The 57,671-nt window shown below is 47.4% G+C and carries 50 protein-coding genes, 1 pseudogene and 1 riboswitch (1 of these 52 running past the window's edge); of the genes and pseudogenes, 35 read left to right on the top strand and 16 right to left on the bottom strand.

Annotated features, from left to right (window positions below):
* Positions 1 to 122, bottom strand: the 5' end (the start) of a protein-coding gene (mqnB, locus tag AC3WS5_RS10505) for a futalosine hydrolase (RefSeq protein WP_492467327.1). Its footprint begins 520 nt before the window's first position; 122 of the gene's 642 nt are visible here — the first part of the coding sequence; the start codon lies at positions 120 to 122; the stop codon falls past the left edge of the window.
* Between the two features lie 66 nt (positions 123 to 188).
* On the opposite strand from mqnB, the gene AC3WS5_RS10510 reads away from it, so the two are divergent.
* From AC3WS5_RS10510 to AC3WS5_RS10585, 16 genes and pseudogenes are all read left to right on the top strand, one after another.
* The gene (locus tag AC3WS5_RS10510; protein WP_492467328.1) at positions 189 to 599 is read left to right on the top strand and encodes a 6-pyruvoyl trahydropterin synthase family protein; all 411 of its coding nucleotides are present in this window, start codon (positions 189 to 191) and stop codon (positions 597 to 599) included.
* A gap of 30 nt (positions 600 to 629) precedes the next feature.
* Entirely contained in the window at positions 630 to 1,226 is a 597-nt protein-coding gene (folE, locus tag AC3WS5_RS10515) for a GTP cyclohydrolase I FolE (RefSeq protein ID WP_492467329.1), read from the top strand.
* Between the two features lie 175 nt (positions 1,227 to 1,401).
* On the top strand, positions 1,402 to 2,292 hold the full coding sequence (gene fabD, locus AC3WS5_RS10520) for an ACP S-malonyltransferase (RefSeq protein WP_492467330.1): 891 nt from the start codon (positions 1,402 to 1,404) through the stop codon (positions 2,290 to 2,292).
* Between the two features lie 140 nt (positions 2,293 to 2,432).
* Positions 2,433 to 2,783, top strand: coding sequence for an NADH-quinone oxidoreductase subunit A (locus AC3WS5_RS10525; protein WP_492467331.1), 351 nt, complete (start codon positions 2,433 to 2,435; stop codon positions 2,781 to 2,783).
* A 126-nt stretch (positions 2,784 to 2,909) separates the two neighbouring features.
* On the top strand, positions 2,910 to 3,461 hold the full coding sequence (locus tag AC3WS5_RS10530) for an NADH-quinone oxidoreductase subunit B (protein WP_492467332.1): 552 nt from the start codon (positions 2,910 to 2,912) through the stop codon (positions 3,459 to 3,461).
* A 109-nt stretch (positions 3,462 to 3,570) separates the two neighbouring features.
* Complete coding sequence (locus tag AC3WS5_RS10535) at positions 3,571 to 4,029, top strand: NADH-quinone oxidoreductase subunit C (RefSeq protein ID WP_492467333.1); 459 nt, start codon at positions 3,571 to 3,573, stop codon at positions 4,027 to 4,029.
* An 8-nt stretch (positions 4,030 to 4,037) separates the two neighbouring features.
* Entirely contained in the window at positions 4,038 to 5,165 is a 1,128-nt protein-coding gene (locus tag AC3WS5_RS10540; RefSeq protein WP_492467334.1) for an NADH-quinone oxidoreductase subunit D, read from the top strand.
* A gap of 131 nt (positions 5,166 to 5,296) precedes the next feature.
* Entirely contained in the window at positions 5,297 to 6,373 is a 1,077-nt protein-coding gene (gene nuoH / locus AC3WS5_RS10545) for an NADH-quinone oxidoreductase subunit NuoH (RefSeq protein WP_492467335.1), read from the top strand.
* Positions 6,374 to 6,476: 103 nt separating this feature from the next.
* Positions 6,477 to 6,953: a 4Fe-4S binding protein gene (locus AC3WS5_RS10550; protein ID WP_492467336.1), complete on the top strand. Its 477-nt coding sequence runs from the start codon at positions 6,477 to 6,479 to the stop codon at positions 6,951 to 6,953.
* 163 nt (positions 6,954 to 7,116) lie between these two features.
* Positions 7,117 to 7,644, top strand: a complete 528-nt coding sequence (locus AC3WS5_RS10555; protein WP_492467337.1) for an NADH-quinone oxidoreductase subunit J family protein — start codon at positions 7,117 to 7,119, stop codon at positions 7,642 to 7,644.
* 11 nt (positions 7,645 to 7,655) lie between these two features.
* Positions 7,656 to 7,964: an NADH-quinone oxidoreductase subunit NuoK gene (nuoK, locus tag AC3WS5_RS10560; protein ID WP_492467338.1), complete on the top strand. Its 309-nt coding sequence runs from the start codon at positions 7,656 to 7,658 to the stop codon at positions 7,962 to 7,964.
* Positions 7,965 to 8,014: 50 nt separating this feature from the next.
* On the top strand, positions 8,015 to 9,961 hold the full coding sequence (nuoL, locus tag AC3WS5_RS10565; protein ID WP_492467339.1) for an NADH-quinone oxidoreductase subunit L: 1,947 nt from the start codon (positions 8,015 to 8,017) through the stop codon (positions 9,959 to 9,961).
* A 131-nt stretch (positions 9,962 to 10,092) separates the two neighbouring features.
* Positions 10,093 to 11,481 (top strand): annotated as a pseudogene (locus AC3WS5_RS10570) (complex I subunit 4 family protein); the annotation flags it as partial.
* A 125-nt stretch (positions 11,482 to 11,606) separates the two neighbouring features.
* Positions 11,607 to 13,001 carry an NADH-quinone oxidoreductase subunit N gene (locus AC3WS5_RS10575; RefSeq protein WP_492467340.1) on the top strand — a complete coding sequence of 465 codons (1,395 nt, stop codon included), beginning with the start codon at positions 11,607 to 11,609 and terminating at the stop codon, positions 12,999 to 13,001.
* Positions 13,002 to 13,060: 59 nt separating this feature from the next.
* On the top strand, positions 13,061 to 13,498 hold the full coding sequence (locus AC3WS5_RS10580; protein WP_492467341.1) for a hypothetical protein: 438 nt from the start codon (positions 13,061 to 13,063) through the stop codon (positions 13,496 to 13,498).
* Positions 13,499 to 13,844: 346 nt separating this feature from the next.
* Positions 13,845 to 14,012: a hypothetical protein gene (locus AC3WS5_RS10585; protein ID WP_492467342.1), complete on the top strand. Its 168-nt coding sequence runs from the start codon at positions 13,845 to 13,847 to the stop codon at positions 14,010 to 14,012.
* A gap of 263 nt (positions 14,013 to 14,275) precedes the next feature.
* On the opposite strand, the gene nifJ is transcribed toward AC3WS5_RS10585, so the two are convergent.
* The 4 genes from nifJ to AC3WS5_RS10605 all read right to left on the bottom strand — a co-directional run bounded on the left by nifJ (position 14,276) and on the right by AC3WS5_RS10605 (position 19,267).
* Positions 14,276 to 17,833, bottom strand: a complete 3,558-nt coding sequence (gene nifJ / locus AC3WS5_RS10590) for a pyruvate:ferredoxin (flavodoxin) oxidoreductase (protein WP_492467343.1) — start codon at positions 17,831 to 17,833, stop codon at positions 14,276 to 14,278.
* Positions 17,834 to 17,993: 160 nt separating this feature from the next.
* On the bottom strand, positions 17,994 to 18,632 hold the full coding sequence (locus tag AC3WS5_RS10595; RefSeq protein WP_492467344.1) for a SprT-like domain-containing protein: 639 nt from the start codon (positions 18,630 to 18,632) through the stop codon (positions 17,994 to 17,996).
* Positions 18,625 to 19,044, bottom strand: a complete 420-nt coding sequence (locus tag AC3WS5_RS10600) for a hypothetical protein (protein WP_492467345.1) — start codon at positions 19,042 to 19,044, stop codon at positions 18,625 to 18,627. Before AC3WS5_RS10600 ends, AC3WS5_RS10595 begins: the two co-directional genes overlap by 8 nt.
* Positions 19,031 to 19,267, bottom strand: coding sequence for an AtpZ/AtpI family protein (locus tag AC3WS5_RS10605; RefSeq protein WP_492467346.1), 237 nt, complete (start codon positions 19,265 to 19,267; stop codon positions 19,031 to 19,033). Before AC3WS5_RS10605 ends, AC3WS5_RS10600 begins: the two co-directional genes overlap by 14 nt.
* A 157-nt stretch (positions 19,268 to 19,424) precedes the next feature.
* Between AC3WS5_RS10605 and AC3WS5_RS10610 the strand changes: the two genes are divergently transcribed.
* A complete protein-coding gene (locus AC3WS5_RS10610) occupies positions 19,425 to 21,881 on the top strand; it encodes a transglycosylase domain-containing protein (RefSeq protein WP_492467347.1) in 2,457 nt (818 codons plus the stop codon).
* Between the two features lie 25 nt (positions 21,882 to 21,906).
* Positions 21,907 to 22,602: an SAM-dependent methyltransferase gene (locus AC3WS5_RS10615; RefSeq protein ID WP_492467348.1), complete on the top strand. Its 696-nt coding sequence runs from the start codon at positions 21,907 to 21,909 to the stop codon at positions 22,600 to 22,602.
* Here the strand turns inward: AC3WS5_RS10615 and AC3WS5_RS10620 are convergent.
* The gene (locus tag AC3WS5_RS10620) at positions 22,591 to 23,034 is read right to left on the bottom strand and encodes a hypothetical protein (protein WP_492467349.1); all 444 of its coding nucleotides are present in this window, start codon (positions 23,032 to 23,034) and stop codon (positions 22,591 to 22,593) included. The two genes, AC3WS5_RS10615 and AC3WS5_RS10620, sit on opposite strands and share 12 nt — an antisense overlap.
* A 305-nt stretch (positions 23,035 to 23,339) precedes the next feature.
* Here AC3WS5_RS10620 and AC3WS5_RS10625 point away from each other — a divergent pair, with 305 nt between their 5' ends.
* The 3 genes from AC3WS5_RS10625 (at position 23,340) to argC (ending at position 26,493) form a co-directional block, all read left to right on the top strand.
* On the top strand, positions 23,340 to 24,050 hold the full coding sequence (locus AC3WS5_RS10625) for a GNAT family N-acetyltransferase (RefSeq protein WP_492467350.1): 711 nt from the start codon (positions 23,340 to 23,342) through the stop codon (positions 24,048 to 24,050).
* 18 nt (positions 24,051 to 24,068) lie between these two features.
* The gene (gene argG, locus AC3WS5_RS10630) at positions 24,069 to 25,277 is read left to right on the top strand and encodes an argininosuccinate synthase (protein ID WP_492467351.1); all 1,209 of its coding nucleotides are present in this window, start codon (positions 24,069 to 24,071) and stop codon (positions 25,275 to 25,277) included.
* Between the two features lie 232 nt (positions 25,278 to 25,509).
* Positions 25,510 to 26,493 (top strand): N-acetyl-gamma-glutamyl-phosphate reductase, encoded by a 984-nt coding sequence (gene argC / locus AC3WS5_RS10635; RefSeq protein ID WP_492467352.1) that lies wholly within the window; start codon positions 25,510 to 25,512, stop codon positions 26,491 to 26,493.
* Between the two features lie 80 nt (positions 26,494 to 26,573).
* Here argC and aqpZ read toward each other — a convergent pair whose 3' ends face one another.
* Complete coding sequence (gene aqpZ, locus AC3WS5_RS10640) at positions 26,574 to 27,293, bottom strand: aquaporin Z (protein ID WP_492467353.1); 720 nt, start codon at positions 27,291 to 27,293, stop codon at positions 26,574 to 26,576.
* 287 nt (positions 27,294 to 27,580) lie between these two features.
* Here aqpZ and AC3WS5_RS10645 point away from each other — a divergent pair, with 287 nt between their 5' ends.
* The 5 genes from AC3WS5_RS10645 to AC3WS5_RS10665 all read left to right on the top strand — a co-directional run bounded on the left by AC3WS5_RS10645 (position 27,581) and on the right by AC3WS5_RS10665 (position 34,361).
* Positions 27,581 to 28,312 (top strand): porin family protein, encoded by a 732-nt coding sequence (locus AC3WS5_RS10645; RefSeq protein ID WP_492467354.1) that lies wholly within the window; start codon positions 27,581 to 27,583, stop codon positions 28,310 to 28,312.
* Positions 28,313 to 28,395: 83 nt separating this feature from the next.
* Positions 28,396 to 28,503: riboswitch (SAM riboswitch) on the top strand.
* Between the two features lie 358 nt (positions 28,504 to 28,861).
* Positions 28,862 to 30,172, top strand: a complete 1,311-nt coding sequence (locus AC3WS5_RS10650) for an O-acetylhomoserine aminocarboxypropyltransferase/cysteine synthase family protein (protein ID WP_492467355.1) — start codon at positions 28,862 to 28,864, stop codon at positions 30,170 to 30,172.
* Between the two features lie 63 nt (positions 30,173 to 30,235).
* Positions 30,236 to 31,282, top strand: coding sequence for a homoserine O-acetyltransferase family protein (locus AC3WS5_RS10655; RefSeq protein ID WP_492467356.1), 1,047 nt, complete (start codon positions 30,236 to 30,238; stop codon positions 31,280 to 31,282).
* A 58-nt stretch (positions 31,283 to 31,340) separates the two neighbouring features.
* A complete protein-coding gene (locus AC3WS5_RS10660; RefSeq protein ID WP_492467357.1) occupies positions 31,341 to 32,597 on the top strand; it encodes a homoserine dehydrogenase in 1,257 nt (418 codons plus the stop codon).
* A 51-nt stretch (positions 32,598 to 32,648) separates the two neighbouring features.
* Complete coding sequence (locus AC3WS5_RS10665; protein WP_492467358.1) at positions 32,649 to 34,361, top strand: ArnT family glycosyltransferase; 1,713 nt, start codon at positions 32,649 to 32,651, stop codon at positions 34,359 to 34,361.
* Between the two features lie 17 nt (positions 34,362 to 34,378).
* Here AC3WS5_RS10665 and AC3WS5_RS10670 read toward each other — a convergent pair whose 3' ends face one another.
* Entirely contained in the window at positions 34,379 to 36,349 is a 1,971-nt protein-coding gene (locus tag AC3WS5_RS10670; protein WP_492467359.1) for an LTA synthase family protein, read from the bottom strand.
* Between the two features lie 282 nt (positions 36,350 to 36,631).
* On the opposite strand from AC3WS5_RS10670, the gene secA reads away from it, so the two are divergent.
* Positions 36,632 to 39,961, top strand: a complete 3,330-nt coding sequence (secA, locus tag AC3WS5_RS10675) for a preprotein translocase subunit SecA (protein WP_492467360.1) — start codon at positions 36,632 to 36,634, stop codon at positions 39,959 to 39,961.
* Between the two features lie 84 nt (positions 39,962 to 40,045).
* Here the strand turns inward: secA and AC3WS5_RS10680 are convergent, their stop codons facing one another.
* From AC3WS5_RS10680 to AC3WS5_RS10690, 3 genes are all read right to left on the bottom strand, one after another.
* Positions 40,046 to 40,390 carry a translation initiation factor gene (locus tag AC3WS5_RS10680; RefSeq protein WP_492467361.1) on the bottom strand — a complete coding sequence of 115 codons (345 nt, stop codon included), beginning with the start codon at positions 40,388 to 40,390 and terminating at the stop codon, positions 40,046 to 40,048.
* A 33-nt stretch (positions 40,391 to 40,423) separates the two neighbouring features.
* Positions 40,424 to 41,284, bottom strand: a complete 861-nt coding sequence (gene nadC, locus AC3WS5_RS10685) for a carboxylating nicotinate-nucleotide diphosphorylase (protein WP_492467362.1) — start codon at positions 41,282 to 41,284, stop codon at positions 40,424 to 40,426.
* A 197-nt stretch (positions 41,285 to 41,481) separates the two neighbouring features.
* Complete coding sequence (locus AC3WS5_RS10690; RefSeq protein WP_492467363.1) at positions 41,482 to 41,871, bottom strand: DUF4783 domain-containing protein; 390 nt, start codon at positions 41,869 to 41,871, stop codon at positions 41,482 to 41,484.
* Between the two features lie 225 nt (positions 41,872 to 42,096).
* Here AC3WS5_RS10690 and gpmI point away from each other — a divergent pair, with 225 nt between their 5' ends.
* The 3 genes from gpmI to uvrC all read left to right on the top strand — a co-directional run bounded on the left by gpmI (position 42,097) and on the right by uvrC (position 46,162).
* Entirely contained in the window at positions 42,097 to 43,644 is a 1,548-nt protein-coding gene (gene gpmI, locus AC3WS5_RS10695) for a 2,3-bisphosphoglycerate-independent phosphoglycerate mutase (protein ID WP_492467364.1), read from the top strand.
* Positions 43,645 to 43,799: 155 nt separating this feature from the next.
* A complete protein-coding gene (locus AC3WS5_RS10700; RefSeq protein ID WP_492467365.1) occupies positions 43,800 to 44,294 on the top strand; it encodes a heme-binding domain-containing protein in 495 nt (164 codons plus the stop codon).
* A 26-nt stretch (positions 44,295 to 44,320) separates the two neighbouring features.
* Positions 44,321 to 46,162 (top strand): excinuclease ABC subunit UvrC, encoded by a 1,842-nt coding sequence (uvrC, locus tag AC3WS5_RS10705; protein WP_492467366.1) that lies wholly within the window; start codon positions 44,321 to 44,323, stop codon positions 46,160 to 46,162.
* On the opposite strand, the gene AC3WS5_RS10710 is transcribed toward uvrC, so the two are convergent.
* Complete coding sequence (locus AC3WS5_RS10710; protein ID WP_492467367.1) at positions 46,159 to 48,222, bottom strand: thioredoxin domain-containing protein; 2,064 nt, start codon at positions 48,220 to 48,222, stop codon at positions 46,159 to 46,161. The genes uvrC and AC3WS5_RS10710 overlap by 4 nt on opposite strands.
* 235 nt (positions 48,223 to 48,457) lie before the next feature.
* Between AC3WS5_RS10710 and AC3WS5_RS10715 the strand changes: the two genes are divergently transcribed.
* The 5 genes from AC3WS5_RS10715 to AC3WS5_RS10735 all read left to right on the top strand — a co-directional run bounded on the left by AC3WS5_RS10715 (position 48,458) and on the right by AC3WS5_RS10735 (position 53,229).
* The gene (locus tag AC3WS5_RS10715; protein ID WP_492467368.1) at positions 48,458 to 49,417 is read left to right on the top strand and encodes an aldo/keto reductase; all 960 of its coding nucleotides are present in this window, start codon (positions 48,458 to 48,460) and stop codon (positions 49,415 to 49,417) included.
* Positions 49,418 to 49,435: 18 nt separating this feature from the next.
* The gene (locus AC3WS5_RS10720) at positions 49,436 to 49,945 is read left to right on the top strand and encodes a hypothetical protein (protein ID WP_492467369.1); all 510 of its coding nucleotides are present in this window, start codon (positions 49,436 to 49,438) and stop codon (positions 49,943 to 49,945) included.
* Between the two features lie 45 nt (positions 49,946 to 49,990).
* On the top strand, positions 49,991 to 50,386 hold the full coding sequence (locus AC3WS5_RS10725) for a phosphoribosyltransferase (RefSeq protein WP_492467370.1): 396 nt from the start codon (positions 49,991 to 49,993) through the stop codon (positions 50,384 to 50,386).
* A 261-nt stretch (positions 50,387 to 50,647) separates the two neighbouring features.
* Positions 50,648 to 51,580 (top strand): DUF362 domain-containing protein, encoded by a 933-nt coding sequence (locus AC3WS5_RS10730; protein ID WP_492467371.1) that lies wholly within the window; start codon positions 50,648 to 50,650, stop codon positions 51,578 to 51,580.
* Positions 51,580 to 53,229 (top strand): 4Fe-4S dicluster domain-containing protein, encoded by a 1,650-nt coding sequence (locus AC3WS5_RS10735; protein ID WP_492467372.1) that lies wholly within the window; start codon positions 51,580 to 51,582, stop codon positions 53,227 to 53,229. Before AC3WS5_RS10730 ends, AC3WS5_RS10735 begins: the two co-directional genes overlap by 1 nt.
* Before the next feature lie 153 nt (positions 53,230 to 53,382).
* Here AC3WS5_RS10735 and AC3WS5_RS10740 read toward each other — a convergent pair whose 3' ends face one another.
* From AC3WS5_RS10740 to AC3WS5_RS10755, 4 genes are all read right to left on the bottom strand, one after another.
* Positions 53,383 to 54,450, bottom strand: coding sequence for a redoxin domain-containing protein (locus AC3WS5_RS10740; RefSeq protein WP_492467373.1), 1,068 nt, complete (start codon positions 54,448 to 54,450; stop codon positions 53,383 to 53,385).
* An 87-nt stretch (positions 54,451 to 54,537) separates the two neighbouring features.
* On the bottom strand, positions 54,538 to 55,341 hold the full coding sequence (trpA, locus tag AC3WS5_RS10745; RefSeq protein WP_492467374.1) for a tryptophan synthase subunit alpha: 804 nt from the start codon (positions 55,339 to 55,341) through the stop codon (positions 54,538 to 54,540).
* A 90-nt stretch (positions 55,342 to 55,431) separates the two neighbouring features.
* On the bottom strand, positions 55,432 to 56,622 hold the full coding sequence (trpB, locus tag AC3WS5_RS10750) for a tryptophan synthase subunit beta (protein ID WP_492467375.1): 1,191 nt from the start codon (positions 56,620 to 56,622) through the stop codon (positions 55,432 to 55,434).
* A gap of 82 nt (positions 56,623 to 56,704) precedes the next feature.
* Complete coding sequence (locus AC3WS5_RS10755) at positions 56,705 to 57,403, bottom strand: hypothetical protein (protein ID WP_492467376.1); 699 nt, start codon at positions 57,401 to 57,403, stop codon at positions 56,705 to 56,707.
* Positions 57,404 to 57,671: the final 268 nt, after the last annotated feature.

The following is a 57,671-nucleotide window of genomic DNA, read 5'->3' on the forward strand; positions in this document are numbered from 1 at the left end:
CGGTACGTTGCCTGCACACCGCCAACACCGGTGATCAGCAGATCCCAGTTTTTGAGTTCCCGGATGGTTTCCTTTACTGGCAAAATTTCCAGTTCAGTCGCTGCGATCAGTAAACCCCTCATAATTAAAGCTGAAGTGGCAAAGGTCGTCAATAAACTGTTAACTTTGTCAGACTTTAAAATCCCTTTATGAAAGTATCTGTTTTCAGGACCGAGCATTTTAATGCGGCGCACCGGTTAGTCAATCCCACTTGGGATCAGGCAAAAAATGAAGAGGTATTTGGCAAATGCGCCCTGCCGAATTTCCACGGCCACAATTATGAAGTGCAGGTGAAAGTAACCGGCGAGGTGGATCCATCCACAGGGTTTGTGATGGATCTAAAGGTGCTGAGTGAATTGATCGTGGCAATGGTGGTTGACAGGTTTGACCATAAAAACCTCAACCTGGATACTGAAGAGTTCCGGGAGCAAAATCCAACTACAGAAAATTTTGTCGTTGTGATTTATAATCTGTTGAGACCCCTGATCGCCGAACACCTGGATATTCAGGTTCGTTTGTATGAAACACCCAGGAATTTTGTGGAATTTCCCACTAACTAAAAAAACGCTAAATCAACAATAAGCAAGTATATGGGCTATAAGAAAAAGGAAATCTATGAAGAACAGCTCACCCAGGATCTGCAGAAACATTACGATGGTATCCTGGAACTCCTGGTAGACAATACAAAAAGTGAAGGACTGATCAAGACGCCCCTGCGTCAGGCAAAAGCTATTCAGTACCTGACCCAGGGATACCAGATGGATGCCCACGAGATCATCAATTCGGCTAAATTTCATGAAAAAGTGAGCGAGATGATTATTGTAAAAGACATTGAATTGTACAGTCTTTGCGAACATCATGTGCTCCCCTTTTTTGGCAAGGCTCATATCGCCTACATACCTAATGGCTGGATCACGGGGCTGAGTAAAATAGCCCGGGTGGTGGACGTTTTTTCACGGAGATTGCAGGTACAGGAACGGCTTACCGTTGAGATCATGGTTGCGATCAAGGAGACCCTGAACCCCCTTGGCGTGGCGGTAGTCATTGAGGCCCAGCATCTGTGCATGATGATGAGGGGTGTTCAAAAACAGAATTCTGTAACCACAACCTCAGCTTTCGATGGTGAATTTCAACAACACTCAACACGCAATGAATTTTTAAAACTGATCAGTGCCGACTTTCATTAAACCCACCCTGGACGAAAGGTACCGATGACCGTATCCAAAATATTTAACATAAAAGCTTAACAGAAATTTGCCGGTCCGACAACACTGAACGACGATCTTGCTTAGCCTTTTCACTGAAACTGCGACAGGCGCGAGGTTTATCGATGGCAAAAAGAGAAAATAAAAAAACAGACACATGAAGCATGCAATTGTATTTCCCGGACAGGGAGCCCAGTTTTCCGGCATGGGCAAAGACCACTACCAAAACAGCGCCTTCGCACAAAAAACTTTCGAGCTGGCCAATGAAATTCTGGGGTTCCGGTTATCGGACATCATGTTCAACGGAACTGATGAGGAATTGAAACAGACCAGGGTGACCCAACCAGCCATTTTTGTCCATTCAGTGATCGCTTTCAGATCCGCGGACAACCTGAAACCGGACATGGTTGCCGGTCATTCACTAGGTGAATTTTCCGCTCTGGTGGCCAATAATTCCCTGAATTTTGAAGACGCCCTGAACCTGGTATCCGTGCGGGCAAATGCCATGCAGAAAGCCTGTGAACTGAATCCATCTACCATGGCGGCCATTATCAACCTATCCGATGAAAAAGTTGAGGAGATCTGCAGATCTGTGCAAGATGAAACCGGGGAGATCGTTGTTCCGGCCAATTATAACTGTCCGGGCCAGTTGGTGATCAGCGGCTCGATAAAAGGTGTCGAAATCGCATGTGAACGGATGAAAGCTGCAGGTGCAAAAAGGGCACTGATTCTTCCTGTAGGCGGCGCTTTTCATTCGCCGTTGATGGAACCTGCCCGCCAGGAGCTGCAGGCTGCTATTGAGAATACGATGTTCCGCGAACCTGCCTGCCCCGTTTACCAGAATGTAGTGGCTAAGGCAGTGATGGACCCCACCGAGATACGGCAAAATCTTATAGCCCAGCTCACCGGAGCCGTAAGGTGGACCCAAAGCGTTCAGGCAATGATCGCCGACGGCGCAGTTAAATTCACCGAGTGCGGTCCGGGTAAAGTTTTGCAGGGGCTGATTATGAAAATAAACAAGGAAATGCAGGTTGAGGGAGTGAGTTAGGCTTAGCTATATACTGGCCCATGCCGTAACTAAAATTCCGGTCTTAAAATATGATAAATAACATATTTGGGCGTTTAATTCGTCATAGACCCCTTCGATGGTATAACATTATATTTGCTGATAAATTAAACACAAACAAAATGGGTGCCGCTTCCATCATTATTCTTTCAATAGCCGCGGTTTCATTTTCGGTTATTGCCTTGCTAATTTCCAGATTTGTTTTAAAGGCGGGGACTAATGAACAAAAGGGAGAACCTTATGAATGTGGTATTCCCACCCATGGTCCCAGTTGGATACAGTTTAATGTGGGATACTATCTGTTTGCACTCATCTTTTTGATTTTTGATGTGGAACTCATCTTCCTCTTCCCCTGGGCAGTGGTTGTAAAGAGCGTGGGATGGTTGGCCCTGGCAGAGGTTTTGATTTTTCTATTTATATTATTTGTAGGATTTTTATACGCCCATAGAAAAGGGGCACTTAAATGGCAGTAAGGGATCTGCACTTGTAAAAGATCGTCTCATAATAGTCCCGGATTGTTAAAAATCTGATCTGTTATCAGACTGAATCGGTATCAATCCTGGTTCATACCGGTTGGCATGATAAACCCTCTTGAAAAAATGAGCGAAGAACAAACACAACCCACCACGCAAGTTTTTCCCGGAAAAATTATCCAGGGCCCCGGAACCACAGTATCCACGGGTGTTCTGGACGATGTCATTAACTGGGCAAGAAGCAATTCGCTGTGGCCGCTCACCTTCGGAACCAGTTGCTGCGCTATCGAATTTATGAGCGTGAACTCAGCAAAGTATGACTGGAGCCGGTTTGGATTTGAAGTGGTCAGGGCCACCCCGCGTCAGGCAGACGTAATCATTATCGCCGGGACTATTGTCAATAAAATGGCGCCGGTTTTGAAGAGGCTTTACGACCAGATGGCGGAGCCTAAGTACGTGGTGGCAATGGGAGCCTGTGCGATCAGCGGAGGACCTTTTTTTTATAATACCTATTCCGTGGTGAAGGGTGCCGATCATGTGATACCGGTAGATGTGTATATCCCCGGTTGTCCGCCCCGGCCCGAGGCGCTGATACATGCACTGATCACATTGCAAAAAAAGATCAGGAGCGGACTGACCAGAGAACAGATCAAGAAGGATATGACCGGAGCGGTATAGTGGTTCTGGTTGAGAAGAACCCTGCCTGGAAACGATTTCTAAACGCTGGCCGGCTGCGGCGGAAGTCATTTTAGAAATAATTGGAAGAATAAAATACGTTCTGCAAGATATGACCAAAGAAGAACTTAAAATAAGCTTATCTGAGACCTTTCCGCAGGCGACATTTGACGAAAGCGGGCAGTGGCTGAATATGACGGTTCCTGCCGATTCCTGGCTGGAGACGGCCCGGTCACTGAGAAGCTATAAAGACTTCCCCTTTGATTACATGTTTTGCCTTACCTGTGTGGACTGGAAAACAAAACTCACGATGGTTTACCACCTGAGCGCTACCAGTACCCGCGATACAGTCGTGGTGAAAGTTGATCTGGACAGAACGGATCCGAATATTGAATCTGTGGCCCAAATCTGGCTGACCGCGGATTTTCTTGAGAGGGAAGTGTATGAAATGTTTGGTGTGAATTTCCTGAACCATCCCGATCTGCGTTTACTGATACTGCCTGATGGCTGGGAGGGCAGAAATCCGCTCAGGAAAGATTTCGAGGATCCGGTGAATATGATAAAATTGTAATAAAAGGAATGTACCGTCAATCTGAAATATTAGAAAATGCAGGGCACGATGGTTATATGGTGATCAACGTAGGTCCCCAGCACCCTTCAACCCATGGTGTGTTGCATTTTGTGATTACCCTCAACGGTGAAACGATCGTGAAGCTGGAGCCTCACCTCGGCTATATTCACCGCTCCATTGAAAAAATGTGCGAGAGTCTCAATTACCGGCAATTTGTGTACGTCACGAGCCGGATGGATTATTTGTCGTCACATATAAATAATCACGCCTGTTGCCTGGCTGTGGAGCAGGGATTACAGCTTGAGATTCCCGGGCGGGCAGAAGTAATCCGCGTATTGATGGATGAACTGACCAGGCTGGCCTCCCATCAACTGTGGTGGGGAAGTATGGCCATGGATATCGGTGCGCTGACGCCTTTCTTCCACGCGTTTCGCGAAAGGGAAATGATCACCGAAATTTTTGAAGATACCTGCGGAGCCCGTCTGACCATGAACTACATCTGCCCGGGTGGCGTAATGGTGGATCTGCATCCCGATTTTCAAAAGAAAGTCAAGGCGTTTATTAAGCAATTCAAAGAAAAGCTTCCGGAATACGATGAACTGGTTACGGGTAATATCATCTTTCAAAATCGCACCAAAGGTATCGGCATCCTATCGAAGGAAGATGCGATCTCCTATGGTTGCAGCGGCCCCACTGCCCGTGCCAGCGGCGTAAGCTGCGATATCAGAAAATTATATCCTTACAGCATTTATAATAAACTGGATTTTGAGGAAGTCACCGATCATGGATGTGATTCCTGGGCCCGGTATGTAGTCCGTATGGAAGAGATGAGACAATCGCTTTCTATTGTGGAACAACTCATTGATAATATCCCCGAAGGTGAAATTCAGGCGAAAACTAAAGCCGTTCTCAAACTGCCGAAAGGTGAGTATTACAGCCGCGTTGAAACGGCGAGGGGTGAACTGGGCGTTTATATTGTAAGCGAAGGTGGCACCACCCCTTACAGGATCAAGTTCCGATCCCCCGGATTCAGTAACCTGAGTGCGATGGAATCGATGGTTAAGGGTGGAAAAATAGGAGACTTTGTGGCGGTGATGGGGTCGGTTGACCTGGTCATCCCGGATATTGACAGATAGGTTAGACATTCATTCGACGAGGGCGAGGCCTGGTGGAGAATGAAGTCATGATATTATAAATATAAATATTCATCGTTTCCCTGCAGTGTTACAGCCCGGGGCTGATAAGCAGGATGACCCGAAATAGGCTTATGTGGAACTTAGAAAACATAACAAACACGGTAGATAGCTGGCTAATTGCGCAGTTTGGGCAGACTACAGCCTTTCTGGTTGAAGCAGTCATCATCATGGTACTGGTTATCGGTCTATTTGCTATGCTGGGATTGGTACTGGTGCTCATGGAGCGAAAAGTGGCGTCCTTCATGCAAATCCGTCTGGGACCCAACCGGGTAGGACCGCATGGGATGTTTCAGACTGTTGCGGATACCCTGAAGCTGATCGTGAAGGAAGGCTTTACACCGAACAATGTGGACAAGTTTCTCTTTAACCTGGCCCCCTTCATCGTAATGATAACAGCGATGGTGGTAATGGCACCGCTGGCATTCGCCAAAGGATTTCAGATCTGGGATATCAATATCGGTATCTTCTTCATCACGGCGGTTTCTTCGGTAAGCGTGATCGGCATTCTGATGGCGGGTTGGAGCAGTAACAATAAATATTCTCTGCTTGGTGCAATGCGCAGTGGCGCGCAGATCGTCAGCTATGAACTGAGCGCGGGCCTGTCAATCCTCGTCATCGTGATGCTTTCAGGAAGCCTCCGCATTTCAGATATCATCGAAGCGCAGTCAAACGGATGGTGGATCTTTAAGGGACATATCCCCGTTATCATCGCTTTTGTGATCTATATCATTGCAGCGACCGCTGAAACAAACCGTGCACCTTTTGATATGGCTGAAGCGGAAAGCGAGCTGACAGCAGGCTTTCATACTGAGTATTCCGGAATGAAATTCGCCCTGTTTTTCCTGGCGGAATATGTAAACCTGTTTATCGTGAGCGCCGTGGGCGCCACCCTGTTCCTGGGCGGATGGATGCCCCTGCATTTCGGACAAAACACAGCATTTAACCATATCATGGATTATATTCCGGGGATCGTATGGTTTTTCGGAAAGTCTTTTTTGATCATTTTCGTGATCATGTGGTTCAGGTGGACTTTCCCCCGGCTGCGGATCGATCAGCTACTGAACCTGGAATGGAAGTACCTGTTGCCTATTTCCCTGGTAAATCTGCTACTGGCGACCATTATCGCCATTTCAGGCTGGCATTTTTAGGACAGGCTATGGATATATATTATGAAATTATGTTTTTTGAAATTATTCATCTAAAATACAATCCGGCAGTTTACGAACAGTAAATGAAAAGGAGATTCGGCCTATGTTTTTAGTCGATTACATAAAAGAAGTTTGGGGAGCCATCAGATCATTAGGTATCGGAATGCGTCGTACCTTTTGGTATTTCAGGCATCCCAAAGAGATCATCACCCAGCAATATCCCGATAACCGTGATACGCTGGTACTGGCAGAGCGCTTCAGGGGAGAAGTGGTGATGCCCCATGATGAAAACAATGAACATGCCTGCACGGGTTGTACGGCCTGCGAACTGGCCTGCCCCAACGGCACCATCAAGATCGTAACCAAATTTGATCTGACCCCGGAGGGCAAAAGGAAGAAGGCGATCGATCAATTTGTGTACCACCTGGAGATGTGCACGATGTGTAATCTGTGCGTGGAAGCTTGCCCGAGCGATGCGATCATCATGTCGAATGAATTTGAACATAGTGTGTTTGACCGGAGCAAGCTGACCAAGATCCTGAATAAACCTGGATCTAAGGTTAGGGCGGGTATTGAATAGAAGTGATATCGCTACCCCGCCTTAGGGGCGAAGAAAGAAACCCGAAGGTGACAAAAAGAGGTAGCGGTAAGAGTAAATAATGTAAGACCAGAAGTATGACGAATGTTTAAGACTGAATTAAAATAATTATAAAAACTTATATAAATTGACTGGCTACCAAATTATGTTCTATCTCGTGGCTGCATTTATCCTGATCACGGGTTTGCTTTCCGTGACTTCCAAAAAGGTATTCAGGTCGGCCATTTTCCTTCTATTTTCCCTGCTGGGAATTTCGGGCCTTTATTTCTGGATGGAAATGGAATTTATCGCCGCTGTGCAGATTTCAGTTTACGTTGGCGGGATCGTGGTGCTGATTATCTTTTCCATCTTCCTGACGGAACAGGCAGGTAAAGAAACGAAGCACGCGCCGGCCGTGCGAACCGTATCGGCAATACTGGCCGCTGTTTTTGGAATCATCCAGACCGGACTGATCATTTACAGGTTTCAGTTCAGCAAATCAGATGCACCGCTCGATTTTTCAGTCACCAGAATCGGAGAGGCTATGCTAAACTTTGGTTCAGATGGCTTCTCTCTGCCTTTTGAAGCAGTGAGTATTTTACTGCTCGCGGCGATGGTGGGTTGTATTGTCGTGGCGATGAAATCCAACATCATTATCCGGAAACAAGACTCAAACCGTACAAATTCAATTTAAGGAGACAAATCATGATCCCCATATCACATATTTTAATCCTGAGCACGACCTTGTTCTTTATTGGCATGTATGGTTTCCTGACCAGGAAAAACCTGATAACAATGCTGATGGCCATCGAACTGATGCTCAACAGCGTGAACATCAATTTCGTTGCTTTTAACAAATATCTCTATCCCGGCAGACTGGACGGCGTATTTTTCACCATATTCATCATCGCTATTGCTGCGGCAGAAGCGGCCGTAGCCATTTCTATTATCATTAATTTATATCGCACCCACAAATCAATCGACGTGGATGCAGCGAGTGAACTTAAATACTGATCGGTTGACAGGTTTAGAGAACAGTTTATAACAAAGGAGAATTTGAATTTATGAACGGATACAACTACATATACTGGATACCCCTCCTCCCCTTTCTGGGGTTTGTGTTGCTGGGCCTGTTCGGAAGAAAATACTTTGCGAAGTCGGCCGGCCTGATTGGCACCACCCTCCTTCTGTTATCGGCAGCGCTTTCCCTGTACACAGCCTATCAATATTTTTTCACCAATGGGTTACAAAATGGCGTTTATCCGAAAGTAGAGCTTTTCAAATTCACCTGGCTGGTGTTCTCTCCCGGGGTCTCCATAGACATGGGTTTCCTGTTGGATCCTATTTCTGTGATGATGATAGTGGTTGTGAGTTTCGTTTCTCTGATGGTACATATTTTCAGCCTGGGGTATATGAAAGGCGAGGAGCGGTTCCCCACCTATTTCGCTTTTCTGGGATTATTCACTTTTTCGATGCTGGGGCTGGTACTCTCCTCCAACCTGTTCCAGATCTATATGTTCTGGGAGCTGGTTGGTATATCTTCTTATTCGCTGATAGGTTTCTATTTCCAAAGACCATCAGCGGTTGCGGCTTCGAAAAAGGCTTTTATTGTCACACGCTTTGCCGATTTGGGTTTTCTCATTGGCATCCTGATCCTGTCTTACTATGGCAAGAGTCTGGATTTCGGCACGATCATTCATGCCCTTTCCACCCAGCAAACACCAGAATTTATGGCCGCCACTTCAGCGGGATTCCTGGGAATATCAGCACTTACCTGGGGAATGATCCTGGTGTTCATGGGCGGCGCGGGAAAAAGCGCTATGTTCCCCCTGCACGTTTGGCTACCGGATGCTATGGAAGGCCCTACGCCGGTTTCTGCCCTGATCCATGCTGCCACCATGGTTGTAGCCGGCGTTTACCTCGTGGCGAGATTATTCCCGCTGTTTTCAATTAACGGCGCATCTCTGTCTGTGGTGCTTGTCGTGGGATTGGTTTCTGCGCTGTTCGCAGCAATCATTGCCTGCACACAGACCGATATTAAAAGAGTGCTGGCCTACTCAACGATGAGCCAGATCGGATTTATGATGTTCGCACTCGGAGTGAGCGGTCCGCAGGGAGAGGGTGGGCTGGGATATACAGCGTCTATGTTCCATCTGTTCACACACGCTTTCTTTAAATCATTACTTTTCCTTTGCGCAGGAGCGGTGATTCATCTGGTGCATAGCAACGAAATGAAGGATATGGGCGGGTTAAAAAAATTTATGCCCCTTACCCATATAGCTTTCCTGGTAGCCTGTTTGGCCATCGCCGGAATACCACCCTTTGCCGGTTTCTTTAGCAAAGAACAGATATTGCTGGCTACCTGGCATAAAAGCCCGTGGATATATGCTATCGCTTTGCTGACTTCGGGCCTGACCGCCTTTTATATGTTCAGGTTGTACTTCTCTATTTTCTGGAGAAAAGAAAATTCGCAAGCCAGTCGCCTGGCATCCCATCCAACTGAAGCCAGCCCATCCATGAAACTGGCGCTTGTCATACTTACGCTTTGCACTTTGGGCGTGGGATTTATACCTTCCGGCCAGTTTATCACCCCGGATGGTAAGCCACTGGAAACGCCCTTCCACGTTAGTTTCTCGATATTACCTGTATTGGTGGGCGTTGCCGGTATCCTGGTGGCCATGTGGATGTATCGTAAGGAAAACGGGCTTGAAGATAAAATGGCTAAGGCGATGAACGGACTTTATCTCCTCGCTAAGAATAAGTTTTATATGGACGAGCTTTATCTGTTCGTTACAAAAAAGATCATATTCAAATATATAGGCCGTCCTTCTGCATGGTTCGATAAAAAGGCAGTGGATGGCGCCGTCAATGGAATTGCACAGGGCACCCTGGAAGTCTCCAAATCTATTAAGGGAATGCAGAGTGGTAAGATACAACGGTATGCGATGTATTTCTTCGGAGGCGTCGCTGTGCTCTTGATATTGTTCCTGTACGTTTGGAATACACCCTGAACCGGAAATACTTTCCGTTGAGGAAAGGTTTAGGCGGGATCGAAAAATAAATTTTTAATGATCAGCATTGGGTTTTGATGGATACACGTACATCTCAACGCTTTAACTGATCAGGATTAGAATTACAGACTATGAATTTGTCATTATTAATTATCGTACCACTGGCAACCACGCTGCTGCTTTTGTTTGTAAAGGGGCCGAAGCAAGTGCGGACCCTTTCATTGCTGTCTGCATCGTTGCAATTTCTGCTTTCACTGGTACTTACGTTTCAGTTCCTCGCGGAAAGATCAAAAAATGCCGCGGCATTTTTGTTTGAACAGGACTACCAATGGTTCTCCCATCCCAATATTCATTACCACATCGGCGTAGATGGCATATCGGTAGCCATGATCGCAATGACCGCCTTCGTGGTTCTCGCAGGCGTCCTGGTGTCCTGGAATATGGAAAAGCTCAGCAAAGAATTTTTCTTTCTCCTGGTCTTTCTCAGTCTTGGCGCTTATGGTTTTTTTATCTCACTCGATCTGTTCACGATGTTTTTCTTCCTGGAAATGGCAGTCATCCCAAAATTTCTGCTGATCGGAATCTGGGGAAGCGGCAAAAAAGAGTACAGCGCCATGAAGCTGGTACTGATGCTGATGGCCGGGTCGGGTCTGGTTTTCGTGGGTTTTGCGGGATTATACCTCAACAGCAGTGCCGGTGGCAATCTTAGTTTTGATATGCTCCGGATCGCGGGGCAGCATATCTCTCCCGAACTGCAGAAACTTTTCTTCCCGTTCGTGTTCATTGGATTCGGAATTTTTACGGCATTGTTCCCCTTCCATACCTGGGTGCCTGATGGTCACTCTTCTGCGCCAACGGCGGCTTCCATGTTCCTGGCAGGCATCTCCATGAAACTGGGCGGATATGGATGCCTGAGAGCTGCGACTTATCTGATGCCCGAAGGAGCACAATTTTATTCGAATGCCATTATTGTGCTGGCCTGCGTCGCTATTCTATACGGAGCATTCGTTACAATGATGCAGACAGATCTGAAGTATATTAATGCGTATTCCTCCGTGAGCCACTGCGGATTTATTCTTCTGGGTATTGGTATGTTAACCAAAACATCACTGAATGGTGCGGTCCTTCAGATGGTGAGCCACGGCTTAATGACGGCCCTCTTCTTCGCTGTAATTGGTATGATCTACGAACGGACTCATACCAGAGAGGTAGCTAAAATGGGGGGGTTGTTAAAAATCACGCCATTTATTTCTTCGGCCTTTGTAATCGTGGGTTTGTGCTCATTGGGTCTGCCGGGACTGAGCGGATTTGTTGCGGAAATGACAGTATTCATGGGCGGTTGGCAAAGAGCGGGTGCTTTTTACCAGGGCGCCACGATCGTCGCCTGTGCATCCATTGTGGTGACGGCGGTATATATTTTAAGAGTGATCGGTTCGGTGATCCTTGGGCCCCTGAAATCAAAGGGACAGACCGCAATAGCTTTCAGCGATGCCCGCTGGAATGAACGGCTCGCCACTTACCTGCTGATGGCTGGGATCCTGATCATGGGCGTTATGCCTTTCGCAGTAATGGATCTGATCGCAGGTTAAACATATTTTTTGACATTATCACTACACGGAATTAAATGGACAATTTTTTACTCTTAATGAAACAGGAATTACTGGTAACAGTCATTATTTTCTTCCTGCTTTTTAAGAAAATCGCGGCAAAGGAATGGAGCAACAAATCCCTGGTTACATGGATGAATATCCTGCTGACCATCAACCTGATCGCCGGATTTATCCTGCCTGCAACGGGGAACCTGTTTGGGACAATGTTTGTGACCAACAACCTGATCAGCTTTGAAAAGACGATACTGAACCTGGGTGTGCTGATCATTTCGCTTCAGTCCTATAACTGGTTATCAAAGCACAAGCACGCCGCGGAGTTTTATATCCTGATACTCTCCACGCTTTTGGGTATGTTCTTTATGATCAGCTCGCGCAATTTGCTCATGTTCTATTTGGGACTGGAACTCGCCAGTATTCCACTCGCATCGCTCGCAAACTTCGACCTGGAAAAAAGAACTTCGTCTGAAGCGGCGATGAAGTATATCATGTCTTCCGCATTCGCTTCAGGACTCCTGCTATTTGGTATTTCGCTGGTTTATGGCGCCACGGGAACACTTGACTACGCTGCTTTACAGAGCGGCGTGGTATATAGCCCGTTGATGATCATGTCGTTTATCTTTATTCTTTCGGGATTCGGTTTCAAGATTTCAGCAGTGCCTTTTCACTTGTGGGCAGCCGACGTGTATGAAGGTGCACCGGTTTCTGTAACTTCCTATTTTTCGGTCGTTTCTAAAGGCAGTATGATCTTTGTGATGGCGACCGTTTTTTTCACAGCTTTCGGAAATCTTCAAACCGACTGGTACCGGATGGTTGCACTGCTTGCTGTTGCTTCGATGACAATCGGTAATCTCTTCGCGCTCAGACAACAAAACCTGAAGCGGTTTCTGGCGTTTTCTTCTATCTCACAGATCGGTTTTGTTCTGATCGGCATTCTGGGAGGCAAAGATATTGGCGTGAGTTCATTGATCTATTTCGTTTTGATCTACGTTTTCTCCAACCTGGCTGCCTTTGGTGTTGTGGCTGTGGTTAGCGAGGTTGCGGGCCGTGAAAATATCCGCGATTTCAAAGGCTTTTATAAGACGAACCCCACACTCAGCTGGATCTTCGCCATCGCGCTTTTTTCATTGGCCGGGATTCCTCCTACAGCCGGTTTTTTTGGTAAATTCTTCCTGATCCTTTCTGGCGCGGGCGGTACAGGAGACTACCTGCTGATTACGATTGCCGTACTGAATATGGTGATCTCGCTCTTCTATTACCTGAAGATTGTAAAATCGATTTTCATGGATGAAAACCAATCACCCATGGAACGCGTTAAAGTAGGCAGATCACCAATGATAGGCATGGCTATTTGCATTGCGGGCATTTTTGTCACGGGAATTGCCAGCAGTATTTACGATTATATCAGCACGCTGGTTAAAACGATGTGGTAAGATAAGGCTCAATGATGAACTAGTCTTTTATCGATTTCTTTTACCCAAAAAAACGGAACATGGCGATCAATAAAAATCACGAATTTGAGGAATTGGATGGCATTAAATGCGCTATCGTGGAAAGGAATATTTCTGCTGAACGGGCGATGTTCCTAAAAAATTTACTCGTGAATAACGGATACACGGTTGTGATGATACCAGCACCACCACCGAAAACGGCAGCAGCAAAGACAACAAGTCCCGCTACACCGGCACAGGAAACGGCATCCACCGATCAGGCAACTCAGGCGCCGCCACCGGAACTGTTTACGCTTGGCGTAACAAACCTGGCGTTTAATCCAACCAATGCGATTTTTGGCAGATTATTAAAGACGCCAAACGGCCATGTGGTCACCCAGGCATACTGGAACCAGGAAGAGGACCAGCCTGCTGTTGAGGAAACGCCTTATTATGAACATACTGAATTGAAATCGCCGGATGTTACTAAACAAAACTGAACAGGAGAATGGATTGAGAAAATAGGTTCAACAGGTGTTGGAACGGTATATGTTTTTAAAGGGCTTGGCAAAGCCTCAAAAAGGGAATAAACAATGGACTCGTAAAGGGCTCAAATAAAGGGAATAACCTCAAAAATCAACGTTCTAAACGATGTCTGTCAATACTTTATAATTTTGTCAAAGGGCTCACAAAGGGCTCAACCTAACTTATAATGAAGAGCTCAAATAATCTTAGACGATGAAGAAACGCTGCGTCAACAAATTTTTGCGCCTCGCTTTTAGCTCGCAAACCAGAAGTTTTACTGCCAAGTGTTAGTATTTGATCAATTTTCCCGAACTTTATACTATGCGGTCACTTCTTGTTTCGGGAGAATCCCCCTATTTCAGACTTGAAACGTTCTTGGCGGGCGTTGCCTTTACTGCGCTTGTCCTCCTCGTTCTTAAATTTCTGGCGAGGGGTAATCGCGATAATCTTGACGAAATACCTGAAGACGCCGAAGATGAGATCGAGTGAATTACGAATGATCAATTACGAATTTTTGAAATAAGAATATTTTTGCCGGAATGAAAATTGTTGCGTTGCCAGGGGCATAATGGCTAATATTAAATTTCCAATTTGAGAATCAGGATATTCATCCTTCAAAGTTTTGACTTCCGGGCAGACTCCCTTTGACGAAGAAAATCACCTGGGTTCGCAATAGGGGATAATCGCAAAGCAGTCGATAAAAAAAGGAACCTTCTCAGGTTCCCTTTTGTAACTAAGCAATTATGATTGGACTATAGCCCCGTCAATGTACGCAGTCGGTCCCATTTATTCAGCTTCATCTCTTCTGCTTTCTCCAGGAACTCGGCGGCCCTTGCGGGATCTTTCTGTTGGATAATTTTGAATCTGTTTTCGTGGTACATGAAATCACTCAGCGGAATCGAAGGATCTTTGGAATCCAGCACAAATCGCTGTCCTTTAGGCTTCAGCGGATTATAGTGGAACAGGGGCCAGTAGCCACTCTTCACTGCAAACGATTGCTCCTCGGCGCCTTTGCTCATATCAATTCCATGTGCTATACAATGCGCGTAGGCAATAACTATTGACGGCCCTGGATAAGCTTCCGCTTCAATAAGCGTCCGCAGCGTATGCGCATCATTTCCCGCCATGGCAATTTGCGCCACATAGGCCGTACCATGAGCTATGGCTTGCAGGGGCAGGTCTTTCTTACCGGTAGTCTTTCCGTTCACACTGAATTTGGCGCTTGCACCAAGTGGTGATGATTTTGAAGTCTGACCACCTGTATTGCTATACACCTCGGTATCCAATACCAATATATTTACATTTTGATTCGTGCTGAGCACATGATCAAGGCCGCCGTATCCGATATCGTAAGCCCATCCGTCACCACCGATGATCCAGATGGATTTCTTTTCCAGGAAATCGGCAAGATGGTAAAGATTTTTCGCCGAAACGGAACTTTCATTCTTCAGTCTCTCTTTCAATTGCTGTACCAGCTCATGTTTGGCCTGAATTTCAGCGTCGGTTGACTCGGTCGCCGTAATAATCTTCGTGACCAGATCTTCGCCAATAAATGGTCGGAGCTCATCCAGTAATTGAAGAGCCATATCTTTTTTCTTGCTCGTAGCAAGAGCCAGACCTAGGCCAAACTCGGCATTATCTTCAAAGAGACTATTTGCCCAGGCCGGACCAACTCCTTTTGCATTTTGCGACCATGGAGTGGTAGGCAGGTTCCCTCCAAAAATTGAGGTGCATCCTGTTGCGTTGGCCACGATCATTTTTTCCCCAAACAATTGCGTGAGCAGTTTGATATAAGGCGTTTCACCACATCCGGAGCACGCGCCGCTAAATTCAAACAGCGGTTGAAGAAACTGTGAACCTTTCACGGTGTTCCTGTTGACCACGGTACGATCTACTTCAGGAATTTCGAGGAAGAAGTCCCAGTTCTTGCGTTCAGCTTCCTGAATATCATTTTTGTCCATCATGTTGATGGCTTTATGTCCAGGCTCGGTCTTGCTGAAAGCCGGGCAATATTCAACACACAGTGAACATCCTGTGCAGTCATCCGTAGATACCTGAAGTGTGTAAGCCTGTGTTTCTTTATTCCATTCCTTGCCAATTGGAGCAACGTGTTTAAAAGTCTCCGGTGCATCAGCCAGCAGCGCTTTGTCGTAGACCTTCGGCCTGATACTTGCGTGCGGGCAAATGAGGTAACACTTTCCGCATTGGGTACAGAGATTTTCATCCCAAACAGGTACAGCATCTGCAATATTTCTCTTCTCCCACTTGGTCGTTCCGCTGGGGTAGGTTCCATCTATCGGGAATGCACTTACCGGTAGCTCATCGCCCTCGCCAGCAATGATCTTTCCCAAAACCTCCTGCACAAACTCAGGCGCACCAGGTGCAACCGGATTACCCAACGGTGTGTCGCCCACACTGTATTGGGAATAGTCGATCTCGTACAAACCGCTCAACGCCATGTCTACGGCTTCGTAGTTTTTCTTCACAACGGCCTCGCCTTTCTTGGAATAGGTCTTGTATGCCGCCTCTTTAATTTTTGCAATGGCTTCTTCGCGGGGCAATATATTGCTGATGGCAAAGAAGCACGTCTGTAAAATAGTATTGATCCGGTTTCCCATACCAGCCTCTTTAGCCACGGTATAGGCATTGATCGCGTAGAGCTTGATTTTTTTGCGGATGATCGTTTCCTGAACGGGCCCCGGTATCCTGTCCCAAACTTCTTCTTTCGGATAAGGTGCGTTCAGCAGGAAGGTTGCTCCATCCACGGCATATTTCAATACATCGTAAATAGCCAGGTAGTTGAAATGATGGCAGGCAATAAAATTGGCAGAGTTTATCAGGTAGGTCGATTCGATAGGCGCCTTTCCAAATCGAAGATGCGATACTGTGAGCGATCCCGATTTCTTGGAATCATATACGAAATATCCCTGTACGTGGTAATCAGTCTCGTCGCCAATGATCTTGATAGAGTTCTTGTTGGCACTTACTGTACCGTCTGCACCCAATCCGTAAAACAAACCACGGAAAACATGCTGGTCCTCAATTGAAAATTCCTTATCATAGGTCAGGCTGGAAAAAGTCACGTCATCGTCGATACCTATGGTGAAGTGATTTTTTGGCTTTTCCTTTCCCAGTTCGTCGAAGACGGCTACGACCATGGATGGGGTAAACTCTTTGGAAGACAACCCGTAACGACCACCAATGACCTTTGGACGAATGACATTATCCGTCTCATTCAGCGCATTGACAACATTCATATAGAGCGGCTCGCCAATACCATTTGGCTCCTTGGTGCGGTCGAGCACGGCAATACCGGTAACCGTCTTTGGAATGGCATTTACGAAAGCAAATACATCCAGCGGACTAAACAACCTCACAACCACAACACCCGTTTTCCGTCCTTTCGCGTTCAGGTAATCAACGGTTTCTTTTACAGCGCCGGTTCCTGAGCCCATGATGACAATCACCTGTTCAGCTTCCGGATGACCATAATATTCATACAATTGGTACTTCCTGCCGGTAAGTGTTGCGAACTGATCCATGGTCTCCTGCGTAATGCGCGGGAGGTTATTGATATAGACATTACCAGCTTCACGGCTTTGGAAGAACACATCAGGATTCTGAGCAGTACCCCTGATGAATGGTTTTGCCGGGTTGAGCGCGCGGTTGCGGTGCGCATGAATCGCGTCCATATCCAGCATCTGCGAAATCACTTCGTCCTTAACCACTTCCACTTCGTTCAGTTCATGCGAGGTGCGGAAACCATCGAAAATATTCAGAAAAGGCACCCTGGCCTTCAGCGTGGTGGCGTGGGCGATCATCGCCATGTCCATCACCTCCTGCGGGTTATTTCCAAATAACATGGCAAAACCGGTAGAGCGGCAGGCCATCACATCGCTATGATCTCCAAATATCGATAATGCATGCGTGGCCAGCGTCCTGGCAGCAATATGAAATACAGTTGGCGTCAGCTCACCTGCTATCTTGTACATATTAGGGATCATCAGCAGCAAACCCTGTGAAGCGGTGAAGGTGGAAGCCAGCGTTCCTCCCTGTAAAGCTCCGTGAATAGTACCTGCAGCGCCAGCCTCACTCTGCATTTCCATGATTTGAGGTACATTCCCGAAAATATTTTTTAATCCCTTGGCGCTCCATTCATCCGCCCACTCCCCCATTGTGGAAGAAGGTGTAATGGGGTAGATAGCGCACACTTCACTACATTTATAAGCAATGTAAGCGGCGGCCTCATTGCCATCCATTACTTCAAATTTTGGCTTGACAACCGATGATGTGGGAGTACTATTTTCCATAACGATGTACAGTTTTTAATTGAACGTCAAAATTACCACTATTCTAAAAGTCAAAAAATGACTTATATCAGGTTTAAACATTCCATTCATTAGGTTTTAAGAACCCCATACAGCATATACCTTCAATTCAATCAGCAAACGGGCAAATAAACGGAGACAGCTAGCCCCGAGGGAAAATGTCGCGTAAGTCTATCACTTCATGCAATCCACTGAAGAGATACAGTTTCCCGGTAGCCACCTCTTTACATTCATAGCGTGTCCTTCTTAGTTTTCCCTTGCGGAATCGCCGGCCACTGCTCAATCCAAAATCAGCCCCTTCGGGAAGCTGCTCCAGGAGCAGGATCCCATCCACCTTATGATCGTAACGGCGCAAAATCCGCTGAAGACCTTCTTCTGCACAGGCAGATGCTCCGGGATTACTCAGTGAATCTTTGAGCTCAGCTTCGATATCGGCCGGAAAAACCTTCTTCTCTACAAAACGCGCCAGGATATTTCCATAAACGCCTTTCCATTCCTTCCCGTGTGCCCGAACCCTATTACCGTATTGTTCAAAGGTTACTAAATGAGCCAGCTCGTGCAACAGGGTCACCAGAAAAGCGAATGGGTTTAAATTGCCATTTACGCTGATGCGATGAGTGCGGGTGTCTATTTTATGCCGGTAATCTCCCAGGATGGTGTCCCTGCGACGGGCGACAGTCAAGTGCACTTTGTAATGAACCAGGTAGGCCAGGACATCATCGTAGGTCCCGGGGGGCAGGTAGCGGGCCAGGGCATTAAGGGGGACTTCCTTCTTAGGCATCTTGCTTTTCTCTGAGTATTTTCCGCAGGGCGGAGGTTTCCAGGATTGCGTATAAAGCATAAATACCCAGGCATATGAATAAAGCAGGCCTGCTGACCGTTCCTTTGCTGGTATATATATAGAAGAATGCGGCAACAGCAATTACTGCCAGCCTGATCAGGAAACCCGAATAGAAAACGCGCACAAAAACATGTGGATTGGGATCATAGACTGCTCTGACCGAGCGCCCTAACGTAAATACTGCCACAAGGAAAAGGATCAGGTTTCCACCCAAAATCACTAAATAGTCGGTACCATGACCCGCCAGAAAGTTTCTGAGCAGAAAAATGGCGCCGGTTAGAACCAGGAAGGCCGTAAACATAAGCCGGATAACGGGCCCGGTAGTCTGCTTTGTTTCTTTATTTGACGTCATGATCTTTTTTCATTCGGGTTGTCTCCCTGTAAAGCTCAAAAAAGGTTCCCGCCAGGGCCAGCAAAGGTAATAATATTATGAGCAAGGGGGAACTATGCAGTCGTTTATCCAATTTCAGACCGGCAAAAACAGCGATCCCCAGTGTTGTTATAATCTGGGCAGTCAGGCTCGTGTACCGTATCCAGGTGCGGTAACGGTCGTTCTTGTTCAGTTTGGGGTCCATCACTATCTAAAACTAATAAATAGTTAATATCCGGGAGGGAAAAGATATTCACGCGAGCAGGAAGCCTTCCGACCAGCTCAATTAACTATTTTTGAATTTTACCAAAAGATACTTTTAATTTGGCTTTCAAATACTGAAGGTTTTTTAATCCTTTTTAATGGCGCAAAAGAAAAAACAGATGAGAAATTCCGTCAGGATATTCTGGCGTTTATTTTTTTTAGGACTGGGCTTTTTTATCCTGATCGTGGCATTGGCGAACTTTGGCGTGCTGGGAAAAATGCCGTCACTTGCTGAACTTGAAAATCCTAATCTGCTACAGGCATCAGAAGTCTATGCGACCGATGGTACCCTGATGGGCAAATATTACCTGCCCGACGGAAACCGGACAGTCGTGAAATACAAGGATATCTCGCCCAACATTGTAAACGCACTGATTGCCACGGAAGACAAACGGTTTTATGTGCACTCAGGAATTGATTTGAAAGGCACGCTCAGAGCTGTCATGCTCCTGGGCAGGGAAGGAGGCGGCAGCACCATTACCCAGCAATTGGCGCTGGCGCTTTTTAATCGCCGTGCTTCCAACCGTGCTATCCGGGTGATTCAGAAACTCAAAGAATGGATTATTTCCATCAAACTGGAAAGAAATTTTACCAAGGAAGAGATCATCGCACTGTACCTGAACGCCGTAGCCTTCAGCGATAATATCTACGGTATCCGGAACGCCGCAAAAACATTTTTTCAAAAGGAACCCGACCGGGTGAATATGGAAGAAGCCGCCCTGCTGGTCGGTATGATCAATGGCCCGGGTATCTATAATCCCCGGCGTAACCCCAAAGCCTCCCTCGACAGGCGAAACGTTGTCATTGCCCGAATGGTGGAAAACGGCAACCTGAACGCGGACCAGGGATCCAGACTGCAATCTTTACCTATTACGCTGAACTATAAAAAAGTAGATGAAAACATTGGATACGCACCCTATTTCCGGGACGTACTTCGCGATGAAGTAAAAAAAGCCATTAAAGGACTGGAAAAACCTGACGGTTCATCCTACAATATATATGAAGATGGACTGAAAATATACACGACGATCAACCCGCAGATGCAAACCTATGCCGAGGAAGCGGTGACCGCTCAGTTACCTAATCTGCAGCGGGCCATGATGCGGCAATCGTTTATCAGGGACGGGTCGGTCTGGAAAAACAGGCAAAATATCCTGGAAAGAGCGATGAAGGAGAGCGACCGGTGGAAAAATCTGGCAGATGACGGACTGAGCGATAAAGAAATCCGTGCCAGTTTCGACAAAAAAGTACCGATGAAGGTGTTTGCCTGGAATGCCGCGAGGCAGAAAGATACAGTCATGACGCCCTTTGATTCGATTAAATATCACCATGAACAGGTGCAAACCGGGTTTATGGTGATGGATCCTGTAACCGGCGAAGTGAAGGCCTGGGTGGGAGGAATCAGTTTTAAGACCTTCAAATACGATCACGTTAATCTGAACACTAAACGACAGGTTGGTTCTGCCATCAAACCACTCCTGTACGCTCAGGCTGTTGAAGAAAGAGGATTTTCGCCCGAGACAGAAGTGATCGATGCACAACAAAATTTCGGGAACGGACAGCTTGTTCCGGCAACCGCCAAAACCTGCACCGGGAGGACCATGACCATGGCGTCTGCCCTTGCCTGGTCCAGGAACTGTGCCACCGCCTATATCATGAAACAAGTGGGAGCTCCTCAGTTTTCTGAGTTTTTACGCAGAATAAATATTCCGACGCGGGTCCCGGCCTACCCTTCCATCGCCCTCGGCGCCTGCGAATTATCCCTCTTTGAAATGATGTGGGGTTATTCCATTTTCGCGGGTCGCGGATTTTCAACCAAGCCTTATTTTATATCCCGCATCGAAGACAGGAATGGCAATGTCATCAAACGTTTTGATTATAGTGTAAACCGGAAAGAAGCGATCAGTGAAGCCACCGCTTATACAATGACCCGGATGATGCAGGGTGTTGTGGACAAAGGTACTGCCAGTGGACTCAGAGCCCGGTTGGGTGCGGCTGAAATGGCGGGAAAGACCGGTACGACCAACGATAATGCCGACGCCTGGTTCTTTGGTTTTGTTCCCCAGTTGATGGGAGGTGTTTGGGTGGGCAGCGACGACCGGTTCATCCGGAATGAAGGCGCAGGCGGATTTGGTGGCCAGGCGGCCCGACCGGTGTGGGAGTATTTCTTCAAAAAAGTCTATGGCGATCCTTCGCTGGGTATCAACCGCGACGAGAAATTTGTGGAACCCCCCACGATGAACAATGATATCCTGATGGCCGATCCATCCCTGTACGTCACTGAAGATAATCCTGAGCCCGGAGCAGCCGGAGAAAATGTTGGCGTAGGCAGCGAACAGGATTACATGCAGAACAATAATGAGTACATCGGCCCCGAATCCAAGCCACTAGAAAATAAGGACAAGATCACGAAAGATACTTCCCGAAGGGAACCTGTAAAAGAAAAACCGAAGCCGGTGATGGAGGAGCCCAAACAGAAAAAGGGAATTTTCAGGAAAATATTTGGTAAGAAATCTCAAAAAGAACAACAGCCACCGCCTTCACCGAACGAATAGACAATCGAAAAAAAATTTCTGATTCATGGCAGAAGTCTTCCTGATTCCCACCTACCTGCATGAGGATGGCATGTCTGCCCTTCCCCGGTACATTATTGAAACCGTCGAAAAATGCCAGGTATTGTTTGTGGAAAATCAACGAACATCCCGGCGGTACCTGAAAAAACTTAAAAAGGAGATCGATATCGATCGTTTTGAATGGTTTGAAACCGGTAAAGCCGAAGATGCCGTTCTGCAGGACTTTGCGAAAAAGATCAGCGAAAATAAGTCGATCGGGATAATGAGCGAAGCGGGTTGCCCGGGTGTTGCGGATCCGGGTCAGTTGCTGGTCGCCCGGGCGCAGGACCTGAACGTGCCCGTTATTCCTCTTGTGGGCCCAAATTCCATCCTCCTGGCGCTGATGGCGAGTGGCCTGAATGGCCAGCAATTTTGTTTTAAGGGATATTTGCCCATCAACCCTCAGCAACGCATCGGGGCGATACGTGCCGTTGAAGCCGAATCGGTAAAATCAAACAGCACCCAGATCTTTATAGAAACTCCCTATCGTAATAACCAGTTGGTCTCCGCATTACTGCAGTATTGCAAAGCGGAGACCAGGCTCTGCATAGCGGCCAGCATCACGGGTCCTGATGAATATATTAAGACAAAAACGATCTCCCAATGGAGAAAAGAATCCATCGATCTGCATAAAAAACCGGCAATTTTCCTATTAAAAGGGTGACGAGGGCGGAGGTGTGGTCATCGAAAGGATACTATCTACCACATACCTGGTATTTCCCCGCCATGGGATAATTCCATTGAATTCCTTGTAATGCAGATCGAAACGCTTTCCGCTGTGGATAGCCAGGGAATCAAAGATTCTTTTACTCTCGATCGAAAATTCGAATTCATTGGATTGGATCGATCCATCGGTCTTTCCCCTGCCAATTCCTTCCTGAATTAGTTTACCTTCGTAGGTTTTGAATAATTGACCTTTCCTGACGGCATAATTCAGTACCCCGGATTTGACCCCCTCGCCGAAGACAAAGTAATATTTCCAATAAAAATACCCTGCAGATGCGAGTATAATGATAATCAGCAGATAGACAAGAAACCGAAAACAGCCCCGTTTGCGTTTGGGCTGTACCTGATTCTCAGCAACTAAGGTAGGCATAGTGAAATTTTTAAGATAAAAAATGCAGCCTGCTATTGATAATTGCATTATTTTTGCGCCTCGAATTTACAATTTGTTTTTTAATGAATCGTTATTCACACCATACTAAACATTTCACCTTCCACCGCGATATTACCAGTGGGGTTTTTGCGGTAGGGTTTGATGTATTCAGCCATTCCCCAAGGCCTCAGCATTGTCGTACATGCTGGCAGTCCAACCCCTGACCAGGGCGCCTGTCAGTGAAAAACATTCCGGCAAATTCTATTTAAGGGCTGGTCGCCAAATTCATTTTAACAACAAATTCAATGGATAACAAGGAAGTCATCGTGCGGCAGGCGGTACCGGCTGACAAAAAATTCTCCAAAACCATCACCGACGAAATGGAGTCCTCCGCCAAAGCGAGAGGTACAGGTATCGCTAAGAGAAGTCCCGAATATATTGACAAAAAAATTGATGAGGGGAAAGCAGTGGTAGCCGTCACAAAGGATGGTGATTGGGTGGGTTTTTGCTACATTGAGTCCTGGTCTCATGAAGAATACGTGGCCAATTCGGGGTTGATCGTATCCCCCGCCTACCGTAAAAGCGGCGTCGCAAAGCAGATCAAGCAGACCATCTTCAAGTTGAGTAGGGAAAAATACCCCAATGCCAAAATCTTTGGTCTGACAACGGGGCTGGCAGTCATGAAGATTAATAGCGACCTGGGATACGAACCGGTCACCTATTCTGAACTGACACAGGATGAGGAGTTCTGGGACGGATGTAAAAGCTGCGTTAACTATCCGATCCTGGTGAGCAAGGAACATAAAAATTGTCTCTGCACGGCGATGTTATATGATCCCAAAGACCATTACGAACCCGCAGAAACCAAGGCTTATTTCGAAAAAAACAAACCAGGTCTGGAACGGCTCCTGCGGTTCAAGCAATGGAAATTTCTTAAATCATTCAGAAGAAAAAATTCTTCCGATAAAAAAAGTCCCGGCATATTGAGTGTAATATTCAATATGCTGTTTAACTAAAATCTTAATCTATTTCCGATGGCTAAAAAAGTGGTGTTAGGGTTCAGTGGTGGCCTGGACACGTCATTCTGCGTAAAATACCTTTCTGAAGAAAAAGGATACGAAGTTCACAGTATTACCGTGAATACCGGGGGTTTCAGCAGAGATGAAGAAGAAAAGCTGGAAGCCCACGCCAGGAACCTGGGCGTAAAGTCTCACAGGACAGTCAACGCGGTAAAAAATTATTACAATAGTATCATTAAGTACCTGGTTTACGGAAATGTACTTAAAAATAATACCTATCCGCTCAGCGTTTCGGCGGAAAGACTTAGCCAGGCGCTTCATATGGCTGACTACGCCAAGGCCATCCATGCGGATGCGGTGGCCCATGGGAGTACCGGGGCCGGTAATGACCAGGTTAGATTTGACATGATATTTAATATCATGATCCCCGACCTTGAAATCATAACACCCATCAGGGACATGAACCTGAGCCGCGAATCCGAGATCGAGTACCTGAAAAGTAAGGGTGTGGAAATGAATTTCCAGAAGGCACTTTATTCCATTAATAAAGGACTTTGGGGCACCAGCGTGGGAGGCAGGGAAACACTGAATTCACGGCAGACTCTCCCGGAAGAAGCCTGGCCAACCCAGGTAACAAAGACCGGTTCCGAAGAACTGAAGATCAGTTTTGAAAAGGGTGAATTAGTGCAGATAAACGATCAGAAATTTGATCATCCGTCGGATGCCGTTCTGTTTCTGCAGCAGATTGCCGGACCTTACGGAATTGGCAGGGATATTCACGTGGGTGACACCATCATTGGCATTAAAGGGAGGGTTGGATTTGAAGCAGCGGCGCCGATGCTGATACTGAAAGCCCATCACGCGCTTGAAAAACATGTGCTCACTAAGTGGCAGTTGCAATGGAAGGATCAGATTGGACAGTTTTATGGAAACTGGCTGCATGAAGGCCAGATACTTGATCCTGTGATGCGTGATTTGGAGGCGTTTCTGGAAAGCAGTCAGCAAAACGTCACCGGACATGTCTACCTGAAACTTCATCCTTACCGGTTTGAAGTGATCGGTATCGAAAGCGATTTTGACCTGATGAACAGTGCCTTTGGAAGCTACGGGGAACTGAACAAAGGCTTTACAGGAGAAGATGTGAAAGGCTTCACGCGGATCTTTGGAAATCAGGTTTCCATTTTTCATAAGGTGAAGGATTCAGTTGAAGGTACCGGGCGTTAACATCTTCTATTTTTCATTCATTTATTTTGGCAGGGCGCTGAAACCGGATAAGGGCACTTCGAAAGCCGCTACCAGCCTGGCTTCCCGTGAATACTGGTCCTCTTAAATTACAGTCTGGCTGAACGAAGGAGTTGCAATAAAGGTGCAGCCCGGGGAGTAGAGAGCGCTTCTTTCCCAGGATTTTCGTAACTTTCCGGCTCACAGTTTTTTATTTAATCTCAAAATTTTGGCTATGCAAATAAGGGCAGGAATCATTGGTGGCGCAGGGTATACCGGTGGCGAATTGATCAGATTGTTGATTAACCACCCAGATGTCGTGATCAGTTATATCCATAGCCGGAGCAACGCGGGGAAGTTCGTGTACGAAGTACACGCTGATCTGCTTGGCGATACAAAGCTTACATTCACCAACGCGTTTACCCAGGATATTGATGTACTTTTCCTTTGTTTGGGTCATGGCGAATCTACCCGCTTTCTGAAGGAAAACAAATTCAATGATTCGATCCGGATCATTGATCTGGCCAATGATTTCCGGCTTGTCAAAGATCGTCGGCAGAGTACTTTCAACCGTGACTTTGTTTATGGCCTGCCTGAGCTGAACCTGGCAGAAATTAAATCGGCCTCAAATATTGCCAATCCGGGTTGTTTTGCAACCACTATTCAACTGGGCCTTCTGCCCTTGGCAAAGGAAGGTTTGTTACATGAGATCTATACGACGGGCATTACCGGAAGCACCGGCGCGGGGCAGTCGCTCTCAGCGACTTCGCACTTTAGCTGGCGCGCGAATAATATCCAGGCTTACAAGACCCTGACCCATCAGCACCTTGGTGAAATATGCGAATCTATTTTCCAGCTTCAGCCGGATAGCGATGTTGAGCTGAGCTTTGTACCCTGGCGCGGAGATTTCACCCGCGGGATTTTTGTGAGCTCTACCATCGCTACTGACCTTTCACTGAATGAGCTGTATATTATTTTCGAAAAATTTTATGAAGGCCGACCGTTTGTTCACGTTAGCCGGAGCCCTATTTACCTGAAACAAGTTGTAAATACCAATAAGATCCTGGTACAACTGGAAAAAGCCGGCAGTAAGCTGGTGGTCCATACAGCGGCAGACAACCTGCTGAAAGGTGCCAGCGGACAGGCTGTTCAGAACATGAACCTGTTATTCGGGCTGAACGAAGAAGCCGGTCTGAAGTTGAAACCTGCAGCTTTTTGATTCAAATCTGTACTCACTTCAGGCCGATGTATACTGAAAAAGCCGGTATACAAACCGGCTTATCAATCATTTTTCGTTTCTTATTTTTCTTTGGGGCTTTCTATCAAAGCATTCCAGACCAGTGCACTCAAAAGCGCACCAAGTAATGGAGCCGCTATAAACAGCCAGATCTGGGACAAAGCCGCCTTTCCGGAAAAAAGTGCCGGACCGATGCTTCTTGCGGGGTTAACAGATACCCCCGTTATTTTGATACCCACAATATGAATCAGCACCAGGCTCAGACCAATGGCCAATCCTGCAAATCCCCCGTGGATATTCTTGGTAGAGGTCGATCCGAAAATCACCAGCAGGAAGATGAACGTAAATACTGTTTCAGCTATGAAAGCTGCCAGAGTATTGTACTCACCCGCGTTATAACCCACGCCCCAGCCATTTGATCCGAGGCCCCAGGGTTTCATTTCAAAAAATGGATGGTTGCTCACAATCAGGTATAAAAGAGCCGCGCCAAGAGCAGCACCTATAACCTGAGCCAGCATGTAGGTCAACGCCTCGCCCCACTTCATGCGGCCGGCAATGACCATTCCGAAAGAAATTGCGGGATTAATATGGCAGCCGGAAATATGCCCGATCGCATATGCCATGGCCACCACACTGAGGCCAAACGCAAAGGCAATTCCCAGAAGTCCCACACCTGTTGTACCATCGGCGCCTGCAATAACTGCGCTGCCGCAGCCCATTAATACGAGGATCATTGTCCCCAGCATTTCGGCGACAAATTTTGAAGTTGCACTTACTTTCATAGTGAATCGTTTAGGGTTTATAATAATATTCTAAATTAAAAAAATCTTCGTTATCTCATACAGAATTTTTAGTTGATACATTATTCATGGCTGTCAACAACCTGCATTTTAAAGAATTGTAATTATACGATTTTTTCAGAGACCCAAAAAGTATTTCATTCGAGGCAAAATCAAGTTTTTTACCCCTCGGTCCGATTCTGTCCCCCGGATGTCAGTAAAATTTAGCTATACCTAAGCTTCTGCTTATCTTCGCAAAAACTAATACGTCAACCATTAAAACAGATTCTATGAGAAACCTGCTGCCAGTACCCTTCCTGATCATATGCGCTTTTTTTACAGTACTTGGCCCGGATGCTTCAGCCCAGGTAAGTGTTGTGGTAAAAGCCGGAGGCAACCTGTATAACGTGAACCAGATCGACTCTATGAACCACCTGTCCAATACATCCGCGGTTCCGGGATTTCATGCAGGTGTTACTTTTGAAATACCGATTTCAGAAAGGGTTTCATTTCAGCCAACTATCCTGTTCACCACAAAGGGTTATAAGTCGCACATAAAAGGGTCCATCGCAGGGACTAACGGGGACGTCATCTATTTTAATAACAAAACTTCCATGATCCCTTATTACGTGGAAGTTCCGTTGAATGTGGTCTACAAACAACGGCTGGGAAACAACTTCGCCTTCATAGGTGCGGGACCTTACATAGCTTACGGCCTGGGTGGAAGATGGAACAATGAACTATCCGGAACAACACAGACGACCGTTAAGACCAAGGGGACTTTACAGTTCCTGGAAGATTATGGCACGGGTTCAGCATCGGCGGATGTGCTGCCTTATAGCCGCCGGATTGATCTGGGCGCCGGCGCATTGCTGGGATATGAATTTGCCTGCAGGTACAGCGTACAACTGGGAGGGCAGATGGGCCTGCTTAACCTGGAGCCTTATCGGGATGGCCGCAGGCCGGTTTACGCATCAAAACTCACCTATGGCCTCACCCTTTCCCTGGGATACAGGCTGTGATGAGGGCCGGGGCCCTGTTAAAAAATGAAAACTTCTTTTTTATTTTAGCCGGTCGTCTTATATTTGCATCCTGTTCTTTAAAATTCTTATCAAGAAAGGTCGAGGGTATGGCCCTTTGAAGCCTTGGCAACCTGCTACATGACAGCAAGGTGCCAAATCCAGCTCCCTGGAATATGGGAGGAAGATAAGCCAGGTAGTTACGTTTTACTATTTAAAATAGCTTACTCATCTGTCTTTTCAGGCGATACTTCTTTGACCCAGGCTTTGATAGGCTATCAATAAATAGATTAAGATGAGACTAAAGTCAATTTATACAACAGACCACATGAACCAAATTGCGTTCGATACCACTTCTCCCTTCATCGCACCCGCGATGTGTTGTTGTATTTGTTGTATGCCGTAGCGGGCAAAATATACGTTCTCAGCAGAGAGGCTGTCCTCTCCATTCCTTACAATTTTTTTACTTACAGATCATCGGAATCTCATGGAAAAGGAGACAGTCCGTCATACATTTTATTAACCCCTAATATTTAAAAAATAATCAACAAAATGAGTCAATCTTTACACTTCGATACACTACAAGTCCACGCCGGCCAACAGGTAGATCCTACAACAGGTAGCCGTGCCGTACCGCTATACCAGACCACTTCCTTTCAGTTTAATAACACCGATCATGCCGCCAATCTGTTTGGCCTGCGGGAGTTTGGTAATATTTACACCAGGATCATGAATCCGACCACTGATGTTTTTGAACAGCGAGTGGCAGCCCTCGAGGGCGGCGTTTACGGTCTGGCTACAGCTTCAGGCATGTCTGCACAGTTTCTGACACTAACCAATATTCTGAATTCGGGAGACAATTTCGTAAGCACTACCTTTTTGTATGGCGGCACTTTCAACCAATTTAAGGTGTCACTTAAAAAACTCGGCATTGAAGCGCGTTTCGCAGATGGTGACGACGTGGAAAGTTTCCGCAGCAAGATCGACAGCAACACGAAGGCCTTGTACCTGGAAACCATTGGCAACCCCCGTCTGAATATTCCTGATTTTGACAAATTTGCAGCGCTGGCCAAAGAATTTGATATTCCCCTGATTGTAGACAACACATTCGGCACTGCGGGTTATCTGTTCAGACCCATCGAGCACGGCGCTAACATTGTCGTGCAGGCTGCTACCAAATGGATTGGAGGGCACGGTACCAGCATGGGGGGTATAATCATCGATGGCGGGAACTACAATTGGGGAAATGGCAAATTCCCACAATTTTCTGAACCTTCAGAAGGATATCACGGCCTGAATTTCTGGGAAGTTTTTGGTGAGGGGAACCCTCTTGGTCTGCCAAACGTAGCATTTGGTGTACGTGCAAGAGTAGAGGGGCTTCGCGATTTCGGTCCGGCACAAAGTCCATTTAATTCCTGGCTTTTTATTCAGGGACTTGAAACGCTCTCGCTTCGAGTACAACGGACGGTTGATAATACGCTGGCGCTGGCTAAGTGGCTGGAACAAAACAAAAACGTAGAATTTGTTTGGTACCCGGGCCTGGAAAGCAGCGAATACCATGAACTTGCGAAAAAATACCTAAAAAACGGATATGGCGGTGTTCTGCAATTCGGTATTAAAGGCGGACTGGAAAAGGGTAAAAAATTCATTGATTCCCTGAAACTGATCAGTCACCTGGCGAATGTAGGCGACACCAAGACGCTGGCAATACACCCGGCTTCCACAACGCACGAGCAGTTGGGGGCGGAAGAGCGCCAGGCAGCCGGCGTGTTGGACAACCTGGTCCGAATCAGTCTGGGGATAGAGTATATTGAAGATATCAAAGCGGATATTACACAGGCTTTTGACGCAGTATTCGGATAAGCATCTACAAAACCATGGGGCCATCAGGGCCTCATGGTTCATTTTAAAAATACCACATACACTATGAACCAGGGGGTTTTTAATGTTGATCAGCCATTTACACTTGAGAGCGGTTCGGTTCTTCAGGGTTTACATCTCGCCTATACTACATATGGCACATTGAATCCCGAAAAGGATAATGTGGTATGGATCTTTCATGCGCTGACGGCCAACAGCCAGCCACATGAATGGTGGCCGGAAATGATCGGAGAGGATAAGATCTTCGATCCGGCGAATGAATTCATCATCTGCGTAAATATGCCCGGAAGCTGCTATGGCAGCAGCAGTCCGCTCGATATCAATCCTTCCACGAAGGCCCCTTATTTCCACAGCTTTCCTTTTTTCACTACCCGTGACATGATCCGGACCTACCAGTTGCTAAGAAAGTCACTGGGTATTGAAAAAGTTAGAATCGGGATCGGCGGAAGTATGGGTGGTCAGCAATTGTTGGAGTGGGCTATTGAAGAACCGGACTTATTTGAGTTTATTATACCGCTGGCTTCCAATGCTGTACATTCCGCATGGGGCAAGGCTTTTAACGCTTCGCAGCGATTTGCGATTGAAGCCGATACCACCTGGCATGAACAACGCGAGGATGCCGGCAAGAAGGGAATGGAAGTTGCACGGAGTATTGGCCTGCTCTCCTACCGGAATGCAACAGCATATAACAAGACACAGTCAGAAGCCACAGATGAAAAACTGGAGGATTTCAAAAGTGAAAGTTACCAGCGATACCAGGGCACCAAATTGTCGGCCCGGTTCAACGCATTCAGTTACTATGCACTAAGCAAAAGCATGGACGCACATAACGTGGGGCGAGGACGCGGAGGCGTTGAAAAAGCACTTTCCGGGATAAAGGCCAGAACCCTCATTCTAAGCCTGGAAGGAGATATTCTCTTTCCACCCGAGGAACAGGAGTTTATGGCGAGTCATATCAACGACGCTCAGGTCAAACTGATCCGCACGGATTTCGGACATGACGGATTCCTGCTTGAATTTGAACAGATCAGCAGCGCGATCCGATCGTTCCTGAAGCTACGGAGCGTTGATCCGGTTTCATTTGCTATTTGAGGCGGATCGGGAAATATGACTTAATTTAAAACAATAATATAAATATAATTTTAATACTATGAGTAAGCACAAAGAATTGGTCATCGGACTATTCGGTTTTGGCGTGGTCGGCGAGGGTTTGTATAAAGTCCTCCGGCAGACCCCATCCCTGCAGGCCTATATCAAGAAAGTGTGTATAAAACACCCGGATAAAAAGCGGAATGCACCGGCCGAACTCTTTACGACCGACAAGGACGAACTGTTGTTCGATAAAGATATCAACGTTATTGTGGAAGTGATCGATGATGCTGATGCAGCCTACGAGATCGTGAAGACCGCTTTAAAAAATAAAAAGGAAGTTGTCAGCTCCAGTAAAAAAATGATCGCGGCACACCTGCGTGAACTGATAGACCTTCAGCAAAAGACCGGCAGATCATTTTTATATGAATCTTCTGCCTGCGCCTCAATTCCCGTCATCCGCAACCTGGAGGAATATTATGATAACGACCTCTTGCACAGTATCAGAGCGATCGTTAACGGAAGCACAAATTTTATTCTCACCAAGATGTTCGAGGAGAACCTGAGCCCGAAAGAAGCGCTCCTGCTGGCACAGCAATTAGGGTTTGCGGAAAGTGATCCGGTCCTGGATCTGGAGGGATACGACGCTGTCAATAAATGGGCCCTGATTCTGAGCCACGCCTACGGCATTGTAACCACGCCGGATCAGATCCTTTTCAACGGTATCCAAAATATCAACCGGGGCGATGCCGCCGTGGCAAAGGCCAGGGGGCAGCAAATCAAACTGGTAGCGGAGGCCAAAAAACTCCGGAGTGGCGGCGTAGCGGCACTCGTATTACCTCAGTTTGTAACTCCCGATAGCCCACTCTCCTTTGTAAAAAATGAATACAACGGGGTGGTGATTGAAAGCGGATTTGCCGATCAACAATTTTTTTATGGCAAAGGCGCAGGTAGCTTCCCAACTGCCTCTGCGGTGCTGAGTGATATTTCAGCGCTCCGGTATGGGTATAAATACGAATACAAAAAGTTATACCACCACGAACCCAACCAGATCAATGACCAGATCTACCTGAAAGCATTTGTCAGCTTCAGCGATCTCGCAGATATTCCAAAGGACGAGTTTGAATGGATAGAACAATGGCATGCCCAGGAAGACCGGAAGTATTTGTCCGGCGTAATTTCCCTTCAGAAACTAAAAGACAGCACCTGGTGGAAAGAGAACGGCACTTCGCTTATCCTGGAACCCGATCCGGTCATTGAAGACGTTGAGATAAGAAAACTCAAGAAGAAAAGCCTGGAATTAGCCGGCTTACATTAGCCCCGGCAAATTGCCAAGCAACACGAATATGACTTAGATTTGCCGGTATCTATGACCGGCAATTTTTTTTCCAGGGCCACCAACAGGAACGACGGGCGGATCCTGATATTCTTCATGGTGGGATGGCTGATCATCAACCTGATCCAGGCGGCTTTTATCGGCGTTGATAAGGACGAAGCCTATTACTGGTACCTTTCACAGCACCTCGACTGGGGTTATTTTGATCATCCGCCGATGGTAGCGTTGCTCATCAGAATCGGCGAGAGCCTGGCCCACGGCCCGCTATTTACACGCCTCGGTACCATATTGGTGAGCACGCTAACGATCCCGGCGATCTACGCCGCGCTACCCGATCATCTCAGGAAGGTTAAAAATTACCTTTGGTTGTTTGCTGCCGTACTCCTATTTAATGTGTACGGGTTTATAACCACGCCTGATGCCCCCCTGCTCTTCTTCACCGCACTTTTCTTTGCCGGTTACAAATCGTTCCTCGAGAAAGACAAGTGGCCGGCAGTCCTGTTGATGAGCCTCGCCATCACTGGTATGTTTTATTCCAAGTATCATGGAATTTTACCTGTCCTTCTGGTCGTCTTGTCCAATCCCCGGCTATTGATCACCCGGGCTTTCTGGATCATGGTTTTGATCGTGACCCTGCTGTTCCTGCCGCATATTTACTGGCAGTACCAGCACGACTGGCCCACTGTCCGATACCATCTTGTAGAAAGGGTGAGCGGCGCATATCAACTCAGTTACACAACAGATTACCTGCTGGGACAATTATTGGTGTGGGGACCCATCATCTCCCTTCCCTTCTATTATGGTCTGTTTAAGATCACCATCAAGGGAAAATTGATGCGCGCCCATTTTTTCACCTTTATCGGCGTACTCCTGTTTTTCTTAATTTCTTCTTTTAAAAACGGACCGGAACCGCATTGGACGCTGATCGCGGGCGTGTCCTTCGTGGTGCTGTTCATGGAACTGATCAACCAGGGCTCCCCCAGATTCCGGAAAGTTATTATGACCCTTTGCAAAATCAATATCGGTCTGATCCTTTTGGCCAGGATCCTTTTCCTGATCCCCGGATCACCTTTTGAAAAGGTCGTTAATTACAGAGCGTTCTATCACAGTAAGGATTGGGCAGCTAAAGTCTGGCAGGCCGCAGAAAATAAACCCGTTCTGTTCAGCGACTCCTATGCCAATCCATCGCTGTACACCTATTATCATACCGGTGCCCCGGCGACCGCCTATAACACAAAAAATTACAGAAAAACAAATTTCTCACTAACTGGTGATGATTGCGCGTTTAACGGGCAGACGGTCTGGTATTACCGCTCACATGAAAATCCAACATCATCAAACGAAATTGCCATCAGATCGGATTATGAAAACGGCGTACTGATCCCCGTTTCCAATTATACCTGCGTCAATGGAATCAGGATCCGGGCGTCACACATGCCCCATGCTATGAAAGCCGGCGAGACAAAAAAACTAGAACTGGAAATCAGCAACGAGGGAGGCGTGCCGGTTTACACCCGGGCACTCAGGCTGGATTACGCGTTCATTACTGCAAAATTTGAATCCGCCAATTCAAAGGACCGGTTTTTACTGCCAGATACTGTGATGGCGCCGGGATACCGGAGGAAAATAACCATACCTTTTACCGCGCCGACAGCTCCGGGGCATTACCCGACCCTGTTCTCCATCGTTAACGGAATTATCCCGGGCAATTTCGCCAGCCCGTTTTATAAGCTGCAGGTTAATTAACCCTGAAGCCGGCTATTTTATTTTGCAGCCGCAGTCAGCCGGTTTTGAATGATCCGGTTATTGTACTGCTGGATAAAAGCCCTGAGCTGAGTTTCCATCTCCTTTGCCAATGCGGGCTGCGTATCTAGCAGGTTTCTTTTCTCCATCCTGTCGATCTTGTAATTAAATAACCCCGTCGATTTTTCGCCATCAAAGAAAAGCAGGTAATCGCCCTGAAACCACCGGTAACCACCGGAATAGTGAAAGGCGTAACCGGTACCCTTCCTGGTAAGTACATTTTCACCAAATGCCAGAAAGGGTTTGGGGTAATTCAGGTATCCCAGAACTGTAGGCATAATATCCGTCTGTTGTATCAACCCCGGATCTATGCCCCGCATCGTGGAGTCACCCGGAGCATACAGCAGGATCGGAATCGCTGCATCTCCCCAGGCATTATGGTATTCCTTATGATAGGAGATTGTGGCATGATCAGCGGAAATCACAAAAAGCGTGTTTTCGAACCAGGGCTCCCTCTCCGCCTTTGCAAAAAACTTGCGGAGCGCCATATCGGTATAACTGATGCACCGTAAAACCGGCAGTGGACCTTTCTTAAACACGCCTTCGTATTGAGGCGGGACTTTAAACGGATGATGTGAGGATACGGAAAAGAAAACGCTGAAGAACGGTTGTTTAAAAGTCGAGAGTTTTTGCTGGTAGAATTGCATAAATGGTTCATCCCATATCCCCCAAATGCCATCATAATCCGCATCGTTATTATATTCAGTTTTTCCGTAATAGTTGTGAATACCCATCATTTTCATGAAAGCCAGGAAACCCATGGATCCGTTCGGTGCACCATGAAAAAAGGAATTGTAATATCCCTCTTTGCCCAGCAGGTGCGCCAGGCTCTGGATGCTGTCGGACACGTAAGGTGTCAGCACAAAAGGCTCCACGGCACTTGGAATACTGGTAATAATAGATGGCAGCGCATCGATCGATTTCCTGCCACTGGCAAAAGAGTTCCAGTAGACTTTGCTGACCGATGCGAGCGAATCCAGAAAGGGCGTGTATCCCTTATAAGTCCCATGATCCAGATCGTGGTTGTAAAAACCCACCGCCTCTTTGCCAAAACTCTCCAATATAATGATCACGACATTCTTTTTCACAAAGGGCTTGCTGGTATCACCCGGCAAATGAATCGGATCATAAATCCCCGCCAGCTCGGAGTCTGAGAAATAATGGACTTCTTTTATGCTTTTATTATTGAAGGTCCGCACGAATACAAAAGGCGTATTCAACACCAGGTAAACCTCATGCGGTCGCTTTACATACTCCCCTGCATTGCTGATGGTGATCGGCCTGGTACTGTGCCTGAAACCACCCCGGATGCCCCCGACCGCAAGTGGTATTGTGGCCAGGAAAATCAGGGAGGCAGTAACGTAGTAACCTACACTGGATCGTTTGCCGTCTGCAAATTTCCTAACCCTGAGCCGGTCATACAGCCAGATCATCAGGAGGATCAGCAGCACAAAAATGACCGTTACGTACCAATACCCCAACAGGCCCCGGAAAAAAACCTCGGTCCTGTTCTGCTCATTGGAAAATTCCTTGAAAAAAGAAGCGGTAGTCCTTCTAAGCGCGAAACGGTAATAAACCAAATCGAAACAGTTCATGAAAACCGCTATTCCGTTAAAAAGACAGAAAACCCATTTGAGCAATAACTGGTAACCCCGAGAACTCCGCCAGGCATAAGGAATAGGAATCCCCGACAGCAAAATAAACAATCCGTTAAAATACAACATCCCAGCCAGGTCAAACACAAATCCCCCATACAAAATGGAAGGCCAGTCCCCCGCCTGGATCCCCGGAAATAATCCCCTGTTGACAAAGTAAAATATGATCCTGCTGATAAAAAACAGGAACATGGAAACCAGCAGCCTGTATATCCACACCAGGTAATAAGGACCCTCAAACTGCCATTTTGATGGTATTTTTTGAAATTTTATCATTTTCCGGTAAAATGGCTGCAAATGTAAACTTAATATTAAATTTTTGTAAACTTAAAGACACCCGATTAAAACCGGCCGGATTGGACTTAGGTCAGTCACCCTGAAAATTTCCGAAAATAACCCATGAACGCCCGTAGTACGCTTACATTAAATATTGCCCCCGCCGTTTTAGCCTCATTTCCTATCTTTACCACCTGTCAATTTGGCTTTTTTCAACAATAGCACTGTTTTTGAAGAAATACCATATTCTATCGCAACATTTAATTTTTTTAATAAAACAATATGTTTGGTTTTGTCTCAAAGATTTTCGGGGGAAGCAAGTCTGAAAAGGATGTGAAAAAGATTCTTCCGATTATCCAAAAAATAAACAGTTACGCATCTGAATATCAAAATCTTACCAACGATCAGCTCAGGGGAAAGACTGGTGAGTTCAGGCAGAGGATCGGAGAGCATCTGAGCGATATCGACCAGAAAATTGAAAATCTGAATAAAACGGCTGACAACCTGCCCCACGACCAACTGATTGAAAAAGACAGTATTTATCAGGAAGTCGATAAACTGAAAAAAGAGCGGGATAAGGAAATTGAGAAAATCCTGGATGAACTGATGCCCGAGGCATTCGCCGTCGTTAAGGAGACCGCCCGCCGCCTTAAGGATAATACCGAGTTGGTATCGACTGCAACACAGCTCGACCGCGACCTCAGCGTTCAGAAAGATTATATCACAATCAACGGTGACCAGTCGATATTTCAGAATAGCTGGACCGCCGCAGGCGGAAAGATCACCTGGAACATGGTGCACTACGATGTGCAGTTGATCGGTGGCGCTGTATTGCACTCGGGCAAAATTGCTGAGATGGCAACGGGTGAAGGTAAAACCCTGGTGTCAACGCTGCCGGCCTACCTCAACGCACTGGCCGGCGAAGGGGTGCATATCGTAACGGTGAACGACTACCTGGCGCGACGTGACCAGGAATGGAACGGCCCGCTGTTTGAATGGCTTGGGCTGAAAGTGGATTGTATCGACAAATATCAACCCAACAGCTACGAAAGAAGACAAGCCTACCTGGCCGACATCACCTACGGCACCAATAACGAATTTGGTTTTGACTACCTGAGGGATAACATGGTACACACTGCCGAGGAAATGGTGCAACGTAAACACCATTACGCTATGGTGGATGAGGTGGATAGCGTATTGATCGACGATGCCCGGACCCCTCTGATCATCAGCGGCCCGGTTGAAAAAGGCGATGACCAACAATATCATATCCACCAGCCCCGCGTAAAACAATTGTACCAGGAGCAGGAAAAGATTGTGCGGAACAGCCTGAATGAAGCAAAAAGACTGATCGATCAGGGTGAGGACGACCCAAAGACCGGCGGACTCCACCTGTTCAGAGCCTTCAGGGGATTACCGAAATACAGCCCCCTCATCAAATACCTCAGCGAGCCCGGCATCAAAGTTAAAATGCAGAAAGCTGAAAACTATTACCTGCAGGAACAGGAAAGAAATATGAAGGTCGTGGATGCTGAGCTGCTGTTCAAAATTGATGAAAAGAATAACTCGGTGGACCTGACCGAAAAGGGCATCGCCGCCATTACAAAATCCGGTGAAGACCCTGATTTCTTTGTACTGCCGGATATCAGCGTTTCTTTGGCTGATGTGGAAAACAGCGATGCAAAAAATGAGGAAAAACTGAAGCAAAAAGAAGCTATCCTGAATGATTATTCGCAGAAAGCCGATCGCATCCATTCCGTCCAACAACTCCTGAAGGCCTATGCCCTCTTCGAAAAAGATGACGAGTATATTATTGTGGATGGCGCCATTAAAATAGTAGATGAGCAGACCGGCCGTGTCATGGAAGGACGTCGTTATTCCGATGGCTTACACCAGGCACTGGAAGCGAAGGAAAACGTAAAAATTGAGGCGGCTACGCAAACCTATGCCACCATTACCCTTCAGAACTTCTTCCGGATGTATCATAAACTTGCCGGCATGACCGGTACAGCTGAAACCGAGGCTGGTGAATTCTGGAGTATTTACAAACTGGACGTGGTTACAATTCCCACAAATGTACCGATCATCCGCGACGACATGCAGGATCTGGTGTATAAAACAAAACGGGAAAAATATAAATCTGTTATTGATGAAATAGAAAAGCTCCGGAATGCCGGAAGGCCTGTCCTGGTGGGGACTACATCGGTGGAGATCAGTGAACTGCTTAGCAGGATGCTGCAGCAGAAAAAGATCCCGCACAACGTTCTTAACGCCAAACAGCACGCCCGGGAAGCGCAAGTAGTCGCCGAGGCAGGGTTGACGGGAGCAGTTACCATTGCGACCAATATGGCCGGCCGGGGTACAGATATCAAGCTCGGACCCGGTGTAAGAGAGGCTGGAGGCCTGGCTATTGTGGGTACAGAACGGCACGAAAGCCGGAGGGTGGACAGGCAGTTAAGGGGACGTGCAGGCAGACAGGGAGACCCTGGAAGTTCGTTGTTTTTTGTTTCCCTGGAAGATGACCTGATGCGGATGTTCGGTAGTGAGCGAATTGCAGGTATGATGGATAAACTGGGATACAAGGAAGGTGATGTCATCCAGCACAGCATGATCAGCAACAGTATTCAGCGGGCACAGAAAAAAGTAGAAGAAAACAACTTCGGTATACGTAAGCGTCTGTTGGAATATGACGATGTCATGAACAAACAGCGCAACGCTATCTATGAAAAAAGAAATCACGCGCTCTTCGGCGAAAGACTGTCGCTGGATATTGACAATGCATTCAGTATGGTGGCTGAAAGCCTGATTACATCCTTTAAAGAACAGGATGACTACGAAGGTTTCAAACTGGCCTGCATCGTGAATTTCGGCATGGACACTTCTATCACGCCCGATGAATTCCGGACATCAGAACAAGGCAAATTAGCGGACAAACTTTATTCAGAAGCGATAAAGAGTTATGCGGATCACAATGAATCTATTTCCAGCGATGCCGTACCGATCTTCAAAAATATCAGGCATACACAGGGTAGTCACATTGAAAATGTCATTGTGCCGTTCACGGATGGACGGAAGACCATCAATGTGCTTGCTCCCCTCGATAAGACCGTTTCTTCAAACGGAAGGGAACTGATCCTGAGCATGGAAAAGGCAATCACGCTGGCAGAAATTGACAACGCCTGGAAGGAGCACCTGCGGGCAATGGATGACCTGAAACAAAGTGTGCAAACTGCCTATCTGGAACAAAAAGATCCGCTGGTAATCTATAAAGTGGAAGCTTTTCAGCTATTCAACCATATGGGGACCACGCTGAACAAGGATATCATTACATTCCTGACGCAGTCTGGCTTACCCGCACCTGAACCAAGCCAACCGGCCCAGCAATACCGGGAAGGAAGGACGCAAAAAACCGATTATTCCAGGATGCGCGTGAACAAAGCTGAAGTGGACGCGGCAGGACAGGAATACGGCGCCAACGAGAATGATTATTTCGACCCTTCAGGTCCCGTTAAACAGGAACCGGTGCGTGTGGCTCCTAAAATTGGGAGAAATGATCCTTGTCCCTGCGGTAGCGGTAAGAAGTACAAGCACTGTCACGGTAAACACGAATAAGTTATTGAGGCTGCCCGACCCGGCAGCCCTTTTTCATTTATAGCTCAATTTTTCTAAATGTTGATTTTGGAAATTTGGGTTGATTTATCCGCCGCTTTTTTTGGTCTGCGTATAACCATTGCGCTGCAACCATTGTAGTATTTTTTCTCTTTGGTCACCCTGGATAATGATCTCTCCATCTTTGGCGCTACCACCCGTGCCGCAAAATGATTTCAGTTGCCGGGCAAGCTCTTCCAGGTCTGAAGTACTGCCGGCAAATCCCCTGACTACTGAAGCCGTCTTGCCACCGCGCTGCCTGGTTTCCAGCCAGACCCTTAACTTCTGGCTTCCGGGCGGAAGGGTTTCCGGTTCTCCGGACGGACCTTCAAATTTAAAGCCGGGGTCAGTACTGTAGACATACCCCTGTTTATCTGACTTCAGTTTTTTCATCTTTTCCCAATTTTAATCAAGCCTGGGCAACGCTCAAATTTCGGCTTTCAGGCTCAGATCAAGACTTCGTGCCTGATGAATGAGTCCGCCTACACTGACAAAATCCACGCCGGTAGCTGCAAAATCCCGGATAGTGTCCAGGCTGATCCCGCCGCTGGCTTCAGTCTCAAATTCACCATCGATGATAACAACGGCTTCCCGGATCTGTGCCGGCGTAAAATTATCCAGCAGGATCCTGAACACTTTACCTGCGCCGATTGCCACTGCGACCGCAACATCTTCCAGACTGCGGGTTTCAACCTCGATCTTTATATCAAGACCTTTTTGTTGGATGTAATCCCAGGCTTTGACAATCGCCTGCTCCAGACCTCCCGCGTAATCGATATGATTGTCTTTCAACATGATCATATCATACAGGCCAAACCGGTGATTCACACCGCCGCCGATCCGCACAGCTTCCTTTTCAAGTAATCTAAAATTAGGTGTAGTCTTACGGGTATCCAGTAACCGGGTTTTAAAACCCTGTAATGCCTGCGTGTACTCCCGGGTAAGGGTGGCTATGCCGCTCATCCGTTGCATGCAATTCAATATTAGTCGCTCGCCTTGCAGAATGGTGTGTTCCAGTGCCTCAATTTCAAAAGCGCGGTCACCCGGTTTCATCGGATCCCCATCAGCCATAAACGACGTGAAGCGGCAGCCCGGCTCCATGTATTCAAAAACGACCTTTGCCACTTCTACTCCGGCCAGGACTCCCTTCTGTTTGACCTTGAGCACAGCCTTTCCTTTCGCATGCGGATCAATACAGGATAAAGTAGAGTGGTCGCCATCGCCGATATCCTCCTGTAACGCTTCACTGATGAGGTGAATAAGCTTTTGATGAAATTCAGTTGTCATTTTGTAGTGCTAACGGCAAATTTACTCAATACAGAATTATTTTTCCTCGAATGGTTTTAAATGGTTCCGGGGATTGAGTTCGGGAACCGCCAAATGCTCAAGCAAATGTCTCCAGTCGCAGAGAAACAGAATTCCCTACCCAAAAAAAGCCTCCCTTCGGGGGAGGCTCTTTTTGAACAATACATTAATTACTTTATTTACTCGATCAATTGGAAGCGAAGTTCCTTGATCAGTTCCTTGCGACCTTCATTCTTCATGAATATGTTGACCCGGTAGTTCCCATTTCGTGTTACCAGGGTTCCTATGGCGTATCGCCCGTTAGGGGAGTCACCCTTATGCTTCAGGTCGAAAGCCCTCACCGAATTTTTCCCGAAAAAATCCCGCAGGATCTGCAATGCCTGCGCTTTACTGTAGGTATTGCCCTTATCCATGATGGTGAGCAGCATATTGTCGCCTGAATTATCGGCGATTTGCGTCGCATTTCCAGCTTTCAGGCCGTTAATGACGCCATCCAGACTTTGACTCATAACCTGACCAGCCCATAAAATTGATATGGCGACCAGTCCAATATGTAAAAACTTTTTCATGTGCTTATTTTCTCTCAACCGTGATTCTCACCGGATTCTTTCCTGGTTCTAAACCTGCCGGCTGAATATACCTTTTTTCATCAAACACCTGTGAGTGCCAAAAATATGCCAAAAATCACATTAAGACTGCATTTATCTTCTTAATTTTGATCGCTTCTCTAAGTCCCTTTCCAGGGATTTAGATTTTACCAGGCATTGAAAATCAACTAATTAAAAATATATAATATGTCTCAAAAAAAAGCGATCCTCATCATTATGGACGGCTGGGGCCTCGGAAAGGTTGCTTCGGCAGATGCTATTCAGCATGCAAACGTACCTTTTACAAAATCCTTGTATAGCAAATATCCCAATACTACCCTAACGACCTTTGGTGAGGCGGTAGGTCTCCCGGAGGGACAAATGGGGAACAGCGAGGTGGGACACCTGAACCTGGGTGCAGGCAGGATCGTGTATCAGGAACTGCAGCGTATTAATCTGGCCATCAAAAACGGCGAGCTGGCCCATAACGAAACGCTGCTTAATTCGATCAAAACGGCTAAGGAAAATAATAAACCCCTGCATCTTTTGGGCCTCGTAAGTAATGGCGGGGTCCATTCGCATATCAACCACCTGAAAGCACTGGTTGAAATCTGTAAACAGAACGGGTTGAAAGATGTCTATATTCATGCGTTTACAGACGGGCGCGACTGTGATCCCAAAAGCGGAATCGGCTTTCTAAAAGAGCTCCAGGATTTCCTCGACGGCCTCGGCTACGGTAAGATCGCTTCGGTGAGTGGCCGGTATTACGCGATGGATCGTGATAAAAGATGGGAGCGAGTGGCACTGGCTTATAATGCCCTGGTGAAAGGTGAAGGCGAAACGGCCCGGTCTGCCGAACAGGCGGTTCAGCAGAGTTATGACGCCGGTGTTACCGATGAATTCATTAAACCCACCGTCATCAGAGATGCCGATGGAAATCCCGTTGCCACCATTAAAGATGGCGATCATGCACTTTGCTTTAATTTCCGTACAGACCGCTGCCGGGAAATCACCGATGTCCTGACGCAGAATGACTATCCGGATTTTGGTATGCATAAACTGAACCTGGATTATGTCACGATGACCGTCTATGATCACAAGTTCAAAAATGTAAAAGCAATCTTTCTGAATGAAGACCTGACCAATACGATCGGCGAAGTGATGGAACAGCAGGGTCTGAAGCAAATACGCATCGCTGAAACCGAAAAATATCCGCATGTGACTTTCTTCTTCAGCGGTGGCAGGGAAACCCCTTTTGTAGGCGAGTCCAGGATCCTGAAGCCTTCACCAAAGGTGGCTACTTACGACCTGAAACCTGAGATGAGCGCCAACGACCTGACCGAAGCACTGTTGCCTGAAATTCATAACCAAACCGCGGATTTTATCTGCCTGAATTTTGCCAACACAGACATGGTGGGGCACACAGGTGTTTTTTCAGCGGCCATCAAAGCGGCTGAGACGGTGGATCATTGCGTGGAGCAGATCGTGACGGAAGCACTTAAACAGGACTATGTGATTTTTCTGACGGCAGACCACGGTAATTCAGATTACCTGATCAACGAAGATGGTACACCTAATACAGCACATACTATGAACCCCGTGCCTTTCTTTATCATTGATAATAATTGGAGAGGTGAAGTTAAGGAAGGAAAACTTGCCGACCTGGCGCCTACGATCCTGACCTTTATGCACCTCCCAATCCCGACGGAAATGACGGGTGATATCCTGGTGGACAAATCGACCGTACCGGCTTAATAGCTACACGTTACTACCAACCGGCAGCCCACTGATTTTACAATGTGGACTGCCGGTTTTTTCTTTTATATTTAAAAAAAAAATAAAGCTCCTGCGGCTGCACAAACTTTTCATTCTCAAATTCATGCCTTATCTTTAACGTAAATATTCATGCCATGTTAAAAAAAATTTTGCTGATCCTGGTCATTGTACTAGTCATCATCCAATTCATCCGGCCTCATAAAAACATTTCGGAAGGTCCACAACCCAACGCCATTCAGACCCGTTATGAACTACCTCCGAATGTTAAGATAATCCTCGACAGAGCCTGCATGGATTGCCACAGCAACAACACCCGGTATCCCTGGTACGACAAGATCCAGCCGGTAGCATGGTTCCTTGCCAGACACGTAAATGAGGGCAAGGATGGGTTGAATCTGGATGAATTCACCAATAAGCCAATGCGCGTGCAGTACCACAAAATGGACGAAATAACGGAACAGGTGAAAGAAGGCGAAATGCCGATCACTTCCTACACCTGGACGCACGCTGACGCCAAACTGAACACTAGTGAGAAGGAAGCTATTTACGGCTGGGTAGCTAATGTCCGGGCCAGTATGGAAGCAGCTTACCCCAGAGACTCCCTTGTAAAACCCAAAAAGGAAGATTAGTCGGAAAGGTTGTAACTTTGGGGATTGTGACCCGTGAAGAATTCTCAGATATTGCGTACACTATTCCCCATGAGCCTGGTATTTACAAGTATTTCGACCATGAGGATCGGATTCTGTATGTAGGTAAGGCAAAAGACCTGCGTAAGCGGGTGAGCAGTTATTTCAACAAGACCTTTACCAATTACAAGACCCACGAACTCGTCAAGCGGATCGCAAAGATCGAATTTACCATTGTTGATAGTGAGCAGGATGCTTTCTTACTGGAAAATTCACTAATCAAAAATTTCCAGCCCAGGTATAATATCAATCTCAAGGATGATAAATCCTATCCCTATATCGTTATCAAAAATGAAGACTTCCCGCGGGTATTTCTAACCAGGCAACCGATCAATGACGGATCGGAGTATCTGGGACCCTACACATCTGTACATAAAGTCAGGGAACTGCTAGAGTTTATCAAACGCACGATCCCTCTTCGGACTTGTGCACTGAACCTGAGCCCGAAAAATATTGCCAAAGGAAAGTATCAGGTGTGCCTGGAATATCACCTTGGCAACTGCAAGGGACCCTGCGAAGCATTACAGTCCAAAGAGGATTACGATGCAAATATCAAACGGGTGCGGGACCTGCTGCGTGGAAATCTATCCCCAGTGATCAATCACTTCAAACAGGAAATGAAAGAATATGCCGAACGGCTGGAATTTGAAAAGGCTGAACAGGTCAGGAAGAAAATTGAATACCTGAACGACTATTATCAGTCTCATACCGTGATCACAGGCACCAAGGGAGGTGACAAAGATGTATTTTCTATCATACGTGAAAAAACGATTGCCTATGTGAATTACCTGATGATACGCGGAGGCACCATCGTACAAACGCAGACCAATAAGCTGGAGACGCACCTGGATGAAGAACTGGATGAAATTCTGGTGCACGCGATCAGTCACCTGCGGAGCAGGTTCAACAGTCATGCCCCCGAGATCGTTGTTCCGTTCCAGATCGATTATCCCGAAGCTGACACCCGGATCGTTGTACCAAAAGCAGGTGACCGGAAAAAATTGCTGGAACTTTCAGAGAAAAACGCCGGCTATTTTATCGCGGAAGCGAAAAGAAATGCCATGCTCAAAACTTCCCATCGTGCAGATCCGATGAAGGATCTCGAGCAAATGCAGGTAGATCTTCATCTGCCGGAACTACCCGTACATATTGAATGTTTTGATAATTCGAATTTTCAAGGTAGCTATCCTGTTTCCGCGATGGTTTGTTTCAAAAACGGTGTACCCAGCAAGCAGGATTACCGGCATTTTAATATAAAAACGGTGGAGGGTATCAATGATTTCGCCAGTATGAAGGAGGCTGTGTTCCGTCGCTATTACCGGTTAAAAAAGGAACAACAATCCTTTCCCCAACTGGTGATTATTGATGGCGGCAAGGGTCAGCTTAGTGCGGCGGTGGAAGCCATCGAAGAACTGGAACTCACAGGAACCATTACGCTGATAGGCCTCGCCAAAAAAGTGGAGGAAATCTTTTTTGCAGGAGACCAGGAATCGCTGAAACTGCCATACAATAGCAGCAGCCTGAAGTTGATTCGCTATATCCGCGACCAGGTACACCGCTATGGCGTTACATTTCACCGGAAAAAGCGAAGTAAGGGTACTTTCAAAAACGAACTGGAGGAGATCAAGGGTATAGGTAAGGCCACCGCCGATCAATTGCTAAAAGAATTCAGATCCGTGAAGAAGATTCGTGAGAAACCCATAGAGGAAATTGCAGCTGTTGTGGGCCAGGCAAAGGCCAGGATCATCCATTCGCATTTGCATGATCAGGCGGCAGTTCAACATACCCCCGATCAATCGCCCCATCATTAGCCCGCTGTTTTGTTAGCTGCATTCAATTGCTCTTTCAGCGCGGGAACTGAAAACACCGGTTCTTTGCAGGTATAGTCCCGACAAAGAAAAATAGTCAGCGGCTTTAATGATCTTTTATCTTTCAAGAGGGGATAATCATCATTTCCAGTTTTCGAGGTCATCAGCAGGGCATGAGGCAGATAGGTCCCAAGGATCTCCTTATGCGCTTCTTCCATATCGCCGATCAGTACGATTTCTTCGGAACCTTTGACGAACTGGTAAAGGTCGCAGACCCAGGCGCCAAAACTGACCGGATATTTTGTAATCATTTCATGCAGTCCGGTAACCATATTTACTGCGCGCCTCGTCCAGTCGGGCCGCTCTAATAAGATCCCCAGCTCATATAAATTTTGCGCCATGACGGCGTTTCCGGACGGTGTGGCACTGTCATATATTTCAGTTTTCCGAATGATGATATCCTGCTGACCTTCGGGCGTAAAATAAAAAAGATCACCATCTGTTGAAAAAAGATTGATTACTCCCTGTGTAAGCTGTGACGCCTGATCCAGCCAGTCCGTATTGCCCGTTGTCCGGAGCAATTGCAACATGGCTTGTATCAAAAACGCGTAATCATCCAGGAATGCCGGATACTTTGCCTGCCCGCTTTTCCAGGTATGGAAATACAATTCATCTTCCGCCGGGAAGACTTCCAGCAGGAACGCCATATTCTTCATTGCCGTATGCAGGTATTCATCGTTTCCGGTGGCCGCGTAAGCTTTGCTATAAGCCATATTCATCAGAGCATTCCAACCCAGGATTATTTTATCGTCCAGCGCAGGCCTGATGCGGGTCTCCCGGGCTTTCAATAATTTTGGGCGCGCAGTGCGTAGGATGGCTGCCAACTCTTCAACGGAAATATTAAAATCCTGGGCTATCTGTTCGAAGGGTCGTAGTACCCGGAGAATATTTTTCCCCTCCCAGTTGCCTTTTTCAGTCACGTCGTAGCAGGCCGCAAAAACTCCAGCATCCTCTCCAAGCAATTGCTCAATTTCGGCATAGGACCAGGTGTAAAATTTACCTTCCTCCCCCTCGCTGTCGGCATCCAGCGCGGCATAGAATCCGCCCTCGGGGCTCGTCATTTCGCGTTCGATGAAACCCAGGGTTTGTTCCAGTGACTCTTTATATCGTGTAGATCCGGTCAGTTGAAACGCTTCACTTAGCAGCGAAATCAGTAGGGCATTATCATATAGCATCTTTTCAAAATGCGGGGCCAGCCATTCTCTATCTGTCGAATACCTGGCCATACCGCCTCCCACCTGATCGTAAATGCCACCTTCGATTATTTTATCCAGACTGAGCAGCGCCTGCTGACGTGCCTCCGCTGCCTGGCTGTCGACCCTGTTCTTTTCTCCATTGCCAAAACGCAACAAAAACTGCAGGGAGGAAAATTGAGGAAATTTGGGAGGATTGCCAAAACCACCCCATTGTTTATCGGCCTGCCTGAGTAAATGCATGACGGCAATATCAGCCTGTTCTGTAGTCGGTCCCGGCGCTCCTACCCTGACGAAAGCTCCCGGTGCGCTTGTTTTTTGAATATGTCCCACCAGGTTTTTGGCCTGTCCCTCCATATCAGCCCTCCGATTCTTAAATGCGTCAGACACAGCCGTCAGGACATCCATCCAGGAGGGGCGGTTTGCCATCGCCCTGGGCGGGAAATAGGTCCCGCCATAAAACGGCTTTTTGTCGGGAGTCAGAAACGCATTTAACGGCCAGCCGCCGCTGCCGGTCAGTAGCTGGACGGCATCCATATAAATAGCATCGAGGTCGGGCCGCTCCTCCCGGTCAATTTTGATACACACGAAATGCGCATTCATAAAAGCTGCGGTCGCTTCATCCTCAAAACTCTCCCGTTCCATCACGTGGCACCAATGGCACGCTGCATAGCCGATACTTACCAATATAGGCTTGTCTTCCTCTCTTGCCTTTTGCAACGCTGCATCGCCCCAGGGATACCAGTCCACCGGGTTGTGTGCGTGCTGTAACAGGTAAGGGCTGGTTTCGTTGATCAGGTGATTGGCCATAACAATTCAGCAAATTTAATCTGGTGAAAAATACGATTCGGAGCATTTCTACAGGCTCAAAGCATAACATATTAACAGGAAGAAAGAAAGATAGTTTTATCGGGATTTTCGGCCTAATACAGATCGATTCACACAAAACCTGCGATAAATCATCTTAAAAAGGCGCATAGCCTGCGTTTTTTATTGTACTTTTAAGTATCCATTTTTTTCTTACAAATAAAAAAATATTTGAGCCATGAGAAGAAGGGATTTTATTCAAACTACAACACTCGGAAGTCTTGCAATGAGTATTCCAGCCATTAGGTCATTTGGAAGCGATTTCCCGCCGGGCTACCAACTCCAGCGCAGGATACTGGGCCGGACCGGAGAATCCGTGTCGGCGATCGCTTTCGGGGGCATCATGCTCAATGATAACCCTCAGGAATTTGCCAATGAAATCGTTGCAAAAGCCTGGGATCTGGGCGTAAATTATTACGATATCGCGCCGGGTTACGGCAATGCCCAGGAGAAACTGGGCCCGGCATTGAAACCCTATCGTAAGAATTCCTTTCTGGCCTGTAAAACGGGTCGCCGCGACGCGGCAGGCGCTGAACAGGAATTAAATGATTCCCTGAAGAAATTGCAAACAGATCATTTCGACCTCTACCAGTTGCACGCAATTACCCGAGTTAAGGAAGATGTTGAACGGGTTTTTGAAAAAGATGGGGCCATGGAGACTTTCATCAGGGCTAAAAAAGAAGGCAAGGTCCGCTTCCTGGGCTTTTCGGCCCATTCCGTACCGGCTGCTATGCGCGCGTTAGAGCTTTATGATTTTGATACCGTTATGTTTCCCATTAATTTTGCTGTTTGGAATGCAGGGGACTTTGGGCCGCAGATCTATGAACTGGCGCTCAAAAGAAACCTGGGCATCATCGCGCTTAAATCGATGGCGCTCACACTTAATAAACCGGGACAGGAAAAATATGACAAGAACGTGTGGTATCAACCCATACAGGAAGATGACACGATGAAAATGGCTTTGAAATTTACACTCTCCAAAAAAATCGCAACAGCAATACCGCCGGGCAAATCGACCCTGTTTCTGAAGGCACTGGATGTGATGAAGAGTTACAAGCCCATCACCCGCTCTGAGACCAGGAAACTGGTGGCCCTGGCGGCTGAAACGGTTCCCGTGTTTACCAATAAATCCGTTTGAATTATAAAAGTTTAAATCATGTATACGTCCGCCAAACTCTATTCATTAAACGCAACGAATTACCGCACTTACCTGTTTACCACGCTGTTTGTGGCCGGCAATATCCTATTGCCGCAGTTAGTACATCTGGTACCCCAGGGTGGTTTGGTGTGGTTACCGATTTATTTTTTCACATTGGTAGCTGCCTATAAATTTGGGATCGTGGCTGGTTTGCTCACCGCCCTGCTTTCTCCGTTGGTTAACAACCTGTTGTTCGGTATGCCATCGGCAGAAATGCTGCCTATCCTTTTCAGTAAATCTATCCTGCTGGCTATTGCGGCATCCTGGGCCGCCCACAGTTTTCGAAAAGTATCCATACCTGCACTGATCCTGGTGGTGATCGCTTATCAGGTTACAGGCACGCTGGTAGAATGGTTGATCGCAAAAGATTTGTATGTGGCCTTGCAGGATTTCAGGATCGGATTCCCAGGCATGCTGGCACAGGTATTCGGCGGTTTCCTGGTGCTGAAAGCTTTGTCCCGAGTGTAATGATCCGTCAAAGACAAAACGGCTGCCCGAAGAAACCGACCTGGAATGAAGACTTTTGAAGAGATATTGCAGCGAATAGCTACCCTCTCTATCCATGAGGAGTTTGATATGATCGTGGCGATTGCCAACGGGGGAATTATTCCTGCAGCGATCCTGAATCAGCGGTTGCAGATCGAAATGCAGTTGTTGAAAATAAACCTGCGTGATCCGCAGCAGCGTCCAAAATATGATGCTCCCAGGCTTTTGACGCCTATTGATTTTAACTATCGTGACCGAAATATATTGTTGATAGAGGATCGCGTCAAGACCGGCGCCTCTCTGCAATTTGCCAAAAGCCTGCTGGAAAAAGAGGCAGGAAAAGTGAAGACTTTTGCGGTGAACGGACCGGCAGATTACTCACTGTATAACGAAGCCTGTTTTAAATTTCCTTGGCTGTTGTGAGTAACCCTTCTTGTTGAACTAACGCTTTTTTTGCGGTTTCACCAGGTAGTGAAAAAAACGCATTCAAATATTCAATTTTTCTAACCGGCCTGTCTACCGAAGGTAGGCTTGCTCGTTCGCCTGTGGTGGGGCCTGCCCTCCGCAGGCGGGCAAGCCCGCTTATGGAGGGCAGGATCGAGCTATATTCGAAAGAATCGACCGCTTTGGTCGGGCGGACATGCCTCCTTCGCGAGCCGACCATTAAAATATAAAAATCTACATATGAAACGAAGAGATTTTGTTCAGAAAGGCGCTGTTGCCAGCGCAGCCATGTTACTGGGCATTAAAGGAATCAACAATATTTTCGCCAGCAACGGCTTGTGGGTGGCTAAATCCCCCGACCTGGTGGCTGTTATGGGCGGCGAACCGGTGGCCATGTTCGAGAAAGCGCTTCAGCAACTAGGCGGTATCGGACAGTTTATTAAAAAAGGCCAAAAAGTGGTGGTTAAGCCAAATATCGGCTGGGACCGGGGTCCCGAAATGGCGGCCAACACCAACCCCGACCTGGTGGCAGCCATCGTTAAAAAATGCCTGCAGGCCGGCGCTTCCCGGGTGACGGTGTTTGATAATACCTGCGATAACTGGCAGAAATGTTACAGTTCAAGCGGCATTGCAGACGCCGTTAAACAGGCAGGAGGTGTGATTGTGCCCGCCAACAGCGAAGTGTATTACAAAGAAGTATCGATACCCAAAGGAGTTAGCCTGAAATCAGCAAAGATTCACGAAGCGCTCGTCGAAGCAGACGCCTGGATCAACGTCCCGGTTTTAAAAAATCACGGCGGCGCAAAGATCACCTGTTGTATGAAAAATTATATGGGGATCGTGTGGGACCGGCGTTATTTTCACCGGAATGACCTGCCGCAGTGCATTGCGGATGTGTGTACCTGGACCAAGAAACCCGTGTTGAATATTGTAGATGCGTATCGCGTGATGCATCAAAACGGACCGCAAGGGCGGAGCGCCAGTGACGTATCTGTCTTGAAAACCCTGATCGCTTCCAGAGATATTGTAGCTGCTGACAGCGCGGCGATCAGCTTTTTCAATCAGGTTGAGACAATGCCGATGTCTTCCGTGGGTTATATCGCCAAGGCCGAAGCACATGGGCTGGGTACTTCCAATCTCCAAAAACTTAATATCGCAAGGATCCGACTCTGATGGCAACGAAAAAGAAAAGAAACTGGCTGAGAATCATCCGGGTAGCATTGGCGAGCCTGTTATTCGCCATGATAACTCTTTACCTGGTGGATTTCACCAACCTGCTACCCAAAAGCTGGAAGATCCTGGTCGATTTTCAGTTTATCCCCGCGATCCTGGCGGCATTCTCGATCGGATGGGTTGTTATCCTGCTGGTGACCCTGGTTTTTGGCAGGATTTATTGTTCGGTGCTCTGCCCGGCCGGTATATTTCAGGATCTGATCGTCCGACTCTCCAGGATCAGATGGACCAGGAAAAAGGGAAAGAAAAAGAAATTCTTTTTCGAATACAAAAAGCCTTTTAATATACTGCGGTACAGCATTCTGGGGCTCTCGGTGGTGCTCTGGCTGCTGGGTAGCATCCACTTATTGTTGCTGCTGGATCCCTACAGCAATTTCGGCAGGATGATGTCGAGTATCTTCCGGCCTTCGCTGATGTGGACCAACAATATGGCTGCAGAAGGTCTGATGAAAGCCGGAAAATTCTGGCTTTTCCATGTGGATATCAATACCGTTTCCATAGCCGCCCTGGTCGCGGCTTTCGTGGCGATGGGCGTGTTTATCATCCTGAGCGTACTTCACGGGCGCTTGTTTTGCAACACGCTTTGTCCGGTTGGCTCCACCTTGAGCCTGTTTTCCAGATTTTCGCTTTTCAGGATTCAGATCGATCACGCGCTCTGCAACAGTTGCGGCAATTGCACCCGCGCCTGCAAGGCCGAATGTATCGATTTTGATAAACAGACGGTTGACAATAGCCGGTGCGTGACCTGTTTTAACTGTATTTCGCATTGCCACCGGGGCGGACTGCATTATCAGCTTGTCAATCCATTTAAGAAAAGGGAGGAGGTTCCCCTCAGCGAGACCGGCAAATTCAATGCAAAAGGCCGGCGGATATTTTTCAGCACGATGGGAACCGTATTGGCCACGGCGCCCCTGTTGCCTGCTTTCGCACAAAGACGGCTCCGGCAAAGACATGGGCGGGACGATGGCGAAGCCGGCGAAAAACATATCAGCATCAAGGGGGAAGGAGGACCAAGCGAAAAACACCATAAGCAAAACAAACCCATCACACCTCCCGGGTCAGGGAGCCTGGATCATTTTCTGGCTAAATGTACGGCCTGCCACTTATGCGTGGTCAAATGCCCGACCCAGATACTGAAACCAGTGGGTTTTGAGTATGGTATGGATTATCTGTTGAAGCCGGAGATGTGGTACACCAAAGCCTACTGCAATTATGACTGTACGATCTGCAGCGATGTCTGTCCCAGTGACGCACTCAAGCCTTTAACGCTGGATGAGAAACAGGTCACTCAGGTGGGGCTGGTGCAATTTGTGGAAGACCTCTGTATCGTGAAGACGGATGAAACAGATTGCGGGGCTTGTGCGGAGCATTGTCCCACCCGTGCGGTTAAGATGGTGCCTTACAAAGGCAGCCTGACGATTCCGGAAATTACTGAAGATATTTGTATCGGTTGCGGCGGCTGTGAGTATATCTGTCCCGTGCGGCCCAAACGCGCTATTTTTATTGTAGCCAACCCGGTGCATAAGAAGGTAAAGAAACCTGAAGAGGGTCCGGAGAAAAAAGTAGAAAGCCTGGATTTTGGATTTTAATTACGAATGAACTTGCCTGCCTCTGGTTGGCCTGCGGTCGGCGGGTAAACCTGTCGGCAAAGGCATGGGTAGATTATACCCTACCAGAACAAAATATTACGAAATAGTTGGAATCTGACGAAAAACGTCTAAAAATGGCAAATTAGTCACAAATTAATTACCCAATACCTCCGCTAGTTTGAGATCCAGATCCTCGCCCCGCAGATCCTTCCCCAAGATTTTTCCATCGGGGCCCAATAACAAGTTGCGGGGAATAGCGGTGATCCGGTATTTTTTGGCGACTTCATTCTCCCAGCCCTTGAGATCGCTGACCTGGGTCCAATCGAGCTCATCTTTCTTAATCGCATAAAGCCATTTATCGCGGTCCTCATCCAGCGATACGCCGAGCACTGCGAACCCCTTGTTCCGGAATTTTTCAAAGGTTTTAACCAGGTTGATATTCTCCCTGCGGCAGGGTCCGCACCAACTGGCCCAGAAATCGATCAGGACATATTTCCCCCGGAATTGCGACAGCGAAATCGCCTTACCGGCGGTGTCCAATTGCGAAAAATCGAGCGCTACGCTTCCTACAGAATGAAATTTTGCATCTACCAGTGCTTTTTTCAGGTGACCACCTAATGCATTTTCCATCGCCTCGGGCTTGAGGCTGTTTACACGTTTTTCCAATACGGCTACGTCCTCGGTCAGTCCGATGGTAGATAAAATAGCCAGCACACTCACCGGTGAGGATGGGCGTGGTCCAATAAAACCATCGATCTTCTTTTGCATCCCCGCTATGCCCGCTTCAAGCTGGGTTCGCGCACTGTCGCTTCCGGTCTGGACATCTTCCGCCAGATGGTTCAGCCTTTCAAACTCCGGTATGAACTGGCGTTGAAAGATCGTAAAATCCTGCTGCACCTGAGATCCGGTATAAGCCCAGGACTCCGGATCCTGATCCATATTACCAGCAAGTTTCACGGTTTCATTTCCCATAAACACCACCGTCTTGATTTTCTCGCCTACCGTCAGGCCCAACAAACTCGCGCCTTCCAGCTTCGAGCTCAGACTGAAAGACTCGCCTTTGGATTTGGTCTCGGCCAATGCAGCTCCCTGGTTACCAAGATCGGTGAGCGTTACACTGGTCCCGTCTTTCAGACCTTTAACCACGCCATTCAGTTTCAGCGACTGTGCCTGTGAAATAAAAGGGATCATCAAAAAAAACAACCATGCAAATCGAATCATAAAAAAGTATAATGTTTTTAATCAAATTTTTAAGAGCGGTTAGCCAATCGTAGGCCAAATTTTATCAGAACATTTAAAAGTCACCGTTCAGCTTGCGGGCTCCAGTACAGCCTCCACAAATTTCTTCGCATCGGCTAATTCAGCGCCCGGCTGACCCACCACTTTGATCAGCGCGGATCCAATGATGGCTCCGTTCGCGTGCCTGCACGCCTGAGTGAAGGTCTCCCAGTCACGAATCCCAAAGCCCGCCAACACAGGATTTTTCAACTGATAGCCTTTTAGTCGGGCCAGATATTTATCCACCGACTCAAAATCTCTTTCCTTTCCGCCTGTTGTGGAGGAAGATGAAACGGCGTATAAAAACCCGCTGCTCAGGCTATCCAACTGTCTGACCCGTTCTTCCGACGTTTCAGGTGTAACCAGAAAGACAAATTCAAGGCCGTTTTTGTTCAAAATCTCCCGATATTTTGTTTCAAACTCATGTGCGGGGACATCCGGGAGGATGAGGGCATCGATTCCTACCCTTGCCGCATCGGCACAGAAATTCTCAAATCCGTATTGCATCACCGGGTTCAGGTATCCCATCAGCACTACTGGCAGGTCGTTTCCCACACCGCCTTCTTCAACCGGCCTGCGCATGTCACTGAGCTGCTCAAAAAGTTTTTTCATGGTCATGCCATTGGCTAGCGCTATGGAACTGCTGTGCTGAATCACTTCCCCATCGGCAAGGGGATCACTGTAGGGCATACCCAACTCGATGATGTCCGTTCCGCCCTCCTGAAGCGTCCGCATCAGCGGCAGGGTACTGTCGAGCTGAGGGTAACCCGCCGTGCAGTAAATATTCAGGACATTCTCCTGCTTGTTTTGAAATAGTCGTTGTAACCGCGTCATATTTTGTTCGTTGTCCTTCCGAATTGTCACTTGCGGGTGAAAAATTATATCGTTCTGAGAAAATAAAAAACTGATTGAAAAAATCCGGGGTTAACTCCCGAACGCCCGCATATAGGTATCCATATCCTTATCCCCTCTCCCGCTCAGGCAGATCACCACGCGCTCATCCTTTCCAAATTGGATTTTTTCCAGGGCGGCCAGTGCATGTGCGCTTTCCAGGGCGGGAATGATCCCCTCCAACCGGGTCAGTTGAAACGCTGCATCCAGCGCCTCACGGTCGGTCGCATTCAGAAACTGCCCCCTTCCGCTGGCAAACAGGTTGGCGTGCATCGGGCCGATACCGGGGTAATCCAGTCCCGCAGAGATACTGTGCGCTTCCTGTACCTGTCCGTCTTCGGTCTGCATCACGAAACTCTTGCTACCGTGGAGGATACCGGGTTTTCCTAACTGGGTAGTGGCTGCCGATTCCCCGCTTTCCACCCCACAACCCGCTGCTTCAACGGCAATAATCTTCACGGAAGGTTCATCCACAAAATGATAAAAAGTGCCGGCCGCGTTGCTACCGCCGCCCACACAAGCGATGACGGCATCCGGGAGTTCCGATCCGGTCTTCGCTTTCATCTGCCAGCGGATCTCTTCGCTGATCACACTTTGAAAACGGGCCACCATATCCGGGTATGGGTGCGGACCTACCACGCTGCCAATGATATAAAATGTGTCATCGGGGTGATTGATCCAGTCGCGGATGGCTTCATTGGTCGCGTCCTTCAGCGTTTTGCTGCCGCTGGTGGCGGGGAGGACGGTTGCCCCAAGCATTTTCATGCGGGCCACGTTAGGCGCCTGCCGCTCAATATCTTTTTCGCCCATATACACCACGCACTCAAGGCCTTTGAGAGCGCATACGGTGGCGGTGGCCACGCCATGCTGACCAGCGCCGGTCTCTGCAATGATCCGGTGTTTGCCCAGTTTTTCCGCGACCAGGATCTGCCCGATGGTATTATTGATCTTGTGCGCGCCGGTATGGCAGAGGTCCTCCCGCTTCAGATAGACTTGAGTATTGTACTTGCTACTGAGTCTTGACGCAAAATAAAGGGGAGTAGGTCTGCCCGCGTAATCAACCAGCAGCGAATGGTATTCTTTCTGAAATTCCTCTGATGCAATGATTTGCAGGTAGTTGGTACGTAATTCCTCTACATTCGGGTACAACATCTCGGGAATATAGGCGCCTCCAAATTCCCCGTAATAACCCAGTTCATCGGGTTCTTTATAACTTACAGCCATTCCGCTTATCTGATTTAGAAAGGGGTAAAGATACGAAAAAGCCGCCTGCTGCTCAAATGAACAGACGACGCGCTCCCGCGGATTAAAATTCCTGGTATTCGGGTTTGTGTTTCCGGCCAAGGCCGATATTGAAGCCGGCCCGGATCACGGGCTGCATCGTGCGCGTACCGTTACTGTTCCGCCTGATATACGGGCTGTTTGCGTTGTTCAGCACATCAAACAAAACTGAAAGGTAGTAGAAAGTGGTGCCGCCTTTCACCCGCCCGGATGCAAAACCTGCGCCGGTCAGCAGGGATGGGGCATTGTAACTCGATTTGTAGCTGGTTCCGCCAATCGTAAATTTCTCATTGAAAAAATTCTGTTCAATTTGCGCTTGGGCAAACAGGAATGGGACCGGGTAAGCCCGTAGAAAAACGCCCGGACCATAAAAATGCTGCCTGACTTTATCGGCGTAATCGTAATTGGTTCCGTTATACACCGGGTAATCCCTGGCTCCCGTAAACAAATAATTGATCACGAAGCCCGCATCGAAATACTCGTTGAGGGTATATCCCAGCATCGGGCTGGCGCCCAGCATCGTGAAGCCACTGCCGAAAGACGCGCTGATATTACCGCCCGTAAACAACCGGTTTCTTGCCGGCATCTTCATTTCATGAGCGGGCCCGTCCCCTGCCTCGTTTGCATTCCTTACAATCACGCTATCGCCCTGGGCAAAGCCGGTCAATCCCAGCATCATCAAAAAAAAGAAGCAGGAAGCTGCTAATTTGAAAAATCTGTTCATGTGTTTATATCAATATTTTCTCTATTGGTCCGATGCTTGCAGTTTCCTGCAATCATAATCCTCACCAGGTGGTGAAAAAATCTCACTTAGTCCGGATATTCAGGCTGTTTACCGCAATGCCCGTGAGAGTGTCGAACTCTTTCTACGGATCAGGTGCTGAATTCCCTGCCTTTCAAGACCTAAAAATAAGTGAAAAGGTTGGATCAGCGGCTATCCTAGTCGGGATTTGATCACAGATCAACCGTCCTGATGCTGAAATTGATTCAAA

The organism is Niabella sp. CPT15-335-S11 (genome assembly GCF_058792415.1).

Bases quoted from the DNA above. Each gene is read 5' to 3' on its own strand.
- AC3WS5_RS10510 (WP_492467328.1), top strand. From the start codon at position 189: ATGAAAGTATCTGTTTTCAGGACCGAGCATTTTAATGCGGCGCACCGG.
- folE (WP_492467329.1), top strand. From the start codon at position 630: ATGGGCTATAAGAAAAAGGAAATCTATGAAGAACAGCTCACCCAGGAT.
- fabD (WP_492467330.1), top strand. From the start codon at position 1,402: ATGAAGCATGCAATTGTATTTCCCGGACAGGGAGCCCAGTTTTCCGGC.
- AC3WS5_RS10525 (WP_492467331.1), top strand. From the start codon at position 2,433: ATGGGTGCCGCTTCCATCATTATTCTTTCAATAGCCGCGGTTTCATTT.
- AC3WS5_RS10530 (WP_492467332.1), top strand. From the start codon at position 2,910: ATGAGCGAAGAACAAACACAACCCACCACGCAAGTTTTTCCCGGAAAA.
- AC3WS5_RS10535 (WP_492467333.1), top strand. From the start codon at position 3,571: ATGACCAAAGAAGAACTTAAAATAAGCTTATCTGAGACCTTTCCGCAG.
- AC3WS5_RS10540 (WP_492467334.1), top strand. From the start codon at position 4,038: ATGTACCGTCAATCTGAAATATTAGAAAATGCAGGGCACGATGGTTAT.
- nuoH (WP_492467335.1), top strand. From the start codon at position 5,297: ATGTGGAACTTAGAAAACATAACAAACACGGTAGATAGCTGGCTAATT.
- AC3WS5_RS10550 (WP_492467336.1), top strand. From the start codon at position 6,477: ATGTTTTTAGTCGATTACATAAAAGAAGTTTGGGGAGCCATCAGATCA.
- AC3WS5_RS10555 (WP_492467337.1), top strand. From the start codon at position 7,117: ATGTTCTATCTCGTGGCTGCATTTATCCTGATCACGGGTTTGCTTTCC.
- nuoK (WP_492467338.1), top strand. From the start codon at position 7,656: ATGATCCCCATATCACATATTTTAATCCTGAGCACGACCTTGTTCTTT.
- nuoL (WP_492467339.1), top strand. From the start codon at position 8,015: ATGAACGGATACAACTACATATACTGGATACCCCTCCTCCCCTTTCTG.
- AC3WS5_RS10575 (WP_492467340.1), top strand. From the start codon at position 11,607: ATGAAACAGGAATTACTGGTAACAGTCATTATTTTCTTCCTGCTTTTT.
- AC3WS5_RS10580 (WP_492467341.1), top strand. From the start codon at position 13,061: ATGGCGATCAATAAAAATCACGAATTTGAGGAATTGGATGGCATTAAA.
- AC3WS5_RS10585 (WP_492467342.1), top strand. From the start codon at position 13,845: ATGCGGTCACTTCTTGTTTCGGGAGAATCCCCCTATTTCAGACTTGAA.
- nifJ (WP_492467343.1), bottom strand. From the start codon at position 17,833: ATGGAAAATAGTACTCCCACATCATCGGTTGTCAAGCCAAAATTTGAA.
- AC3WS5_RS10595 (WP_492467344.1), bottom strand. From the start codon at position 18,632: ATGCCTAAGAAGGAAGTCCCCCTTAATGCCCTGGCCCGCTACCTGCCC.
- AC3WS5_RS10600 (WP_492467345.1), bottom strand. From the start codon at position 19,044: ATGACGTCAAATAAAGAAACAAAGCAGACTACCGGGCCCGTTATCCGG.
- AC3WS5_RS10605 (WP_492467346.1), bottom strand. From the start codon at position 19,267: ATGGACCCCAAACTGAACAAGAACGACCGTTACCGCACCTGGATACGG.
- AC3WS5_RS10610 (WP_492467347.1), top strand. From the start codon at position 19,425: ATGGCGCAAAAGAAAAAACAGATGAGAAATTCCGTCAGGATATTCTGG.
- AC3WS5_RS10615 (WP_492467348.1), top strand. From the start codon at position 21,907: ATGGCAGAAGTCTTCCTGATTCCCACCTACCTGCATGAGGATGGCATG.
- AC3WS5_RS10620 (WP_492467349.1), bottom strand. From the start codon at position 23,034: ATGCCTACCTTAGTTGCTGAGAATCAGGTACAGCCCAAACGCAAACGG.
- AC3WS5_RS10625 (WP_492467350.1), top strand. From the start codon at position 23,340: ATGGATAACAAGGAAGTCATCGTGCGGCAGGCGGTACCGGCTGACAAA.
- argG (WP_492467351.1), top strand. From the start codon at position 24,069: ATGGCTAAAAAAGTGGTGTTAGGGTTCAGTGGTGGCCTGGACACGTCA.
- argC (WP_492467352.1), top strand. From the start codon at position 25,510: ATGCAAATAAGGGCAGGAATCATTGGTGGCGCAGGGTATACCGGTGGC.
- aqpZ (WP_492467353.1), bottom strand. From the start codon at position 27,293: ATGAAAGTAAGTGCAACTTCAAAATTTGTCGCCGAAATGCTGGGGACA.
- AC3WS5_RS10645 (WP_492467354.1), top strand. From the start codon at position 27,581: ATGAGAAACCTGCTGCCAGTACCCTTCCTGATCATATGCGCTTTTTTT.
- AC3WS5_RS10650 (WP_492467355.1), top strand. From the start codon at position 28,862: ATGAGTCAATCTTTACACTTCGATACACTACAAGTCCACGCCGGCCAA.
- AC3WS5_RS10655 (WP_492467356.1), top strand. From the start codon at position 30,236: ATGAACCAGGGGGTTTTTAATGTTGATCAGCCATTTACACTTGAGAGC.
- AC3WS5_RS10660 (WP_492467357.1), top strand. From the start codon at position 31,341: ATGAGTAAGCACAAAGAATTGGTCATCGGACTATTCGGTTTTGGCGTG.
- AC3WS5_RS10665 (WP_492467358.1), top strand. From the start codon at position 32,649: ATGACCGGCAATTTTTTTTCCAGGGCCACCAACAGGAACGACGGGCGG.
- AC3WS5_RS10670 (WP_492467359.1), bottom strand. From the start codon at position 36,349: ATGATAAAATTTCAAAAAATACCATCAAAATGGCAGTTTGAGGGTCCT.
- secA (WP_492467360.1), top strand. From the start codon at position 36,632: ATGTTTGGTTTTGTCTCAAAGATTTTCGGGGGAAGCAAGTCTGAAAAG.
- AC3WS5_RS10680 (WP_492467361.1), bottom strand. From the start codon at position 40,390: ATGAAAAAACTGAAGTCAGATAAACAGGGGTATGTCTACAGTACTGAC.
- nadC (WP_492467362.1), bottom strand. From the start codon at position 41,284: ATGACAACTGAATTTCATCAAAAGCTTATTCACCTCATCAGTGAAGCG.
- AC3WS5_RS10690 (WP_492467363.1), bottom strand. From the start codon at position 41,871: ATGAAAAAGTTTTTACATATTGGACTGGTCGCCATATCAATTTTATGG.
- gpmI (WP_492467364.1), top strand. From the start codon at position 42,097: ATGTCTCAAAAAAAAGCGATCCTCATCATTATGGACGGCTGGGGCCTC.
- AC3WS5_RS10700 (WP_492467365.1), top strand. From the start codon at position 43,800: ATGTTAAAAAAAATTTTGCTGATCCTGGTCATTGTACTAGTCATCATC.
- AC3WS5_RS10710 (WP_492467367.1), bottom strand. From the start codon at position 48,222: ATGGCCAATCACCTGATCAACGAAACCAGCCCTTACCTGTTACAGCAC.
- AC3WS5_RS10715 (WP_492467368.1), top strand. From the start codon at position 48,458: ATGAGAAGAAGGGATTTTATTCAAACTACAACACTCGGAAGTCTTGCA.
- AC3WS5_RS10720 (WP_492467369.1), top strand. From the start codon at position 49,436: ATGTATACGTCCGCCAAACTCTATTCATTAAACGCAACGAATTACCGC.
- AC3WS5_RS10725 (WP_492467370.1), top strand. From the start codon at position 49,991: ATGAAGACTTTTGAAGAGATATTGCAGCGAATAGCTACCCTCTCTATC.
- AC3WS5_RS10730 (WP_492467371.1), top strand. From the start codon at position 50,648: ATGAAACGAAGAGATTTTGTTCAGAAAGGCGCTGTTGCCAGCGCAGCC.
- AC3WS5_RS10735 (WP_492467372.1), top strand. From the start codon at position 51,580: ATGGCAACGAAAAAGAAAAGAAACTGGCTGAGAATCATCCGGGTAGCA.
- AC3WS5_RS10740 (WP_492467373.1), bottom strand. From the start codon at position 54,450: ATGATTCGATTTGCATGGTTGTTTTTTTTGATGATCCCTTTTATTTCA.
- trpA (WP_492467374.1), bottom strand. From the start codon at position 55,341: ATGACGCGGTTACAACGACTATTTCAAAACAAGCAGGAGAATGTCCTG.
- trpB (WP_492467375.1), bottom strand. From the start codon at position 56,622: ATGGCTGTAAGTTATAAAGAACCCGATGAACTGGGTTATTACGGGGAA.
- AC3WS5_RS10755 (WP_492467376.1), bottom strand. From the start codon at position 57,403: ATGAACAGATTTTTCAAATTAGCAGCTTCCTGCTTCTTTTTTTTGATG.